Annotated in this window: 49 protein-coding genes, 1 tRNA gene and 1 pseudogene (1 of these 51 cut by a window edge); 26 read left to right on the top strand and 25 right to left on the bottom strand. The window is 58.0% G+C overall.

Annotation, left to right across the window (positions count from 1 at the left end; translation table 11 throughout):
* Positions 1–627: the 5' portion of an ATP-binding protein gene (locus QRN85_RS07875; protein ID WP_284757340.1), read on the bottom strand. Its footprint begins 3,018 nt before the window's first position; the window shows 627 of its 3,645 coding nt (coding positions 1–627); it begins with the start codon at positions 625–627; the stop codon falls past the left edge of the window.
* Between the two features lie 397 nt (positions 628–1,024).
* Here QRN85_RS07875 and QRN85_RS07880 point away from each other — a divergent pair.
* Positions 1,025–1,101, top strand: a tRNA-His gene (locus tag QRN85_RS07880).
* A gap of 795 nt (positions 1,102–1,896) precedes the next feature.
* Positions 1,897–2,823: a SphA family protein gene (locus tag QRN85_RS07885; RefSeq protein WP_162726654.1), complete on the top strand. Its 927-nt coding sequence runs from the start codon at positions 1,897–1,899 to the stop codon at positions 2,821–2,823.
* Between the two features lie 58 nt (positions 2,824–2,881).
* On the opposite strand, the gene QRN85_RS07890 is transcribed toward QRN85_RS07885, so the two are convergent.
* The 4 genes from QRN85_RS07890 to QRN85_RS07905 form a co-directional block, all read right to left on the bottom strand.
* The gene (locus QRN85_RS07890; RefSeq protein WP_284757341.1) at positions 2,882–4,990 is read right to left on the bottom strand and encodes a methyl-accepting chemotaxis protein; all 2,109 of its coding nucleotides are present in this window, start codon (positions 4,988–4,990) and stop codon (positions 2,882–2,884) included.
* A 606-nt stretch (positions 4,991–5,596) separates the two neighbouring features.
* On the bottom strand, positions 5,597–5,830 hold the full coding sequence (locus tag QRN85_RS07895) for a Y4lK-related protein (protein WP_284757342.1): 234 nt from the start codon (positions 5,828–5,830) through the stop codon (positions 5,597–5,599).
* Positions 5,802–6,302, bottom strand: a complete 501-nt coding sequence (locus QRN85_RS07900) for a chemotaxis protein CheW (RefSeq protein ID WP_113093980.1) — start codon at positions 6,300–6,302, stop codon at positions 5,802–5,804. Before QRN85_RS07900 ends, QRN85_RS07895 begins: the two co-directional genes overlap by 29 nt.
* Complete coding sequence (locus tag QRN85_RS07905; RefSeq protein WP_113099977.1) at positions 6,302–8,074, bottom strand: methyl-accepting chemotaxis protein; 1,773 nt, start codon at positions 8,072–8,074, stop codon at positions 6,302–6,304. The genes QRN85_RS07900 and QRN85_RS07905 overlap by 1 nt, the downstream gene beginning before the upstream one ends.
* A gap of 994 nt (positions 8,075–9,068) precedes the next feature.
* Here QRN85_RS07905 and QRN85_RS07910 point away from each other — a divergent pair.
* The 6 genes from QRN85_RS07910 (at position 9,069) to QRN85_RS07935 (ending at position 16,360) form a co-directional block, all read left to right on the top strand.
* Complete coding sequence (locus tag QRN85_RS07910; protein ID WP_062586575.1) at positions 9,069–9,803, top strand: helix-turn-helix transcriptional regulator; 735 nt, start codon at positions 9,069–9,071, stop codon at positions 9,801–9,803.
* A gap of 278 nt (positions 9,804–10,081) precedes the next feature.
* Positions 10,082–10,582, top strand: a complete 501-nt coding sequence (locus QRN85_RS07915; protein WP_062586576.1) for a putative pterin-binding protein — start codon at positions 10,082–10,084, stop codon at positions 10,580–10,582.
* Positions 10,582–12,777: an ATP-binding protein gene (locus QRN85_RS07920; RefSeq protein WP_284757343.1), complete on the top strand. Its 2,196-nt coding sequence runs from the start codon at positions 10,582–10,584 to the stop codon at positions 12,775–12,777. The genes QRN85_RS07915 and QRN85_RS07920 overlap by 1 nt, the downstream gene beginning before the upstream one ends.
* Positions 12,778–12,786: 9 nt before the next feature.
* Positions 12,787–13,854, top strand: a complete 1,068-nt coding sequence (locus tag QRN85_RS07925; protein ID WP_062586578.1) for an HD domain-containing phosphohydrolase — start codon at positions 12,787–12,789, stop codon at positions 13,852–13,854.
* Positions 13,855–14,010: 156 nt separating this feature from the next.
* Positions 14,011–15,564, top strand: coding sequence for a Ppx/GppA phosphatase family protein (locus QRN85_RS07930; RefSeq protein WP_112964149.1), 1,554 nt, complete (start codon positions 14,011–14,013; stop codon positions 15,562–15,564).
* Position 15,565: 1 nt separating this feature from the next.
* Positions 15,566–16,360: an RlmE family RNA methyltransferase gene (locus QRN85_RS07935; protein WP_284757344.1), complete on the top strand. Its 795-nt coding sequence runs from the start codon at positions 15,566–15,568 to the stop codon at positions 16,358–16,360.
* A gap of 15 nt (positions 16,361–16,375) precedes the next feature.
* On the opposite strand, the gene QRN85_RS07940 is transcribed toward QRN85_RS07935, so the two are convergent.
* On the bottom strand, positions 16,376–17,773 hold the full coding sequence (locus tag QRN85_RS07940) for an MDR family MFS transporter (protein ID WP_284757346.1): 1,398 nt from the start codon (positions 17,771–17,773) through the stop codon (positions 16,376–16,378).
* Between the two features lie 213 nt (positions 17,774–17,986).
* Between QRN85_RS07940 and QRN85_RS07945 the strand changes: the two genes are divergently transcribed.
* The 4 genes from QRN85_RS07945 to QRN85_RS07960 all read left to right on the top strand — a co-directional run bounded on the left by QRN85_RS07945 (position 17,987) and on the right by QRN85_RS07960 (position 22,168).
* Positions 17,987–18,970, top strand: a complete 984-nt coding sequence (locus QRN85_RS07945; protein ID WP_502870774.1) for an MBL fold metallo-hydrolase — start codon at positions 17,987–17,989, stop codon at positions 18,968–18,970.
* Positions 18,971–19,147: 177 nt separating this feature from the next.
* On the top strand, positions 19,148–20,653 hold the full coding sequence (guaB, locus tag QRN85_RS07950; RefSeq protein ID WP_062586582.1) for an IMP dehydrogenase: 1,506 nt from the start codon (positions 19,148–19,150) through the stop codon (positions 20,651–20,653).
* 87 nt (positions 20,654–20,740) lie between these two features.
* Complete coding sequence (locus QRN85_RS07955) at positions 20,741–21,160, top strand: MAPEG family protein (RefSeq protein ID WP_112964051.1); 420 nt, start codon at positions 20,741–20,743, stop codon at positions 21,158–21,160.
* Between the two features lie 129 nt (positions 21,161–21,289).
* Positions 21,290–22,168 carry a dienelactone hydrolase family protein gene (locus QRN85_RS07960; RefSeq protein WP_284757350.1) on the top strand — a complete coding sequence of 293 codons (879 nt, stop codon included), beginning with the start codon at positions 21,290–21,292 and terminating at the stop codon, positions 22,166–22,168.
* A 54-nt stretch (positions 22,169–22,222) separates the two neighbouring features.
* Here the strand turns inward: QRN85_RS07960 and QRN85_RS07965 are convergent, their stop codons facing one another.
* Together QRN85_RS07965 and QRN85_RS07970 are read right to left on the bottom strand one after the other, a co-directional pair.
* Entirely contained in the window at positions 22,223–24,865 is a 2,643-nt protein-coding gene (locus QRN85_RS07965) for an autotransporter outer membrane beta-barrel domain-containing protein (RefSeq protein ID WP_284757351.1), read from the bottom strand.
* Positions 24,866–25,392: 527 nt separating this feature from the next.
* Complete coding sequence (locus QRN85_RS07970; RefSeq protein WP_112964147.1) at positions 25,393–26,343, bottom strand: LysR substrate-binding domain-containing protein; 951 nt, start codon at positions 26,341–26,343, stop codon at positions 25,393–25,395.
* Between the two features lie 194 nt (positions 26,344–26,537).
* Between QRN85_RS07970 and QRN85_RS07975 the strand changes: the two genes are divergently transcribed.
* Positions 26,538–26,819 carry a DUF1127 domain-containing protein gene (locus QRN85_RS07975; RefSeq protein ID WP_113093974.1) on the top strand — a complete coding sequence of 94 codons (282 nt, stop codon included), beginning with the start codon at positions 26,538–26,540 and terminating at the stop codon, positions 26,817–26,819.
* A gap of 102 nt (positions 26,820–26,921) precedes the next feature.
* Here QRN85_RS07975 and QRN85_RS07980 read toward each other — a convergent pair whose 3' ends face one another.
* From QRN85_RS07980 to QRN85_RS08010, 7 genes are all read right to left on the bottom strand, one after another.
* Positions 26,922–28,295 (bottom strand): glutamate--cysteine ligase, encoded by a 1,374-nt coding sequence (locus tag QRN85_RS07980; protein WP_284757352.1) that lies wholly within the window; start codon positions 28,293–28,295, stop codon positions 26,922–26,924.
* Between the two features lie 133 nt (positions 28,296–28,428).
* The gene (locus QRN85_RS07985; protein WP_284757354.1) at positions 28,429–29,166 is read right to left on the bottom strand and encodes a 16S rRNA (uracil(1498)-N(3))-methyltransferase; all 738 of its coding nucleotides are present in this window, start codon (positions 29,164–29,166) and stop codon (positions 28,429–28,431) included.
* Between the two features lie 137 nt (positions 29,167–29,303).
* Positions 29,304–30,827, bottom strand: coding sequence for an inorganic phosphate transporter (locus QRN85_RS07990; RefSeq protein ID WP_284757355.1), 1,524 nt, complete (start codon positions 30,825–30,827; stop codon positions 29,304–29,306).
* A 64-nt stretch (positions 30,828–30,891) separates the two neighbouring features.
* Positions 30,892–31,401 (bottom strand): NUDIX hydrolase, encoded by a 510-nt coding sequence (locus QRN85_RS07995; RefSeq protein WP_284757356.1) that lies wholly within the window; start codon positions 31,399–31,401, stop codon positions 30,892–30,894.
* Positions 31,402–31,601: 200 nt separating this feature from the next.
* On the bottom strand, positions 31,602–32,342 hold the full coding sequence (locus tag QRN85_RS08000) for an HAD-IIB family hydrolase (protein ID WP_284757357.1): 741 nt from the start codon (positions 32,340–32,342) through the stop codon (positions 31,602–31,604).
* On the bottom strand, positions 32,339–33,676 hold the full coding sequence (locus tag QRN85_RS08005) for a glycosyltransferase family 4 protein (RefSeq protein WP_284757358.1): 1,338 nt from the start codon (positions 33,674–33,676) through the stop codon (positions 32,339–32,341). Before QRN85_RS08005 ends, QRN85_RS08000 begins: the two co-directional genes overlap by 4 nt.
* A 78-nt stretch (positions 33,677–33,754) precedes the next feature.
* Positions 33,755–34,663 (bottom strand): LysR family transcriptional regulator, encoded by a 909-nt coding sequence (locus tag QRN85_RS08010; protein ID WP_284757359.1) that lies wholly within the window; start codon positions 34,661–34,663, stop codon positions 33,755–33,757.
* Positions 34,664–34,783: 120 nt separating this feature from the next.
* On the opposite strand from QRN85_RS08010, the gene QRN85_RS08015 reads away from it, so the two are divergent.
* The 3 genes from QRN85_RS08015 to glcF are packed head-to-tail and all read left to right on the top strand — an operon-like array spanning position 34,784 to position 38,787.
* Entirely contained in the window at positions 34,784–36,220 is a 1,437-nt protein-coding gene (locus QRN85_RS08015; RefSeq protein ID WP_284757360.1) for an FAD-linked oxidase C-terminal domain-containing protein, read from the top strand.
* A complete protein-coding gene (locus QRN85_RS08020; RefSeq protein ID WP_284757361.1) occupies positions 36,217–37,428 on the top strand; it encodes an FAD-binding protein in 1,212 nt (403 codons plus the stop codon). The genes QRN85_RS08015 and QRN85_RS08020 overlap by 4 nt, the downstream gene beginning before the upstream one ends.
* A gap of 36 nt (positions 37,429–37,464) precedes the next feature.
* Positions 37,465–38,787: a glycolate oxidase subunit GlcF gene (gene glcF / locus QRN85_RS08025; protein ID WP_284757362.1), complete on the top strand. Its 1,323-nt coding sequence runs from the start codon at positions 37,465–37,467 to the stop codon at positions 38,785–38,787.
* Positions 38,788–38,950: 163 nt separating this feature from the next.
* Here glcF and QRN85_RS08030 read toward each other — a convergent pair whose 3' ends face one another.
* Entirely contained in the window at positions 38,951–39,673 is a 723-nt protein-coding gene (locus QRN85_RS08030; protein WP_112964042.1) for a L,D-transpeptidase, read from the bottom strand.
* A 188-nt stretch (positions 39,674–39,861) separates the two neighbouring features.
* On the opposite strand from QRN85_RS08030, the gene QRN85_RS08035 reads away from it, so the two are divergent.
* A complete protein-coding gene (locus QRN85_RS08035) occupies positions 39,862–40,491 on the top strand; it encodes a DNA-3-methyladenine glycosylase I (RefSeq protein ID WP_284757363.1) in 630 nt (209 codons plus the stop codon).
* A 14-nt stretch (positions 40,492–40,505) separates the two neighbouring features.
* A complete protein-coding gene (locus tag QRN85_RS08040) occupies positions 40,506–40,931 on the top strand; it encodes a hypothetical protein (protein WP_350225072.1) in 426 nt (141 codons plus the stop codon).
* A 21-nt stretch (positions 40,932–40,952) separates the two neighbouring features.
* Here the strand turns inward: QRN85_RS08040 and QRN85_RS08045 are convergent.
* The 5 genes and pseudogenes from QRN85_RS08045 to relB all read right to left on the bottom strand — a co-directional run bounded on the left by QRN85_RS08045 (position 40,953) and on the right by relB (position 43,045).
* Positions 40,953–41,349, bottom strand: a pseudogene (locus QRN85_RS08045) (DUF305 domain-containing protein).
* A gap of 52 nt (positions 41,350–41,401) precedes the next feature.
* A complete protein-coding gene (locus tag QRN85_RS08050; RefSeq protein ID WP_284757366.1) occupies positions 41,402–41,794 on the bottom strand; it encodes a hypothetical protein in 393 nt (130 codons plus the stop codon).
* An 8-nt stretch (positions 41,795–41,802) separates the two neighbouring features.
* Positions 41,803–42,567, bottom strand: coding sequence for a hypothetical protein (locus tag QRN85_RS08055; RefSeq protein ID WP_284757368.1), 765 nt, complete (start codon positions 42,565–42,567; stop codon positions 41,803–41,805).
* A gap of 3 nt (positions 42,568–42,570) precedes the next feature.
* The gene (locus QRN85_RS08060; RefSeq protein WP_284757370.1) at positions 42,571–42,834 is read right to left on the bottom strand and encodes a type II toxin-antitoxin system RelE family toxin; all 264 of its coding nucleotides are present in this window, start codon (positions 42,832–42,834) and stop codon (positions 42,571–42,573) included.
* Positions 42,818–43,045: a type II toxin-antitoxin system RelB family antitoxin gene (relB, locus tag QRN85_RS08065; protein WP_113099959.1), complete on the bottom strand. Its 228-nt coding sequence runs from the start codon at positions 43,043–43,045 to the stop codon at positions 42,818–42,820. Before relB ends, QRN85_RS08060 begins: the two co-directional genes overlap by 17 nt.
* Before the next feature lie 155 nt (positions 43,046–43,200).
* Here relB and hisS point away from each other — a divergent pair, with 155 nt between their 5' ends.
* The 4 genes from hisS to QRN85_RS08085 are packed head-to-tail and all read left to right on the top strand — an operon-like array spanning position 43,201 to position 47,060.
* Entirely contained in the window at positions 43,201–44,778 is a 1,578-nt protein-coding gene (gene hisS / locus QRN85_RS08070; RefSeq protein ID WP_284757372.1) for a histidine--tRNA ligase, read from the top strand.
* A gap of 9 nt (positions 44,779–44,787) precedes the next feature.
* A complete protein-coding gene (locus QRN85_RS08075) occupies positions 44,788–45,909 on the top strand; it encodes an ATP phosphoribosyltransferase regulatory subunit (RefSeq protein WP_284757373.1) in 1,122 nt (373 codons plus the stop codon).
* The gene (gene hisG / locus QRN85_RS08080; RefSeq protein ID WP_113093957.1) at positions 45,906–46,604 is read left to right on the top strand and encodes an ATP phosphoribosyltransferase; all 699 of its coding nucleotides are present in this window, start codon (positions 45,906–45,908) and stop codon (positions 46,602–46,604) included. Before QRN85_RS08075 ends, hisG begins: the two co-directional genes overlap by 4 nt.
* Positions 46,605–46,649: 45 nt before the next feature.
* On the top strand, positions 46,650–47,060 hold the full coding sequence (locus QRN85_RS08085) for a GFA family protein (protein ID WP_113093956.1): 411 nt from the start codon (positions 46,650–46,652) through the stop codon (positions 47,058–47,060).
* Between the two features lie 51 nt (positions 47,061–47,111).
* Here QRN85_RS08085 and QRN85_RS08090 read toward each other — a convergent pair whose 3' ends face one another.
* From QRN85_RS08090 to groES, 3 genes are all read right to left on the bottom strand, one after another.
* Positions 47,112–47,558 (bottom strand): DoxX family protein, encoded by a 447-nt coding sequence (locus QRN85_RS08090; RefSeq protein WP_112964034.1) that lies wholly within the window; start codon positions 47,556–47,558, stop codon positions 47,112–47,114.
* Between the two features lie 245 nt (positions 47,559–47,803).
* Positions 47,804–49,438 (bottom strand): chaperonin GroEL, encoded by a 1,635-nt coding sequence (groL, locus tag QRN85_RS08095; RefSeq protein WP_062586607.1) that lies wholly within the window; start codon positions 49,436–49,438, stop codon positions 47,804–47,806.
* Between the two features lie 66 nt (positions 49,439–49,504).
* Positions 49,505–49,801, bottom strand: coding sequence for a co-chaperone GroES (groES, locus tag QRN85_RS08100; protein ID WP_045229730.1), 297 nt, complete (start codon positions 49,799–49,801; stop codon positions 49,505–49,507).
* Between the two features lie 141 nt (positions 49,802–49,942).
* Between groES and chrA the strand changes: the two genes are divergently transcribed.
* Entirely contained in the window at positions 49,943–51,289 is a 1,347-nt protein-coding gene (chrA, locus tag QRN85_RS08105) for a chromate efflux transporter (RefSeq protein WP_284757376.1), read from the top strand.
* A 39-nt stretch (positions 51,290–51,328) separates the two neighbouring features.
* Here chrA and QRN85_RS08110 read toward each other — a convergent pair whose 3' ends face one another.
* Complete coding sequence (locus tag QRN85_RS08110) at positions 51,329–52,450, bottom strand: acyltransferase family protein (protein ID WP_284757378.1); 1,122 nt, start codon at positions 52,448–52,450, stop codon at positions 51,329–51,331.
* A gap of 193 nt (positions 52,451–52,643) precedes the next feature.
* On the opposite strand from QRN85_RS08110, the gene QRN85_RS08115 reads away from it, so the two are divergent.
* The 3 genes from QRN85_RS08115 to ileS all read left to right on the top strand — a co-directional run bounded on the left by QRN85_RS08115 (position 52,644) and on the right by ileS (position 57,647).
* Positions 52,644–53,492 (top strand): TIGR01459 family HAD-type hydrolase, encoded by an 849-nt coding sequence (locus QRN85_RS08115; protein WP_284757380.1) that lies wholly within the window; start codon positions 52,644–52,646, stop codon positions 53,490–53,492.
* A gap of 26 nt (positions 53,493–53,518) precedes the next feature.
* Complete coding sequence (locus tag QRN85_RS08120) at positions 53,519–54,499, top strand: bifunctional riboflavin kinase/FAD synthetase (protein WP_284757382.1); 981 nt, start codon at positions 53,519–53,521, stop codon at positions 54,497–54,499.
* Between the two features lie 244 nt (positions 54,500–54,743).
* A complete protein-coding gene (ileS, locus tag QRN85_RS08125; protein WP_284757384.1) occupies positions 54,744–57,647 on the top strand; it encodes an isoleucine--tRNA ligase in 2,904 nt (967 codons plus the stop codon).
* Positions 57,648–57,671: the final 24 nt, after the last annotated feature.

Here is a 57,671-nt window from a genome sequence, read left to right on the forward strand (position 1 = left end):
GTCGGAAGAGAGCTGGCCCGCCGCCGCAGGCAGGTAGCCCTTGCCCGCAGGAACCGGACGCTTGACGACTTTGCCGGCCTGTCTGGCCGCCATGGAAAGGAGGGTCCGCATGGTGATCGGCGTTATTCCAAGCGTCGCAAAACCGTGGGATGCAGCCACAATCTTCGAATCGCCGTCCAGCACTGCCATGTGAATATCAGGGTCATCGAACCCTTCCAGCATTCGACGCGCACGTTCATCGATGCCGGGCACGGACTGGTCAACGGGTGCGCTGAAGAGAACGGCCGGCTGCCCCGGCTCCGCTTCGATGATCTCAGCCGTTGCAACAATGGAGATGCTTTTGAAGCCGGAATGGATGCGGATGGAAAATTGCCGGCATTCACCTGTCGTCGTCAGCCGCGATGCGGTTGCAGCGAATTGCCTGAATGTAACGTCCTGCTGCCGTGGGCCATGTTCAAGGAAATCGTAAATCATAGGCGTGCCGAACAGGGCAGCACCTCTGCCGTTTGCCCAGAGCGGGTTCTTCAGATCCATCGAAAAAAGCGCCATGGCTTCGCCGCGCCCGAAACGGTCGCGTACACGCTCATGAACGGCAATGTCGATAAATGGATATTGAACGGCGGGCATGTTGGAACCTATTCTGGCACGAACCGACCTGCGCAACGGCACGACCTCCTCATGAGGCAGCATACAGCCTGCATCGGCTCGATGTTAACAGAATCTTAAATAACTTCACAGCGCGTTTCGGTCCATCTTCTCCTTAAGGAATTGGCAATTACAGTTAATTCCCTGGGCGCAGAATGAGCCTTGTGTCTCAAAGCGAATGTGCTGGCAGGGAAGATGTTTTGCAATTGGCAAAGCCCCATGGATCTCATCAATCCAACGCTTTTTGCACGGTTAGGATCCATGCCTGTGAAACATGCTTGCTTTCCCAAGCTTTTTTCGCAAAAATTGTCTAAGGACTTGCAAAACGGAAAAAGTCCCCGTATGTGAGCCCCCGTGACGACGCTGCGGCGTTTCATATGCGGTTGTAGCTCAGTTGGTTAGAGCGCAGGTTTGTGGCACCTGAGGTCGGAGGTTCGAGACCCCCCAACCGTACCATCTCCCCACATCGGTTTTAGATTTGTCGTGATGACCGGTCGTTGTCCGCGCCCTGCGTGTGGATTCGTCATCTCGCGCCATGGATGTCCTGAGGTCGGCGACAGGCGTCTAATTCGCCTATTGAGCGGCTTTGTGCTGACATGCTTGATCTGCATTGGTCGGGGCGCCCGGGACCGGTCCTACGAGGCCCGCGCGTAGAGTCTTCGCGGAATTTCCAGCCACCGGGAAGGTGAGAATATTTATTCGCGCTAAAAGTGATAAATAATATCAAAAATCCGTCTGCGTTGCGTAAGTCGAAATCGGGCGTGCATGCCTGCCCGGTGCGCGAGATTGATATTCTCCATAAGTATCTGTTTAGCTATAAGTAATATTTAGAATAATATAATATTAATGTAATCTCCGAGTGAATTAGAATAAAAGTTATTAGATAGCTTCAAGCAAGCTTGCCTTCCTAGGGATAAGTTGGAAAATACAACCATTGGTGCATGATTCGCCCAATGGGAACCGATGGGGGAAAAGCTAGAATGATGGGAATATAGTCTAGACGGCATCACCGATACCTGGAATTGCTCGTCTTTCCTTTGTTGCGTTACGCAATTTCACGAACATTAGAACAGCGATACCCCAGCGTCTTCTCAGGCGCCGGATGCGTCGTCATGCGTGCATATAAGATCATCAAATATACGGGGGTGTATTATGATACTTGAACCAATGATTGCATTAGGAAGGCAAAGTCGTGGCCGAAAGTCTTCAAGACCAGACGCTGAACGAGGTCAGCGCGGAAATTTCCGCCGAGTGCTTCCTCAGGTTTTGATGTGTGCCTGCACCTGTTTGACTGGTGTGGCCGGCACGGTTTCCACCGGTATGGCGGCAGAGCCGGGGGCCATGAACTGGGGCCCTGGCGCACCGGCGACCTTTTTCGGCGCCTTGCCACCTGTCCCGGGCGTCTTCATGGTCAACCAGACCGGATATTTTTCGGCAAGCCGGTACAATGGCTCGGATGGAAACCGCAACCCGCTTTTCGATCTGGATCAGAAAGGTGCCGCCAGTATTACCCGAATCCTGGGCATCTGGCCTGGGGATCTCGATGGCTGGCGGTTTGCTTCGCAGGTCGTGCTGCCATTCGCCTATAACAATGTGGATTTCGAGAATATCCCGGTTTCCGGCGAGGTGGACGGGTTTGGTAACCTGGGTCTGGTCCAGACCGCAAACTACATCGTGGACAACTATCACAACATCGGCGTTTCGCTGGGATATGCTGCGCATACTTCAAGTTATAGTGCATCGCGCGGCGTGAACCTCCAGAACGGCTATTCCACGGTCGATGCAGCGGTTCACTACGACTACTTTGATCCAACCGGTTGGGATTTCGGCGTGCTCGTCGGCTATCACTACAACAACCGAAACGCTGCGACAGATTATCTTTCGGGCGATCTGTTCAGTACGGATTTCAAGGTCACCTATGCCGTCACGGATAAATTGAAGATCGGCGGATTTGGCGGTTTCCTCGTCCAGATCGAAGATGACGAAGCCGGCTCGACCAAGGTATCCGGCAAACGGTACAAGGGTTTCAATTTCGGCCCGTCCGTCAGCTATAATTTCGGTCCGGCCGAAGTTTCACTCAGCTACCAGTTCTCGATCATCGCGGAGAATTCGCCCAAGACCAATGCCGTCTGGTTGGCCGTTTCCATGCCTCTCTACGTGCCCAAGCCAAAGTCGTAAGTGGTTGAACTGCGATCTCCCCCACATGCTGCAAAGCCTGTGGGGGAGATTTTTTAGCCTATGCTGCCGCGTGCACGGCCGCTCTGTTGCTGCTCCGGCCTGAATATCCGCCAGTCGGCTCCGTCCTGAACTGGCTGAGAAGGTCAGCGAGCTTCGTGGCTTCCTGGGCAAGACCAGCACTGGCGGCATTCATTTCCTCGACCATGGCGGCACCTTGCTGCGTGGCCTGATCCATGTGATTGACCGCGGTGCTGACCTGCATCAGGCCCGACGATTGATCCTGGGCAGCCGCGGAAATGGCGTCCATGTGCTGATTGATGAATTCGACCACCTCGGCAATCGTGGTGAGGCCACGACCCGTGTCGCCCACGAGCTTCACGCCCTCATCGACAGCCGAATTGGAATTGCTGATCAGTGCCTTGATTTCTCTCGCCGCGTTCGCAGACCGCTGAGCAAGCTCTCGGACTTCCTGAGCGACGACGGCAAAGCCCTTGCCAGCCTCACCCGCGCGGGCGGCTTCGACACCTGCATTGAGCGCCAGAAGGTTGGTCTGGAAGGCGATCTCATCGATGACGCCAATGATCTGGCCGATCTGCCCGGACGCCTGCTCGATCCGCTCCATCGCCGATACCGCATTGCCCACGACTTCGCTGGAATGCGTGGCGTTGCCGCGCGCATCCCGCACGAGGTCTCGTGCTTCATTGGTGCGTGTCGATGTCGATTTGACGTTGGTGGTGATTTCTTCCAGCGCCGCAGCTGTTTCTTCAAGGGAAGCAGCCTGCTGTTCCGTTCTGCGCGCCAGATTGTCGGCGGCATGGGAAATCTCGCCGCTTCCTGCCTTGACGGCGCTGGCCGACTGGCCCACGGCCACCAGCACGCCGCGAAGCTGGCTGACAGAGGTGTTGAAGTCATGACGCAGGGCTTCGAATTGCGGTGCGAATTCCTCATGGATTTCGCAATTCATGTCGCCGCCTGCCAGTCGCTGTAGGCCGTGTGCAAGAGCTCCGGTGGCCTTGTTGAGACGCGCTTCCGCTTCCGCCTCGGCGCGACGCTGCAACTCTGCACGTTCCGCCTCGTTGCGTTTGCGCGCGTCTTCCGCTTCCGCCTCCAGCTGATGGTTTCGTATGGCGCTCTGGCGGAACACTTCGACACTGCGTGCGATGCTGCCGAACTGATCTCCACGTGTCGAGAAGGGAATCGGAGCCTCGGTCTTTCCTTCGGCCAGTTCCACCATGCGCATTTCAATCACCCGGATGATGCCAGAAACGTTGCGCATGACGACGACACACAGGATTACCACCAGAATGGTGACGACCAGTGCGATGACGCTACCTTTGATGAAGTCGTTGTAAAGCGCAGTCTGGCGGGCTTGCGCTGCGGCGTTCAGGGCAATACCCGTCTTGACGATGGCTTGGGCCTTGACGCCCACGCCGACATTCACGGCCTCTCCCAGCTGCGGCAAGGTCAGCGTCGCCGGTCCCTTGGGTGCGTTGGTGGCCATGGCGTTGGCTATGGCTTCCAAACTCTTGCCCTGTTCGCTTTTATCAAAATCATCCAGCGCCTTGATGATGTCGGCCGGCAAAAATGCGCGCATGGTCACGCCGTAGATTTGCTTGACCTCGCGCGCATGGGCGACGTAGCCCATGAAGGTCTTGGCGAAATCCTCGTCGGTCAGATATTTGGTGGCCAGATAGCCCTCAAGCAGGCTTGCATCGTTGATTTGCATGAGAGCATGGAAGCCCTCAATGAAGCGCGCAAGATCGAGATCGCCGATGGTAGCGCCGGATCGCGCAATCAGCGAGATGCCGTTTGCTACCACGGGGTAGAGCGTGGCCAGTTCTTCCGCCTCCGAAAGACCCTGCTTCCTGTCTCTTCTTGCCCTGGACTCATCCAGCCGCGACTTGCTTTCGAAGAGGAACTTTGCGGTGGCTTCAATCTGCTGATCCGAATTGCCCAGAGCCTTCCAGCTTTCATAGAGCTGCCGCAAGTTGACAAACGCGTTGTCGGTTTCCTTGCGTCTTGCCGCTACCTGGTCCGGAGGGGCCAGTCCTTCGCCGGGGACGAGCAGCGCAATATCGGCTCCGACATTGGCGAGCCTTTGCACCGCCAGCTGATTTTCAAGGGCGATATATCTGTTGTAGCTCGTCCAGACAGAGGAAATGCTCAAGAACAGAAAGGCGGCTAAGGGTGCAAATGCAATTAAATATAAAAGGCTACGAAGGCTGAGGTTTTTCACGTTTCTCTCCAGTGCGATGCCTGGGAGGCAAGCCTCCCCGTCAATTGCTGAAAGGATTTCGTTTCAACGCGCAATCAGGTTCAGGCGGGCCATTTCGATTGGCCGAGCCGTAGTTCCAATGCTGTGCAAAGCCAGTCGTGATTTCTCAAAACCGCCCTGTCGCCCCTGTTCCCTACTGCCCGGCTTCCCGCCCCAAAATCGACACTGAAAATCTCATGCCAAGCGAAAGATGGTAGACCAGCCTTCGCCACAACATGCGAGTAAATAAAATCCCCGTCAACTCAGAGTGTAATCTAATTCAAGTTAAAGAAAATATAATGTGTCCTAAAGTTGCTTTTTCTTTTTTATCAGAGAATGTCCTCGAATTAGCAAAACGCAAAATTTCCTCATGTCCGCAGTAGCATTGGCGTTTTCAAAGTATTTATGCCGACAAATTGTTGCTTATCTGTTATTTTTTTGGATCTGCGAGCGGATAGTATTAAAAAGAAAACCGCCAGGCGGTTGGCCTGGCGGTTGTATATTTATAAAAACTTAAATTCATTTCTCTTCGGGCTCCTGGATATCTCTGCCGATTGACCGGAGATAGCTTGCAATCTCTCCCAGAAGATGCCGCCTGGAGCCGAAGTCTCGCAGGATATTCCTGACGTTCTGTGCCGATGCCCTGTCGGCAGGTTCGCCAATGTAATATCCGTCACCGGCCGCCCGCATATCGCACCCGGCGGCCAGCAGCGCTTCCACAAGTTCAATGGCGCGTGTCGTCGGCTGCCGCATTCTCAAGATCTCCGGAAAGGTCGCTTCCGCAGAAGAGCGCTGACAGATCCAAAAAGCAGGTCATTCCGGTATTTTGGGCGATCATACCTCGGGTGAAGCGGGCGTCGAAACCTACCGCCAGAGGCGGAACGGGCTGCACCCGCTTTTCTTCTATCGTCAGGATATCGGAGACCCGATCCACGACGAGACCGATGATGACGTTATCGACATCTGCTACCACGATCGCGCATCTCTCGTTACCGCGGTTGGAGCCCATCCCCAGCTTACCGGCGAGGTCGATGATGGGGATGACGGTTCCGCGCAGGTTCATCACGCCGAGTACATTTTCGGGAGCGTGAGGAATGGGAGTGCAAGGCGCCCATCCTCTGATCTCACGCACCATGGTGGTCTTGACGCAGAATTCCTGCTCATGAAGATGGAAGGCAATGATGTCGACAGATGGAGCCGATCCGAAGTCTGTTGGAGAGTGCATCAGAATTCCTCCCATTCATTGGTGGCCAGATTGCCGGAAACGGCGCGAGCCAGGTTTTTGCGAATTTGTCTTGCAGGGGATTGTGAAGGCTCTACCGCGCGCAATTGCTTGCGGGCACTGGCACCACCATCGCTGCCGACGTTGAACTGCGAGATCAGCTTGAACAGCAGCTCAGCTTCATTTGCGAGACTATGCGAAGCAGCATTGGATTCCTCGACCATTGCGGCGTTCTGCTGGGTGCCCTGATCCATCGTATTGACGGCGGTGTTGATCTCGCGAAGACCGATGGCCTGCTCGCGCGCACCTTCCACGATGGCCAGAACATTCGTGTCGATTTCCTGTACCTGCGTGGAAATCCGCTGAAGCGCGCTGCCGGTCTCCGCCACCAGTTCGACGCCGGTTTTAACCTGATCCGTCGACTGGTTGATCAGTGCCTTGATTTCCTTTGCCGCTGTGGCGGAACGCTGGGCGAGCTCGCGGACTTCCTGTGCAACGACCGCAAAGCCCTTGCCGGCTTCTCCGGCGCGTGCCGCTTCCACGCCCGCATTCAGGGCCAGAAGATTGGTCTGGAAGGCAATGTCATCGATGACGCCAATGATATTGGCAATTTCCTTGGAGGATTTGTCGATTGCCCCCATGGCTTCGATGGCACGACCGACGACGACTGCGGATCTCTCGGCATTTGTACGCGCATCCGCAACCAGCTTGCCAGCTTCCTCTGCCCTGCGACTCGAGCCTGCAACGGTCTGGGTGATCTCATCCAGAGCGGCTGCTGTCTCTTCGACCGAGGCAGCCTGTTGCTCCGTACGTTTCGCAAGATCCCCGGCCGCTCCCCGGATTTCGGCGGAGCCTGCTGCGATCGCCTTGGCATTGAGACCGACGTCGCGCATGGCACCGCGCAATTTCTCAGCAGCAGAATTGAAGTCCTGTCTCAACTGGTCGAGCGATGGGATGAAGGGCTGGTCGATGACCGAACAGAGGTCTCCTTCCGCAAGGCTTTGGAGGCTGCTGCCCAGTTCGATGACGTTTTGGACCCGGCCTGTGACGTCTGTGGCGAACTTGACGACCTTGAACACCTTGCCATCAAGCCCGATGATCGGATTGTAGGAGGCCTGGATGTAGATCTTGTTGCCGTTTCGGCCAATGCGGGTAAACTCCTCCGCGATAAATTCGCCGCTTCGCAGACGTTCCCAGAAACGCACATAGTCCGGGCTTCTCGCATATTGCGGATCGCAGAACATGGCGTGATGCTTGCCCTGAATTTCGTTGAGCTGGTATCCCAGCGTCTTCAGGAAATTTTCGTTTGCGGTGATGATGTCGCCAGCGGGCGTGAATTCGATTACAGCCTGGGCACGGGACAGGGCGTCCAGCTTGCCAGCATCTTCCGCAGATTTCAGTTTCGTGGCTGTGATATCGGTGGCGAATTTGATGACCTTGTAGGTCTTGCCGCCGCGCATGACGGGGTTGTAGGAGGCTTCGATCCAGATTTCACGGCCGCCCTTGCCGATGCGCCGATATTGGCGGCGATCAAACTGTCCGGCTGCCAGCCTTTCCCAGAATGCGCGATAGTCCGGTGACGCAGCTTCCGCCGGGTCTACGAACATACGGTGATGCTGGCCGACGATTTCACTCAGGGAATAGCCGATCGCCGAGCAGAAGTTTGCGTTCGCTGTGAGGATCTTGCCCGTAGGATCGAACTCGATGATGGCTTGAGAATTGTGCATGGCCGAAAGGATACGGTCGGCGTCCGATACAAGTAGCGGTAGTTTCATTTCGTCTCCTTCGGCCCCAGACGTCTGCGAAGGCATGACTTCTCGTTCGTTGCCGTTGGTCGACAGACGTGGGGACCTTGCTGGTGCGTCATTAGACGACGGTGGATGATCGGTTGCAGTCTCCGGGCTTTTCCTGTGGCTCGCGTCCCGGTTGAAGGCGGTTGGCGAAGGCTATTGGCCCGATGATCCCATTTGTAGGGTTCACTTATTGACGAAAGATGAATTTATAAAATCAAACATGAGCAATTGTGCTGATTTGGGAGGTCATTGCCTGCCAAATTAGCATTATTTTTAAAATTGCAGGGGGAGAGGGCGATATTGGGCCCAGGCAAGCCGCTAGTACAGCGGCACGTTTGCGAGCGCACGGGGCCGGTTCTGGCCGGCAACGGCAACTATTTCCGGCGTTCCTGAGGGGGGCGCAAGTGATTTAAACTCGCTCCAGCCAAGATCAACGCATTCGAGGCATATGTTGCCTACGAATACGATTTGAGCGCAAAAGCCTGATATCATCAGCTCAACGAGCCAAAAAGGCCCGCCGAGCCGATTTTTCGATCATACCAAACGGAGCCTTTTAAGTCCGAGTGCATGAGTATATACATATAAAGCGCTATCCGCGCCGAGAGAGATGGTGCAGGGTTCTCACCAGCACGAGAACCCGATCCGATTTTTGGTTGCTGCACCGGGGCACTGACTTAAGATCTACCGCTAAATCTTTCTGTCAGTCTTCAACGCCTTGAAGGTTTCGCAACTTCTGTCTAACCGATAGCACTAGTTCTGAAGCCCAGATATTAATTTCAGGTTAATTCAGGTTGTAGAGGTTTATCGATTGCAAGTTTTTCACGCTTTGGTGCAGTCGAACGCGGTCAAAACGCCCTGCCAGAATGAAAAAAGTTCGAAATTGCCCCGCAATCCTTGCGTTTTATCAAGTTATTAAACTCAGGTTAACAAGCAAGGGGTGAGAAGGCGGGCTAATGTTGCAAAGTGAGACAAATCCATGCCGGTGAGCGCATTGTCGGTCCTCGATCCTGACGCGTTGAAGGACTATGTCGATCTTCGGTCTGTCCCCAGCCACCGGTTCTTTGGGCAAAGCAACCTGATGGACAGGCTTCGCAACGCAGTGCCTTTTGACTACATCATCGTCTCGGGCCTCGATGTCGATCATTATCGCTTTGGGGGAGGGCTATCGATTGACACGGATCTGCCCCCGGCCTTTGTCGAAGCCTACATGGCCGACAAGCTGCACCTTGTGGATCCCTTCGTTGTTGCCGCCAGGTCGTCCCAGACACCGGTGGTCGAGGCGGAAGTCTACAAGACCTCGGAGGTGCCGCAGCGGCTGCTGTATTTGCAGCGCACCTTCAACGTTCACAACAGAACGATTATCCCCATCTGCCGGGAAGACGCACCCTATGGCACGGTTGGTTTTACCAGGATCACGCCATTCAACGATGAGGAAATAGCTTTTCTTCAGATGATTGCCGAGGGCGTCTACAAGACATTTACAAAACCGTTGCTGGACCGTTTTGCCGCCGATCACATGAAGCTCTCCAAGGGCGAGCTGGCTTGCCTTGTCCAGGCGAGCCTGGGGCTGACGAGCGAGAATATTGCGAAAGCAACGGGCTATCAGGCCGAAACGGTCAACAGCTACATCAAATCCGCGACAAAGAAGCTTGGGGCGGCCAACAGGACGCAGGCAATCGCGCAAGCAATAAGACGCAGATTGATCGATTGACGACGTATTGAAGTCGTCCATGCGTCATTTCGAATGGACAGTAGAAAGCCACCGCGCGAAGTCTTCAGCCGGTAAACTGGCTTAGTTTAAACTTGGATGCCGTAAATTAACGATTGCGCAATTGCATCGGCTTATTTTTAGCGCACCGGGCCATTTGGCCGCGCCGGCATGATGTCGGCGACCTAGGCGTGCTCAACACGCTTAATGTCGGGAGAGCCGAAGAAGGCATTGCCCGTTCATGCGCAGCGGTTTTCGCTGACTAAATTCCAGTGGTTAAGATGCGAGTCTTTTTTCGTTCTCTTTTGGTCATTGCCATCGGCATCATCTCCTTTCCAGCTTTCGCGCTTGACGCCCCCAAGGGTCCGGTCATTTTGACCCTTTCCGGAGATATTACGCACCCGAATGTCGGAACCACTGCCCAGTTCGATCTTGAGATGCTTGAGGCGCTGGATTCGCGATCGGGCAAGATGGAAACGCCCTGGACGACAGGCGAGATCACATTTGCCGGACCACTGTTTCGCGCTGTTTTGAACGCAGCAGGGGCTCGCGGCAGCAAGCTCAAGGTCATCGCGCTGAATGACTATAGCGCGGAGATGCCTTTCGAGGATGCCACAAGGCTGGACACAATCCTTGCCACCCGCATGAACGGCGCAGTGATGTCGGTGCGCGACAAGGGTCCGATCTTCCTGATCTATCCCTTCGACAAGGACAGATCCCTCTACAATGAAAAGTACTTCTCCCGTTCTGTCTGGCAGATAAAGGCGATCGAGGTGAGGTAATGGGGGCTCGGGCTCGGTCCTATGGCGACGGAATAAGGAAGGCCAGCAAAAGCACTGCATTTTTGCAGGCTTTCGTTGCGATTCTGCTTGCCGGTCTGATCTACCTCATGTCGGGAATTTACCAGCGATACGAAGCCTTGCAGGACGGCGTGCGGGAAAACGCCATGTGGTCCGTCTACCAGCTGGACCGCGAAGCCCGGCGACTGCAGGAAGAAGCCAGGGTAATGGTCGCCAGCGGTGATTTTTCCGCAGAAGCGAAACGCTCATTCTTCACGCGCTACGATATTCTCTATTCGAGAATGACGATACTGAAGAAGGCCAATCTCGATCTGCAAATCCTTGACGATCCGAAGTTTACGGCAACCATCAACAACATTGAGCAGGCAGTCCTCAAATATGAGGGCTGGTTCACCGCGCTTTCGAGCGGTGAGCCTCTTGAGCGCCGTCAGCTTCAGGACTTCATGGAGGTGCTTGACCCACTCGTAGACGATACGGGCTCTCTGCTGGTGGGCGTCAACAGCAGCGTCAGTGCTGAACGGGCGGATGCGCGGGATGCCCTGCAACTGCTGCAGCTGAAAATCGGCACCTTGACCGCAGTCCTGTCGGTCTGTGTCGGCATTCTTGTCGTGATGCTTCAACGACAGCTTCGTTCGGTGAAGTCTGCCGCGCGCGCATTCGAGGACCTTGCAGTCGAGCTGAAGGCGGCTTATGCCAGTGCTGATGCCGGCAACCGCGCGAAGTCGCAGTTCATGGCCACGATGGGACACGAGGTTCGCACCCCCTTGAACGCGATCCTTGGCACAGCGGAGCTGCTGGAGCTCTCCGGCCTGCCGGACCGCATTGCCATCGGCGTCCAGACGATCCGCCGCTCTGGCGAGACCCTGCTGGAGATCATCAACGAAGTCCTCGACTATTCGAAGATGGAGAACGGCCATGTCGATATCGACAGGGCGCCTGCCGATATTATCGAGGTCGTGTCCGGCGTCGTCGCGATGATGGGCGACAGAGCCGCCGAGCGGGGCAACACGCTTGTATCCGATGTCAGCGATCTGCGCGGGCGCTCTGTTATTTCAACCGATGTCACCCGTGTGCGGCAGGTCGTTCTCAACCTTCTCAGCAATGCTCTCAAGTTCACGTCGAATGGCGTCGTCGCGTTGAAAATGACGTTTTCGGATACAGGGCCGGTCCCGCTGCTGAAAGTTGCCATCCGGGATAATGGCATCGGCATCGATGAGGCCGGTCTCGAAAAGCTGTTCAAGCCCTTCTCTCAGGTGGATGCGTCCATCAGCCGGCAATATGGCGGCACGGGGCTGGGTCTGACGATCTGCAAGGAGATTGTCGAAGCGCTGGGCGGCACAATCGGGGTTTCGAGCGAACCAGGTCTGGGAAGCACCTTCTGGTTCGAGATTCCGGCAGAGCCCGCCGTTCTCAATCACGACCGGACAATGGCTGCACCAGCGGCAATTTCAGGCCCTGCATTGCCCCCTCTGCGCGTCCTCCTGGTCGAGGACAATCTGGTGAACCAGGAAGTTGCAGCTGGCTATCTTGCGCATCTGGGACAGAAGGTCACCGTTGCGGGGAATGGCATCGAGGCTCTGGCCAAGGTCACATCGCATCGCTTCGATCTTGTGCTGATGGATATGCAGATGCCTGATATGGACGGGATTGAGGCCACGCGGCGCATCCGTGCGCTCGACGGCTGGACAAGAACCGTCCCCATCGTGGCCCTGACCGGAAATGCTTCCGAGAGCGACCGGAAAGCCTGCGAGGAGGCCGGTATGACGGACTTCCAGCTGAAACCGATCAATCTCGCCAAGCTGGATGCGATCATCCGAAAGAACATCCCTGGCGCCGGTGCGTCGCAAGCCGCAAGAGAAGATGCCAAACCCGGAATAAACGAGCGGCAGCAGAAGGAACTCATCGAGGTCCTGGGCAAGGATGGTTTCGATCACCTGATCGAGAGCTTCTTTACGGATGCCGCCAATATTCTGGCTGAGGTCTCGAATGCAATGCGCTCCGGCGACATCGTGACCTGCGATCGAATGCTACACAGCCTGAGAGGTGCGGCAAGCAATGTCGGCCTGCAGGAGATTGCTGATGAGGCCCAAAGGCTGCGTCATGCACAACTTACCCAATCCGAATTGCAAGGCATTCAGCGTGCAGTCCAAGAACACCGGCACGTTCATGCCGCATAGGAGTTGACAATGCGCATTCTCGTCGTGGACGACAACAATACCAATCTGACGCTGTTATCGGAGCTCGTCGCGACGCTTCCCGGCTGCGAGGCGCTGGGTTTCCTCGATCCTTCAGAAGCGCTCTCGAAAATGCCGGATCTCGATTTCGAAATCGCTGTCATCGACTATCAGATGCCTGGTTACAACGGGATCGAACTGCTTCGGGAAATTCAGATGTTTGATCGCTATCGGGGAAAGCCGGTGGTGATGGTTACGGCCGATACGGATATGACGGTCAGGATGGCGTGTCTTGATGCGGGCTCGATCGACTTCCTCAACAAGCCCGTCAACCCTCTCGAATTTCTCGCCCGTTTGAAAAACCTCATCGCATTGGTGGACGCGCGCAACAAGCTTGCCGACAAGGCGGAATGGCTTCGGGTCGAGGTCGACAAGGCGGTTGCCGAAATTCGCGCCCGCGAAGAGGAGATCATCGACCGCCTTTCGATTGCAACGAGCTTCAAGGATTCCGACACGGGCTTTCACACCAAGAGGGTGGGCGAATATTCCCACCTGATTGCGAAGGCCCTTGGGCTGAATGAAGAGTTCTGTTCCGACATCCGTCTGGCTGCGCCAATGCATGATGTGGGGAAGGTCGGCATACCGGACGCGGTGCTGTTGAAGAAGGGCAAGCTTACGGAACAGGAATTCGCCTCCATGCAAACCCACACTCTGCTGGGTTCCGACATTTTGCGTGAATCGAAATCGGGCCTGCTGCGGCTTGCGGCCAGCATCGCAGCTACCCACCATGAGAGGTGGGACGGGCAGGGCTACCCACGACGTCTCGCGGGTGACGCCATTCCCATCGCTGGCCGTATCGTTGCCGTTGCCGACAATTTCGACGCGCTGACCACGGAGCGCCCCTACAAGGAAGCATGGCCAGTCGAGAAGGCTGTCGCGCATATCAAGGGCCGTTCGGGTTCGCAGTTCGATCCCGCCTGCGTAGAGGCATTCGAGAAGGCGCTGGATGACATTCTGTCCGTGCGTGATCGACTTGCCGACAAGCAGGCTGCGTTTTTCGAGAATGCCGTCGCTTCGTGATCCGAAAGCGCGCGCAACTGATCATCGTTTCAGAAGAACGCTGCCCATGAGGCTGCGGCAAAAATCGGTTGGCTAAAATGTCCTGCGCTGGTATGCTTACCTCAACGTAACCTTTATGGACGCCAGCAGCATTGCTTGAAGCTTTCGCGCGGCGGAATGGATAAGACAGTGATTGACCCCGGAAACGGCCCAAAGCCGTCGGAACCAGGGGCATCGACAGTGGAAAAAGGGAGTGCCAAGCGCTCCCGTCGTGGCAAGAGCAGGCGTAACGGCAAACCCCGTGACGCTAATGTTTCGCCGCAGCTTCATGGTGTCGATTCCCGCCCGGATTCCCCATCCAAAGGCGATCCCGAGCGAGACTCGGCGCCGAAAAAGCGCAAGCGCCGCAGGCGTTCGCGCGGACAGGGCGCAACGCAACCTGCCCAGGATGCAGTCGTCGCTCGCCAAGGCGCGGCTGAACAACCAGCAAGCAGCCCTTTGCCGCAGGCAAAACGCAAGAGCCGAGGCGGCAAGCGCAGCCACCGTGGTCCGCAGGGCAGACCGCTTGTTCCCTCTCATGCGCCCAAGCCTGCTGCCCGCCAAAATGGCCCGGCTGCCGCGCAGCATTCGTCTGCAGCTCCTGAACAGGCGCGGCTGCTGGCCAGGACGCAAGGCCATTATCGTGATAGCGGCAGCGACGGAAGTGCGGACATGTATGCCGCGCTTGACCTTGGAACGAACAATTGCCGTCTGCTGATTGCTCAGCCCACGCGTCCCGGCCAGTTCCGCGTCGTTGATGCGTTTTCCCGGATTGTACGCCTTGGCGAGGGGCTGGTTTCGACCGGCCGCCTGTCCGACGATGCGATGGACCGTGCAGTCGAAGCCTTGCGCGTCTGTGCCGCCAAGCTTTCCGGACGCTCGATCCGTCGTATGCGGCTGATTGCGACCGAGGCTTGCCGCGCTGCGAGCAATGGTGAGGAATTCCTGGCCAGGGTAACGCGTGAAACCGGTCTAGATCTGGAGATCATCAGCCGCGAAACCGAAGCCCGGCTTGCCGTTTCCGGTTGCTCCTCCTTGGTGGGCAGGGAAGCGCGCTCCGTCGTTCTCTTCGATATTGGCGGTGGATCGTCAGAGATTGCCGTCATTCGCGTAGGCGAAAACCGCTCCAACCGGCTTGCAAACCACATTACCCATTGGACATCGCTTCCAGTCGGCGTCGTGACGCTTTCGGAGCGGCATGGCGGTCGCGATGTGACGCCTCAAGTCTTTGCGGCCATGGTGTCCGAGGTCGAGGGGCTGCTGGACGCATTTCATTGCCCGCCTTTGGCGCAGGAAGCTCCGCACGAGGATTTTCATCTGATCGGAACGTCGGGCACGGTGACGACGCTGGCGGGTGTGCATCTGGATCTGCCGCGATACGACCGACGCAAGGTGGACGGGCTATGGCTTTCAGATGCCGAGGTCACCGCCATGCAGGACAAGCTGCTGGCCTGGGACTTTGCGGGCAGAGCCGCCAATGCCTGCATTGGTCCTGACCGTGCCGACCTCGTGCTGGCCGGATGTGCCATTCTCGAAGCGATCCGCAGACGGTGGCCTTCGCAGCGAATGCGGGTCGCGGACAGGGGGCTTCGCGAAGGCCTTTTGACGGATATGATGGCAGACGATGGCGCATGGCGCCGCAACAGAATTCGCCGTGCACAGATGCAGGGCAAGACGGAACGGAAAGGTTGACATGAGCAAGGCGCCCACAAGTACCAACCGTACCGGACGCAAGATCGGCCAGAAGGTAAAGAAGGCGAAGCTGAAGCCGTCTTCACGCGCCTGGATCGAGCGTCACATCAACGATCCCTATGTTCAGCGCGCAAAGCTGGAAGGCTACCGCGCGCGCGCGGCGTTCAAGCTGCTGGAGATCAATGACAAACATCAGATTTTGAAAGGTGCGCGCCGCATCATCGATCTGGGTGCTGCTCCCGGAAGCTGGTCGCAGATTGCCGCCAAGGTGACGGATTCGACCGAAGACGATATTCGCGTCGCAGCGATCGACTTTCTCGAGCTCGATCCCATTCCCGGCGTCAAGATTCTGCATCTCGACTTTCTCGATCCGGCTGCACCGGACCTTCTGATCGAATCTGTCGGCGGAACGCCGGATCTCGTTCTCTCCGATATGGCTGCGCCCACCACCGGCCACCAGAAAACCGACCATATCCGTACCATGCATCTGTGCGAAGTGGCTGCCGATTTTGCCGTGCAGGTGCTGGCCGAAGGCGGGCATTTCCTTGCCAAGACGTTCCAGGGCGGAACGGAACGGCAGCTTCTGGATATGCTCAAGAAGAACTTCAAGCAGGTCATCCACGTCAAGCCCGCATCGTCGCGCTCGGAATCGGTGGAAATGTTCCTGCTGGCCAAGCACTTCAAGGGAAGAAAACCCGGCGACGCCACGACCCGAGAACAGGATGTCGATCCCGACACAATTCAACCGGGCCCCGATCCACGCGATGACGACTACGAAGACATGGATATGCGCTGAAACCAGCGCATATCTTCATTCTGCGGGCGTCGATGCCTTTTCTCTATGGCCTGAAACGGCAGCACCGGCGCGGCGGTCCATCGCAATCAGCGGAACGATGGCAATCAGCGAGACAGCCGCCACGACCATGAAGGCGGTGTGAAAATCCGCCAGCTGCAAATGCGCGCCCGACATGTAGCTGCTGACTTCCAGAATGGTTGCCGCAAAGGCAACACCCAGCGCAAGGCTGATCTGCTGCAGAACCGATGCCATTGAGGTGGCCTGACTTGCCTGCGCGTCTTCAATGTCCGAATAGCCGAGCGCATTGGTGCCGGTGAAGAAGAAGGACCGGGCAAATCCTGCCGTGACCAGAAAGATCATGATCAGAGGATAGGGCGTATCGGGCGTGAAGAAGGAGTTGGCAAGCGTGGTAAAGGCGCCCACGACGCCAGCGCTGATCAGCACGGACCTGAAACCGGTGGCGGCAAAGACCCGCCGCGCCATGAACTTCGTGGTTATCGCGCCGATCGCACCTGCAAAGGTAATCATGCCCGACTGAAACGGGTTCAACCCGAAACCGATCTGCAGCATCAGCGGCATGAGAAACGGTATCGCTCCGGTGGAAATACGGAAGATCGTACCGCTGACCGAGGCTGCTCTGAAGGTGGCGTTTTTGAAAATCTTGAAATCCAGAATAGGGGCAGGATGCGCTCTGGCGTGACGCATATACCAGAAGCCGCACAGGAAACCGATGAGGGTAGCGGCAATTCCGATGATGGGTGGTAGCGCGGGAAGGCTGACGACGGACAGGCCGAAAACGACGCCGGATGCCGCGACGCCTGAAAGGATGAAGCCTTTCGTATCCATGGGCGGCGGATTGGTCGTCTCTATTTCCGGCAGATAGATGGTCGCCAGCCAAATGCCAATGGCCCCGATGGGCACATTGATGAGGAATATCCAATGCCAGGAAAAATAGGTGGTGATGAAGCCACCGATCGGCGGGCCGGTCAGCGGACCGACGAGACCCGGAATGGTCAGCAACGCCATTGCGGATACGAGTTCGCTGCGCTTGGTCGTGCGCAGAAGCACAAGTCTTCCAACCGGCGTCATCATGGCCCCGCCCATGCCCTGCAGGAAGCGTGACAGGACGAATTCGACCACGGATGAGGAGGCGGCGCAACAGATGGAGCCGACGATGAAGATGGCGATGGCGAAGCGAAAAATCTTCTTTGCGCCGAACTTGTCCGCCATCCAGCCACTGATGGGAATGAAGATCGCCAGCGCCACCATGTAGGAGGTTAGTGCCAGCTTCAGCGTGATCGGCCCCACATTGAGATCGGCCGCAATGGCTGGCAGCGAGGTGGCGATGACGGTGGAGTCCATCTGCTCCATGAAGAGAGCGACGGCAAGAATGAGCGGGATGATGCGGTTCATGGATTGACTGCGGGAAGCCCGCATCCTGATGGGGTCGTTATGAGTTAACTACGCCCCTGCGCACCATTTGCCAACTAAACAATCTGCAAGGCTGCCGTTTCCATTCACGTCTGTGTGAGATTGATTTTTCTACACAATCTTGCGCGTTACTGGTGATAGTCCTGTCGACGGGATGAAATATTGAAGGAGGTTTTGATGAGCAGTTTTCTGAATATGAACAGGCGTGGCCTGTTCGCGGCCGCGGGCATTGGCGCTTTGGCTGCGCCCTTCGTGCTTCGCAGCACGGCCTTTGCCCAATCCAACCAACCGCAGACATCCATGAAGGTGAACCACGCGATGCCACCCGAAACAAATCGATTCAAGCTTGGAAAGTTCGAAGTTCTCGTCGTCAAGGACGGCGCCCGTGCTTCTGGCGCCCCTGGTGAGACATTCGGCACCAACCAGAGCAAGGATGCGGTGGGCGATCTGCTCCAGAAGAATTTTCTTCCCGCCGATCAGTTCGTCAACAGTTTCTCGCCTGCACTCATCAACACAGGCTCCGATCTCGTCCTGTTCGATACCGGCTTTGGCGAAAGCGGTCGCGAGGCTGGCAATGGACGCCTGATGGAAGGTCTTGCAGCCGCAGGCTATACGCCTGACGATGTGACCGTGGTCGTGTTGACGCATATGCATGGCGACCACATTGGCGGTCTCATGGAAAAGGGTGCGCCCGCTTTTCCGAAGGCACGTTATGTCATGGGCCAGGCCGAATATGATTTCTGGACAGACGCCAAGCGCGTCGGGACGCCGGCTGAAGGCGGACAGAAGGGCGTGCTGGCAAACGTCAAGCCGCTGGCCGAAAAAGCAACCTTTATCGGTGACGGTGCGACGGTCGTTCCGGGCATTACCAGCATGGCCGCCTTCGGCCACTCTCCGGGCCACATGATCTTCCGTGTCGAATCCGAAGGAAAGCAGCTGGTGCTGACGGCGGATACCGCCAACCACTTCGTGCTGTCTCTTCAGCGCCCCGAATGGGAAGTCAAGTTCGACATGGACAAGGCCGCCGCCGCTGCAAGTCGCAAGAAGGTTTTCGACATGATTGCGACAGACCGCCTGCCGTTCCTTGGTTATCACATGCCGTTTCCGGCTGTGGGCTACGCCGAGAAGCAGGATGTCGGTTACCGCTTCGTGCCCAAATCCTACCAGTTCGACATCTGACATCTGCTGCATTGCGGCAACAGGGGAAACCCGGACTTTGTTTCCGGGTTTTTTCTATTCCCTTCCTGTCATGAACGTGTTACCAGCCCTCGCCAACTTCCAAGCAATCCTTTGCATGGCGCCGGGGTGAACTTTTCGTTCCGGGTCGTCCTGCATTTTCAAAATAGGAATTTGGCCATGGCACGCATTATACAAACCCCCACAGGTCTTGACGCTCTGACATTCGACGATGTTCTGCTCCAGCCGGGGCACTCCGAAGTCATGCCGGGCCAGACAAATATCTCCACGCGTATTGCCCACGATATCGAACTGAACCTGCCGATCCTGTCGTCTGCAATGGACACGGTTACGGAAGGCCGCCTTGCCATCGCCATGGCGCAGGCCGGTGGCATCGGCGTCATCCACCGCAACCTGACACCCATCGAACAGGCCGAGGAGGTCCGTCAGGTCAAGAAGTTCGAAAGCGGCATGGTCGTCAACCCTGTGACGATCGGACCGGATGCCACGCTTGCAGAAGCGCAGGCGCTGATGAAGACCTACAGCATTTCCGGTATTCCAGTTGTTGAAAATGGCGGTTCTGGTGGCCACAAGAGCGGCCGCCTCGTGGGCATTCTTACCAACCGCGATGTGCGCTTTGCGTCCGATCCTGCGCAGAAGATCTACGAGCTGATGACCCGCGAAAACCTCGTGACGGTCAAGGAAAGCAGCGTCGATCAGCAGGAAGCCCGCCGTCTCCTGCACAAGCACCGCATCGAAAAGCTGGTTGTCGTCGATGGCAAGGGCAACTGCGTCGGCCTGATCACCGTCAAGGATATCGAAAAGTCGCAGCTCAACCCAAATGCCACCAAGGATGCACAGGGCCGCCTTCGCGCCGCAGCCGCCATCAGCGTTGGTGCCGATGCAATTGAGCGGGCAGAGCGTCTGATCGAGGCCGGTGTGGACCTTCTGGTGGTCGATACGGCCCATGGTCATTCGCAGCGCGTTCTCGACGCCGTCACGCAGGTCAAGAAGATGTCGAATTCGGTTCGCATCATCGCCGGCAATGTCGCGACAGCCGATGGCACCAAGGCGCTCATCGATGCCGGTGCGGATGCGGTCAAGGTCGGTATCGGTCCAGGTTCGATCTGCACCACACGCATCGTTGCCGGTGTCGGTGTGCCGCAGCTTGCGGCCATCATGTCGGCTGTGGAAGCGGCGCAGGCCGTGGATATTCCTGTCATTGCCGATGGCGGCATCAAGTTCTCTGGCGACCTTGCCAAGGCAATCGCCGCCGGTGCATCCGCCGTCATGATCGGCTCGCTTCTGGCCGGTACGGATGAAAGCCCGGGCGAAGTGTTCCTGTACCAGGGCCGCTCCTTCAAGGCTTACCGTGGCATGGGCTCCGTTGGCGCAATGGCACGTGGCTCGGCAGATCGCTACTTCCAGGCGGAAGTGCGCGATACGCTGAAGCTGGTACCTGAGGGTATCGAAGGCCAGGTTCCGTACAAGGGGCCGGTTTCCGGCGTGCTGCACCAGCTCGCAGGTGGCCTGAAGGCTGCTATGGGCTATGTCGGTGGCGGTACCATCAAGGACTTCCAGGAACGGGCGACCTTCGTTCGCATCTCCGGTGCGGGCCTGCGCGAAAGCCACGCCCATGATGTGACGATCACCCGCGAAAGCCCGAACTACCCCGGCGCAGTTTGATCTTTCGATCCATTATGTAAAATGCCAATAAAGAGACGCTCTCCGCGCACGCAGCTTCGGAGAGCGTTTTGCTGAAAGGAAAAGAGAATGTCACCAACGACCGCAATGTTCTGGCCCATGATTGCTCACGCATTTCTGGTCTTCGGTCTTTATGTGCTGCTCTTTCTACGCCGCAAGAAATATACGTTCAGCGACAGGCAAGCCTTTCAGAATTTTCGCGAGACGGGCAAGGAATCGGACCGAAGCCTTGTGGTCAACAAGAACCTTGCCAACCAGTTCGAAATTCCGGTGCTGTTCCATGCTGTCTGTATCCTCCTCTACATTACCGATGCGGATAACATCGGCACCGTTGCTCTCGGCTGGGTATTTGTGATTGCGCGTTACGTGCACACCTATGTCCACGTCACCAGCAACAACCTCCGCTATCGTGCGCCCGCTTTCGCCATCAGCATGGCGTCGGTTATCCTGATGTGGGGCTGGCTGGCCGTATGGCTGGCATTGGAGTAGGCGGTTACCCGTGATCTGACGCCACCGGTTCCAGATCGCGAAAAGTTGTTTCACGCAGCCTGCGTCGCTACACCGATCTCTTCTGATATGCGCTAATGTTACCTTGAGCCGCGCATAAGGGAGAAGATGATGACGGACAAGCCAGACATCACTCAGGCCATGATCGACGCCTATGATGAATATACGCATCTCAGCCTTGATCGCCGCAAATTCATGGAAAAACTGACGCTGCTTGCCGGGTCTGGCGCCGCAGCCGCAACCATTGCGCCTCTGCTCGCTGCCAGCAACGCGCAGGCTGCCATGGTTGAAGAAGCGGACGAACGTCTCGTCGCCGAGACCGTCAGCTACCCCGGGGCAAAGGGCGAGATGAAGGGATATCTCGTCAGGCCCAAAGACGCTTCGGCATCGCTGGGATCTGTCATTGTCATCCATGAAAATCGCGGTCTGAACGGACATATCCGCGATGTCGCCCGCCGTGTCGCGCTGGAAGGTTTTGTCGCACTCGCACCGGATTTCCTGTCGCCTCAGGGCGGAACACCTGATGATGAGGACAAGGCCCGGGAAATGTTCAGCGGTCTCGATATGGCTGCCACTGTCGCAAATGCAGAGGCCACGCGCGCGTGGCTGGCAAAGCGCGAGGGGGCAAACGGCAAGGTCGGTGCCGTCGGCTTCTGCTGGGGTGGCGGACTGGTCAATCGACTGGCCACGAAGTCTGAAGGCCTGAACGCAGGTGTCGCCTATTATGGCGCCCAGCCGCCGGTCGAGGACGTGCCGGCGATCCGCGCGCCGCTGATGCTGCATTATGGCGGACTGGATGAGCGCATCAATGCCGGAATAGACGCCTATCGAAAGGCGCTGGAAGCCAACGGCAAGCAGTTCGAAATCTTTGTGTATGATGGCGTCAACCACGCCTTCAACAATGATACGTCCAGCGCACGCTATGACAAGAAGGCTGCGGATCTGGCCTGGGGCCGAACGGTGGATTTCTTTCGGAAATATCTCGGCTGATCCACGCTGCGATGCTGGCGGTGCGCGCAGGATTGCCGCGCACCGCCCTTATCTTCAGAAGCGGCTGTTAAAGTTGATCTTGACGGCATGGGCATCGCCGTCGCCGCTCAGCAGCCCATTGTAGCTCACCCCGAGCGCCGCCTTCTCGCCAACGGCAACACCGAAGCTTGCATTGAGCGCCAGCGCATTCTCCGGCAAGGCAACGCCTGACACGGTGAAGGCATTGCCGGTGGAGAAAGCATTACGCGATTGCGGCGTGTCGGCATCGGCGTGCTGCCAGCCCAGCCCCAACTTCAAATCCGCCTTTCGCCCGTCCTCCAGCGTCAGGCCCTTTTCCACCGTCGTGCCGATCGTTGCGATCAGCGCGTGATCGGTATCGCCATCGACAGACAGGGCGGCAAGGCCGCCGCTTTCACGCAGGTCGCGGGTGTATGCTGTCAGGTAGATGGCCTCGCCGAAAGGCACGATGTCAAACTGCGGCGTGCTGATGCGCTGCGACAGGCGGGCAGACAACTGGCCCGAAAGCCCGCCATAATCTCCCGTCAGGTGATCGGAAATGTTGCCTATGGTCACGTTGCGGGTGGTGTCGATGCCGCTGTAGCCGAAGCTTGCCGCCAGATCGAAGGCCGTTGCACCCCAGTCGGCGCCGGCGTAGGCGCCAAGTCCGCCGGTGTTCAGCGTGCCGGTCATGTCCCGGTCTCCGGCAGAAATGTGCTGCGTGGCGCCGAAGATCAACACGCCAAGGCGCCAGTCGGTGATGCTGCGATCCATGCCGGCGATCATGTCAAAACTGTTGGCGGCCATTGCGCCGCCATTGCCGTCGCTGGACAGGGAAAGACGCCCGCCATGGGTGGTGGCCCAAAAACCCTCTTCGTCATCGGCAAGTCGCGCAAAGGCAGCCTGGCTGGAAACGCGGGCGTGATCCAGCATCTGCGACCGCAGGGAGGCATAGACATCGCCCGAAACCAGATCGAAAGCAGCCCGCGCCGCATCGAAATCGGCCGTCATACCGACGGCTGCCCGCAGGCTGTTGGTGATGGCAAGCGATTGCAGAACCGTGCTCGTGGCAATCTGGTTTGGTGTCATGGCGGCATCGGTGAACGCCGTCGTCTGGGTAACGGTCAGGTAGGCGTTGTTGGTGTCATAGGAATCGACCAGATCGTAGAAGGCCGAAACGGCGGGAGAGCCGGACCAGTCGAAGGTTCCGGTGAGACCGCCGGCTGCCGTCAGGATGTTGTATTGCGCGCCCGGCACGAAGCTTCCAGCCGCGCCGCGGGACCAGGAGATCAGCGCTCCGGGCTGCAGCGTGGCGGTGCCGCCCGCATTGATCAGATCAGAGGCCGTCGACGTGGGGTCGAGTTCGACTTCATAAAGTGCGCCTGCCTGCTGGACATAAGTCCCGGAGGTGTTCAGCGTTCCGATGGAATTGCCCGGCGCCACGGTGGAGCCGGTGGTGATCTCGATCGCGCCGATGGAGCCGGACCCCATCAGCGTGCCGCCGGTTCCGATTTCGATCGTCCCGCCGAGCGTGCTATTCAGCACGAACGTTCCGCCTTCCACATGCGTTGTGCCGGTAAAGCCCGATCCATCGCCTGTGTAGATGGTTGTACCCGCGATCTGCAGGATATCGCCGCCATTTCCGAACAGCTTCTGGTCGAATTCATAGGGGTCGCTGGTGTGGTTGAACACCAGTTTGGCCGTACCGTCGCCGAAATAGATGCCGTTGGTTACCGAGATCGTGCCGGCTGCGGCCGCCGCCGACCCCTCTGCCGCGCCGATGTTCAGCGCGCCGGTGCTGCCGGTATTGGTGGCGATATCCAGCTGGTTGCTGACCTTCAGTTCTGCGCCCTGCGTGACGGTGACGATGCCGTTGCCGTTGAAACCCACACGCATGTTGCCACTAAAATAAGCGTTTGACAGCGACTCGAAGCGTGTGCCTGCGCCGGTCAGCGTCATCTCGCCGAAAGAGCCGGTATCGGTGCCGACCGCGCCGGTATGAGCCGATACCACGGCGCCGTCGGAGACGGTGAGGCGCCCATAACCGACAACGCCGTTTCCGTTGCCGCCGACATAGACGTTGAGGCTGTTCGTCCAATGCGTGCCCTGGCCGGTCACGGTCATTTCGGCCCAGCTTGCGCCGAGACCACCGATATAGCCAGCATCGTCATGAAGGAGCGCGCCATGGGAGAGCGTTGCCGTTCCCTCGTTGAGATTAAGATAACCCGCCGCACTCGTCCAGTTTGCCGGATCCGTTGCCGTCAGGGTTCCAAGATCGACCGATGTGCCGGCCCCGGTGATGGTAAGGCTTGCATTCGGGCCCATGGAGAGACTGCCGTTGACGGTTTCCACCCGCGCCCCGTCGGAGACGGTCAGAGAACTGGTGCCGACATCGTTCATCAGGATGCCGCCTTGGTTGACCCAGGTGGAGCCCTGTCCGCTGATGGTGATGCTGCCGTTGCTGCCGGCGGCAAGGCCAAGGGCGGAATCGATCGAGTTCAGCGTCGCGCCATCCGTAATGCTGAGCGCCCCGGTGCTCGTTGCACCTACTTCGATCCGACCGGACGGCGACCAGGAACCGGTTGGGCCGGGTAGTGTCGGGCTAATATCACCGGTTGCCGTGATGGACTGCGCAGACGCGGTCCGCAAGCAGGCTGCCGTCAGCGCCAGAAGCGAAAGCGGCACGCAAACCGTCGTCATCAGGAGCGCATGGCGCAGGGCGAGCCTGCGACAAGAATTATATGATCCCGTATATAAAGGATTGTGTCCGCGACGCTGCGAATATAAAAATGAATACATAGCTTCCTAACTCGTTTTTGATAAAATTATTCGAATATAAATATATTTCGAAAATTTTCTGGATTTAATATTTGTTATTATTGCAAATTTGGAGAATCGTTGATGTTTTATTCTATATAATAAGCCAAATAGATCGCTGTAAATATCCTGGATGTGATTTGGCGGTACGGCGTTGCAGATTGTGCGGAAGGGGTGCAGTAATGGGGTGACGAGCTCGGCAGAGCGGCGGTCGCGTCAGGCGACGGTGCCTTCAGACACGACGTCATAGGCACTGCTTGCGGGCCGTCCATCTCTTGGAGATCGGCCCGGAACATGCGGGGAGGGGTGCGGTTTTATGTCTGGTCGTGCGTCACCGGAAGGCGACAGAGTGCTTCAGGCGGAAACGCTTTTGCAAGGCTGGCTTTGCCCGGAAGGCATGTGGTCGGCGATTACCAGCCCGGCGCCAGCTGGCCGGTTCGCAACCGCGCCACCTTGGGAAACTGCTTGAGATCACCGTCCAGCTCATCGGGCGGTGAACTCAGCGAAATATTGTCGAGACACGCGGTGATGTGGTCCGTGATGGCGTTGATCAGCGAAGGGGAAAGACCCGGGCGCTTCATCAGGCCGATCTGCACGGGCGGCAGCGGCGGAAAACCGTCTGCAGCCGTCAGCACCCTCATGCCGGTTCTCAAGGTGGATTCCGGCAGTACGGAAACGGCCATGCCAGCCAACACGGCAGCGGCGATAACGGTGGATGACCAGCTGGTAAACAGGACCTGATAGTCGCGCCCGTCGGCATCAAGCGCCGAAGCGGCAAGCTGCCGCCAATGGCAATCGCGTCGCCCCACGGCGAGTGGCACGGGCACGTCGTCCCGCAGGGGATGGTTTGCGGAGGCCACCCAGCAGAGGGGTTCGGTCCGAACGATATCGGAGGTACGGGCGCGGGGATTGTGCGTCACCAGCGCGATGTCCAGCTCGCCCCGTGCCATTTTTTCCGCGAGACTCACCGAAGGTTCGCAGACAATGTAAAGCTCGACATTCGGATGCGTCTTGGCGAAGCGACCAATGATCTCCGGCATGTAGCGGTCGGCATAGTCATCCGGCGTGCCGATGCGCAGCGTGCCCTCCAGACGGTTATCATCGAAAGCGGCGACGGCCTCATTGTTCAGGCGGATGATGCGGCGGGCATAATGCATCAGCTTTTCGCCTTCAGCGGTGAGCCGGTTGCCGCGCCCGTCCTTTGCAAAAAGCTGCTTTCCCAGCCGCTCCTCCAACCGTCGCATCTGCATGGAAACGGCCGATTGGGTCTTGAACACCCGGTCCGCCGCCTTGGTGAAGCTGCCGGAATCGATGATTGCAATGAAGGTATGCAACTGGTCTATATCGAGGGGTGCGGACATGGCGTGCCATCCATCAGAATGATTGATGCCTGACATTAAAAACATTCGTTGGACTGATCAATAGTCTTGCGACATTTTGACGCTCGAAACATCAAACAATCAGTTGGGTCGTTCGCGAGGACGGCCGGACCGGCGGCCTCTGCGCATGGGCGCAGCGGCAGCGCCTCATCGTGCCTGGATGAAAGGATAGTGTCATGCGCACGGCAGAACGGAAAATGGAACTTGGTTTGATCGCACCGCAGGCGGCCATGGGCCGACAGGTCGCTCAATCTGTCGTCAAAGGTTTCGTCACGTTTCTGCGTCGTATTGTCAATCGCACCAAGGCCAATAGCCTGTTGGATCTGGACGATCATCAGCTGGCGGACATCGGTCTGACCCGCAGCGATGTCAGGAAGGCTCTAAACCTGGGTCTTCGTGAAGACCCGACCACGCGTCTCGCGCAGCTAGCCAGGATCGCTTCGGTCAAAGCTCTGTAGCTCGAACAGCAATCAGTTTCCCCGCAGGGTGATTTGCCAATTAGCCCTGCCTTTTGCCCGGTGTCCGGCCTTAGCCGCACCGGGCTTTTTTATGCAGAAATGTCAGTACTGATATTCTTCGAAGACGGGCAGAACGGAGTTGTTCCAGCGGCCGTGGTAAAGCGACAGCAGGTCCTCGGCCAGCGTTGACTTCTTTGCCAGCACCTCATCCAGCGGGTTCAGGAACACGCTTTCGTCCTGCCCCTCGCTGTTCAGGCGCTTGCGCGCCTGCAGGCCCTGACGCGAAATCGAAACAACGTCACGGGCTACATCCAGCAGGTCTCGGCCCGCAATCATGGCCTTGAGGCCTTGGGCTGGCACCGTATCGCGCATTGCAATCACATCTTCCACGCTCCAGTCGGCGGACAGCGCATCAGCTGCGTCCAGCGCGGTCTGATCGTAGAGAAGACCGACCCAGAAAGCCGGCAGCGCACAGATGCGGCGCCATGGACCACCGTCTGCGCCGCGCATTTCAAGGAAGCGCTTCAGGCGAACATCCGGGAACAGGGTGGACAGGTGGTTGGTCCAATCGCCGAGGTTCGGTTGCCATTCCGCGATCTCGCCTTTGAGCGCACCGGCCATAAATTCGCGAAACGTCATGTGCGTACAGTCGCGGTATTTGCCATCGCGGACGATGAAATACATCGGCACCTCCAGCGCCCACTCGACGTAATCGTTGAAACCGAAATCAGACTTGAATGCAAAAGGCAGGACGCCCGAACGGCGGTTATCCGTATCGCGCCAGATATCTCCGCGCCATGATAGCAGCCCGTTCGGCTTGCCTTCGGTGAAGGGCGACGAGGCAAAGAGAGCGGTTGCCAGGGATTGCAGTTTCATCGAAACCCGCATCTTCTGGCGCATATCCGCTTCCGAGGAAAAGTCGAGGTTCACCTGGATCGTGCAGGTGCGATACATCATGTCGAGCCCCTGCGTGCCGACCTTCGGCATGTAGCGCGTCATGATCGCATAGCGCGATTTCGGCATCTGCGGTGTCTGATCATAGGTCCATAGCGGGCTGCCGCCAATGCCCAGAAAGCGGATGCCCATCGGTTCGGCAATCTCGCGGAGCGTCGCCAGATGATGGTTGGACTCCTTGCAGGTCTCGTGCAGATTTTCCAGCGGCGCGCCGGAAAGCTCGAACTGACCACCGGGCTCGATGGAGATTGCGCCCATGCCGTTGGCTTCGGCAAGGCCGATGATGTTGCCCTCATCGATGATGGGTTCCCAACCCAGTTTCTCCTGCATACCCTTCAGCAGTGCGGAAATGCTGGCTTCGCCGAAATAGGGGACCGGAGAATGGTCATCCCTGAAGAACGCAAATTTCTCGTGCTCGGTGCCGATGCGGAAGCTTTCTGCAGGTCGACACCCGCCTGCCAGATAATCGGTCAATTCCTGGACGGAGGATATGGGTGTCTGATCTGTCGTGTCGCGGGCCATGGAATTACCTTGTCGATGTCGCCTGAGAGGCTTTGTTCTCGCTGATAGGGCGCGCCACCGCCACACGCAAATGAATTTCTTTTAAAGATGAATGCGCCACCCTAGGAGATGGGCCTCCCGCTCGCTACGCTTTTCATCTCCAGTCGCCGAGACTTGCCTGAATGACGGCAAGCGCTGCCACAGCAGCGGTGTCCGCCCGCAGGATACGCGGCCCTAGCGGAATGGGCGTCACGCTGGGATGGTTCCGCAGCAAATGTCGCTCCTCGTCCGAAAATCCGCCCTCCGGGCCGACCAGCAGCGCGATACGCGTCTCCTTGATCCGGCTGAGCGTCGGGATGGGATTTTGCCCCTCGTCGCCCTCATCGCAATAGATGATCCGGCGGTCGTCCGGCCAGCTCTCCAGCAAGTCTTTCAACTTGATCGGTTCCTCGACGCGCGGCACGGCAAGGATCCCGCACTGTTCTGCGGCCTCCGTCACATTGGCGCGCAACTTGTCGAGATTGGTAATCTTGCCCTGGACATGCTGCGTCATCACGGGTTGCAACACGCCGGCGCCCATTTCCACGGCCTTTTGCACCAGATAATCCATGCGCCCAACCTTCAGCGGCGCAAACAGATATTGCAAATCCGGCGCAGAAGGTTGCGGGCGGGTCTGCTCCTTGGGCGTCAGCAGGATTTTCTTGCGGGTAGGGTAGGAGAGTTGTGCTTTCCATTCACCATCACGGCCATTGAACAGCAGAATTTCAGCCCCATCCGCCAAGCGCAGCACATTTGCGAGATAATTGAACTGGTCGCTGTTTGCTTCGATGGCCTGTTCGCAATTGAGAGCCTCGGTGACGAAAAGCCGTTGCATTCTGAAATTGGCGCGCATGATTCTCTTTGGTGTTCTGGAGCCTGAACCATCCCGTTGCAGCAGTGGCAGCGAAAGGGTGGTGCCTTCAATGCGCTGTCTTTCGTTTCAGCGCAATGCAGATGTAAACCCGGCTCCCGCTTTCTCTTCGAATTGCCCTAGAGTCGAATGAAAAATACATACATCACACCATAACACGCAGCAGCCAGTGCGGCGCTGGTGGGAACGGTGATGATCCATGCAGCGACAATGGTCATGAAATGCGAGCGGCGAACGAGATAGCGCCTGCGGACTTCGGACGAATTTTCATTATCCTCGGCACTTCCGCCATCGCCCTTGCTGCGGTCGTTGTTTTCCGAACGCTCGGCATCCAGCCGTTTGCGGGCATTTTGCGTATACCATTCGCGAAAGAAGCCGACGCCGAAGACAGCGCCGATCGCGGTGTGCGTGGTCGAAACGGGCATACCGAAGCGGGAGGCGACGAGAACCGTGAGTGCGGTGGAAACCGAGACGCAGAAAGCCCGCATCGGATTGAGTTTCGTGATCTGCTCCCCGACCAGTCGGATCAGTCGTGGGCCGAACAGAAGGATGCCGCAAGACAGACCGAATGCACCAATGAGCAAAACCCATTGCGGAGCGGAGGCCGTGTCTCCCACAATGACGCCCTGCGTGGCACGCACGATGGCAACGACAGGGCCAATGGCATTGGACACATCGTTGGCGCCATGGGCAAAGGACATGAGTGCCGCAGCCAGAATGAGCGGCCATTGAAACATCTTGCGCAGGGATTGGTTGCGGTTCTCCAGCCCTTGCGACTGTTTGGCAATCAACGGAATGCACAGGCGCCAGGTCAACAGACCGATGACGAGCCCGGAGAGGATGGGTGTGCTGAAGGAAACGCTGACGACCTGATGAAGGCCGACCCAGATGAGATAGGCCGTGAAGACGCCGCTCATCACGCCTATCAGGACAGGAACCCAGGTGCGGGCCGCGGCGATCTTGTCGTCGCGGTAAATGATGAATTCCTTGATGAAGGCAAGCAGCAGCGTCGCAAAAAACGCGCTGATGAAGGGTGTGGCCACCCATGTCATGGCAATGCGGCCAAGCGAAAGCCAGTCCACAGCCGCAAAGCCATAAGCGGCCGTACCCGCACCGGCTACGCCGCCCACCACTGTGTGGGTGGTGGAAATGGGAGCCCTGAGATAATTGGAAAGATTGACCAGCAGGGCGGCGGTGATGAGGGCGGACAGCATTGCCCAGACGAATATGGAACTGTCAGGTATGGTCCTGATATTGATGATGCCGCTCGATATCGTTTCCACGACGTTTCCGCCGGTGGTCACAGCGCCCAGAATTTCACAGACCGCGCCGATGACGAGGGCGACGGCAAGGGGCATCGCCTTGGCACCTACGGCAGGTCCGACATTGTTTGCGACATCTTTCGCGCCAATGCTCATCGCCATGTAGGCGCCGATGACGACAGCGGTGAAGATGATCATCGCGCTGGGCTGGCCAACGACGTAGACGCTGGTGACAAGCGCTGAAATCATGAGGAACAGGAGGCCCAGACCCGGAGCGGTCAGGCCGCGTGTCAGGTGATAGCTCGCCTCTTCGACAAGAGTGAGCTTGTCCAGATCCTTGTCGAGTGTCGGCTTCATTCGGTTCTGGGGCTGTTGCGCCATCTATCGGCTTTCGGCTGCGGCGAAGACCGCATTTGCAGGCGCAGTCGCGGTATATCGTAGGGGATTACAAATTGACTGTATTTACGTCTTGCTGCTGTTGCGTTTGCGCCATTTGCTTGCCGAATGAAAGGAAAAGTTCCTTCAGTTCCGGTTCATTGACCCGACGCGATGCTTCTTCAGGGGAAACCCATTCAAGCGTGCGGCTTTCCTTTTCGGGAAAGTTCTTCACGAGATCAAGCACTTCGAGCAAATGCACCTGTACGCGGCACATCACCTTTACGCCGTTACGCAGTTTCTTTTCGTAATCAAAAAAACCAAATGCTTCTTTTTCGACATTGCCGCGAACGCCTGCTTCTTCGAATGCTTCCTGCAACGCGACAGCATGGGCCTTCTTGCCTTCCATCGGCCATCCCTTGGGAATGACCCAGCGGCCTGTATCGCGGCTGGTCAACAGCAGAACTTCCAACTCACCCGTCTTTTTCCTGTGACGATAGCACAGAGCTGCATATTGCTGCCGCATGGGCCGGCGCAGCATCAGGCAGACATCACTTGCTAGTCGGGTGAGAATGTTCAAGGCAGTCCTTTTCCCACGTGGTTAGGTTGCAATTATAGTATTCACAACATTATAGAGAAGCGGCCTGAAAGGCTGTCCCCAGCTTTTTCCTATGATTCGTCTGATTGTCAGGCGATGAATGGTGCACGTCAATAAGCAGCAGCTTATGAGCGAGCATTTTTGATGTTCGACACACATATCGAGTGATCGAGATTTCTGCCCTAGACGGACAGCCAGTGTCTAAGCCCCGATATAACGCCGTCAGCCTCAGCTTCAAGTGCAGAAAAGACGTTATCACGATCTTTTGCGAGCGATTTTAGCTCCGGCAAGGCATTTCCAACAGCAATGCCTCTCACGCCGGGAAGTTCGAACATGGCCCGGTCGTTTCCGGTATCCCCGGCGACGACGACTTCATCAAGACCGATGTCGAGATGATCGCAGAGCCAGCGGATGGCGGCACCCTTGTCGGCACTGCGGGGCAGGATATCCAGGTCTCGGTCGCTGGAATAGACGATGCGCGCCTCGATGTGGTTCTCGCTCAGCAATCGTTCGATTTCGGCGAGATCGGAGGCCGTTGCGTCATGAAGATACCAGCTGGATTTCAGACCGTGCTGGTAGCGCTCCGGCTGGATGGACGCGCCGGAAACCGACGAAAGCACAGAGTGAATTTTCTCGGTGTCGAAGGCCTCGCCCAGAAAGGATGTATAAGCCTCGTGCAGCGACGGATCGTCATGGCGCGACAGCATGGTGCCAACGCCGCCGATGACATAATCGGGCTGCGGCAGAGGTACGCCTTCGAGCAGCTCGAACTGGTCGTCCAGCAGCCGTCCGCTGTTGAAGACGAGCAGGGGGCGGACATCATCTGGCAGCGAATGCCAGAAGTCACGGAAGCGGGCCGTTGCGGCTGTGTTGCCGACAACGGTCCCGTCGAGATCAGTGGAGAATATGCGAACCGGTTTCAATCGCCGTCATTCCATGGTTCTGCCCAATCGGATTCCTCGAGCACAGGCATCATCGGGCGTCCTTCGACAACGGCAAGAAGCTGTTGCGCAATACCGGTCCAGGTAAACAGGCTGCGGGCCTTGTGCGCACCCATGCGCGACAGTCGACCGTAAAGCCGCTCGTGCTTGAAGGGCTTCATCATGGTGATGCCAAGGTCTTCCTTGTCGAACGGATCGGCAAACAGCGCGTGGCGACCATAGCTGACTGCTCGGAACAGGCCGCCGTGAATGGTAACAACCGTCGGCGTGCCGCTGGCCATGGCTTCGATGGCCGTCATGCCAAAGGGCTCGTAACGGCTGGACAGGACGAAAAGGTCTGCGGCGCGGTAGATATCCGGCAGGTCCTCATCTGCGACATAGCCCGAAAAGACGACCTTGTTTTCAAGGTTGAGTAATTTCACGCGGTCCTTCAACTGGTTGAGGATCGTCGTTTCCTGCTCGTCCATGTTCTCGCCACCGACAGCAAGATGGAGGCGGGCTTCGGGTTCACGCTCGGCCAGAACGGAAAAGCCGTCGATCAACAGGTCATAGCCCTTGTTGGTCGCCAGTCGACCCAGTGCCAGCACGGTCTTGCCCTCGAAGCCGAAACGCTGGCGCAGCATCTGGCGCGAGCCCTCGGACACCGGGAAGAAGCGGTTGTCGTCGTAGCCGGGCGGGATCATGTGGATATGCTTGCGCTTCAGGCCGTAATCCTCAATCAGCACGTCCAGCTGCACCGGCGTTGTCGCAATCACCATGTCGCAGCTGCGGTAGATGATGAGCTCGTGCTGGATGCGTTCCTTGAAGTTGAATTCAAGCTCGAACGTATCGGCCTTTTCCGGATAGTCGGTCTCCATCTGGCGCTTTTTCCATATGCCGATGGAATGTGGCGTATGAAGATGCGGAACCTTCAGAGCTTCGGAAAGCCGCTGACCGGCAACACCTGCGTCCCAGTAATGGCTGTTGATGAATGAGTAGTTGAGATTGTTTTTTTTGATGAAACGCAACGCGTTCTCACACCATTCCATCAGGTGACGGTGCAGATACTCCTTGGGAATGAAGTCCTTGCCGCCGCAGGGGATGCGCACGACGCGTACGCGGTCATCCACCTCGTCAAACTCTGGCTGGTCTTCAAACTGGCGGGTATAAAGGTCTACGGTGTAACCGAGCTGCCCAAGTTTACGGGCAAGTTCGAGGACATAAACAACCTGTCCTCCGGTATCGGCAGCGCCAAGCGGCGGGTGTGCGGCTACGTAGCCATGCGTCGATATGAGTGCTATCCTGGGATAGCGTTCAGTTTCGCTCGTGGTAGTCATAGCGTCCCATCGTGGTAAAAATTTCCAAATAACCCCATAAAAATGAGTTAGATCGGGAAAAGTTCCATCAGAAGACGATTAAATTTCCGATTGCTGATCCCAGAAGGGTATCGGACCATACAGATCCGCGAGATAATCGATGAACAGGCGGACCTTGGCCGGGAGAAAACTGCGGCTGGGATAGACAGCTGAAAGCGCGACGCTTTTCGAGCTTTCATAGGCGGGCAGGACCTGTACGAGGGTACCGGATTTCAGCTCTGCCCCGATATCCCAGGTCGAGCGCAAGGCAATGCCGAGGCCTGAAATGACAGCTTCGCGGATAACCTCGCTGGAGTTGGTAATCAACATTCCCTCGGGCCGCAGGCTGGTCGGTCCCTCCGGCCCTTCCAGCCGCCAGAGATCGTTATTGTGGGCGGGCAGGCAGCGGTGATGTCTCAACTCATCGATCGACTGCGGCAAACCGTATTGCGCGATGTAGCCCGGTGAGGCGCAGAGCACCCTGCGCACAGGTGCCAGCCGTTTGGCGACGAGACTTGAGTCGGAGAGATCAGCTATTCGTATCGCGAGGTCGTATCCACCCGCCACGATATCGATGAATTCATCGCTCAGCACGAGGTTGATGACAAGCGACGGATGCCTGTCCATGAAGCCCTTGAGGTGAGGGGCGACATGCATTCGCCCGAAAGACGTTGGCGCGGAGACCTTCAGCGTTCCATTCAGCGTATTGGACCGGCCAGAGACGAAATCTTCGGCTTCTTCCAGTCCTTCCAGAACCGCGAGAATACGCTGGTGAAACCCATGCCCCGCTTCGGTCAACGAAATCTGGCGGGTTGTTCTCTGAAAAAGTCGAGCGCCGAGTTTTTCTTCCAGACGCTTGATCCGTTTGGAAATGACCGCAGGCGAATAGCCCAGCGCCTTGGCGGCCTGCGACATGCTGCCGGATGCAGCGACGCTTGCAAAAACCTCCAGATCGCCAAGATTCGTCATTGGTGCCAGCCATTCTTTCCGATTTGGAAACAATCTCTAGCATTTGCATGGCTTGCGTCCAAGGCGCAAAGCTTCGTAAACTCGCCGCTCTGCATCGCAAGGAGGAGGCGCGTGGAGCACATGTCGCAAACGATAGAGTTTCTCAAGCCGCGATCCTCCGTGCTCGACAACAGGGCGAAGATTATTGCCGATCTTACGGACCTTCTGCCGCCCGAATGCCTGATCCACGAGACGCGCGAACTGGTACCCTTTGAGACAGATGCCTTCGTGTCCTACCGCAGATTGCCGCTTGCCGTGGCGCTGCCGCAAACGACGGCTCAGGTCTCCGCTCTTTTGAAATATTGTCACCGCTACGGCATTCCCGTGGTGCCGCGCGGTGCGGGAACGTCTTTGTCCGGCGGGGCCATTCCGCAGGAAGATGCGCTCGTCATCGGGCTTTCCAAGATGAACCGCATCATTGAAATGGACCTGTTCAACCGCACCGCCACGGTGCAGGCAGGTGTCACGAACCTGTCCATTTCTGAAGTCGCGAGCCCTGAAGGCTTCTTCTATGCGCCAGACCCAAGTTCGCAGCTTGCCTGCACCATCGGCGGCAATATCGGCATGAATTCGGGCGGCGCGCACTGTCTGAAATACGGTGTCACCACCAATAACCTCCTTGGCGTAAAAATGGTGCTGGTGGACGGCACGGTGCTGGAGCTGGGCGGCAAGCATCTGGATGCAAGCGGATATGATCTGCTCGGCCTCGTCTGTGGCTCCGAAGGCCAGCTTGGCATCGTCACGGAAGCAACCGTGCGCCTGCTTGCCAAGCCGGAAGGTGCCCGACCCGTCCTTTTCGGTTTTGAGACCTCTGATGAAGCCGGGGCCTGCGTGGCCGATATCATCGGCTCGGGCATCATTCCCGTTGCCATCGAATTCATGGACAAACCGGCCATCGAAATCTGCGAGGCTTTCGCCAAGGCCGGATATCCGCTCGATGTCGGAGCGCTCTTGATTGTCGAGGTGGAGGGGTCAGAAAACGAGATGGACGCCATGCTGGCCGATATCGTTGCCATTGCCCGCCAGCACGGCGTCAAGACGGTGCGCGAATGCCAGTCGGCGGTGGAGGCGGCTGCCATCTGGAAAGGCCGCAAATCTGCCTTTGGCGCAACCGGTCGTATTGCCGATTACATCTGCATGGACGGCACGGTGCCGCTTAGCCAGCTTTCCCATGTGCTGCAGCAGACGGGTGAAATCGTTGCCAGCCTCGGCCTGCGCGTCGCCAATGTTTTTCACGCCGGCGATGGCAACATGCATCCTCTCATTCTTTTCAACGCCAATGATCCGGACGAAGCCGCCAGAGCAGAGGAGGCGGGCAATCGCATATTACGGCTTTGCGTCGATGCGGGTGGTTGCCTGACTGGAGAGCATGGTGTCGGCATAGAAAAGCGCGACCTCATGCGCCACCAATATTCCGATGCCGACCTTGCGCAGCAGATGGCCGTGCGCTCTGCCTTCGACGAGGGCTGGATCCTCAATCCCTCCAAGGTCTTCCCGCTGGATGGTCGTCCGGCATGACGAGGTCCGCGCTTTCTCCCGAACATGAGGCTGGCGCTGCCGATATCATCCGCGACTACGCGGAGGCTGGCCGCTCGCTTGAAATCATCGGTGGCAATACGCGCTCCGGCTTCGGCAACCGTGTGGAGGCAGACGCCACCCTGTCCTCGCGCGGTATCAGTGGCATTGTCGCCTATAACCCAGCCGAAATGGTGATGACGGCGAAAGCTGGAACACCGGTGGCGGAGGTGGAAGCAGCACTTTCTGCTGCGCGGCAGATGATGGCATTCGAGCCGATGGACCACCGTGCATTGATGGGCACAAAGGGAGAGCCGACAATCGGCGGTGTTTTCGCCGCCAATGTTTCCGGGCCTCGCCGCTATGTGGCGGGTGCTGCGCGCGACAGCCTGCTCGGCATCCGTTTCGTCAATGGCAAGGGCGAGATCATCAAGGCGGGCGGCCGTGTGATGAAAAACGTAACCGGACTTGATCTGGTAAAGCTTCTGGCCGGCTCTTTCGGAACGCTTGGTTTTTTGACGGAGGTCACCTTCCGCGTGCTGCCAACACCGCCTGCGCAAACCACGCTGCTCATTTCCGGGCTGGAGGACGACGCGGCAACCAATGTGATGGCCGCTGCCATGGCAACCAGTACCGAGGTTTCCGGTGCCGCGCATCTTCCGGAAAGCGTCCGGTCCCGTTTCCTGAATGGTTCTCTGCCCGATGGTGCGGCAACCGTTCTAAGGCTGGAAGGGCTTCCGGCCTCCGTTGATGCGCGGGCGCAAAAGCTGCAGACCATTCTGTCGGCGCTTGGCCCCTCTCGCTTTCTTGACGCCGATGAAAGCAGGGTGCTGTGGCGCGATATTCGCGATGTAGCGCCCTATGCGGCAAATCAGGCAAAGCCCCTATGGCGCGTTTCGGTCGCACCCTCCCAAGGCCACAGACTGGTGGCTGCGCTGCGGCTGGAAGCGGGCATTGATGCCTTCTACGACTGGCAGGGCGGGCTGGTGTGGATGCAGATGGAGTTCGATCCCGAAGCCAATTTGCTTAGTCGCCACATCCGGGCGCTTGGTGGCGGCCATTCCACTTTGCTGCGGGCATTGCCCGCTTCCCGCCACGGCATATCGGCTTTCGAGCCACTCGTGATTGCCGAAGATGAGCTTTCCAGACGCATTAAAGCGAAGCTTGATCCGGCCGGAATCTTCAATCCCGGCAAGATGGGACCTCGCTGATATGCTTCATCTCCATTCCTCGAGAGGTCTTCGCTGATGCAAACCTCGTTTACGCCACAGCAGCTGAGCAATCCTGACGTTGCCGAATCCGAAAAGATCCTGCGCAAATGCGTGCATTGCGGTTTCTGTACAGCGACCTGTCCCACCTATGTGACGCTGGGCAATGAGCTGGATAGTCCGCGAGGACGCATCTATCTCATCAAGGACATGCTGGAAAACGACCGGGCGGCGGACCGGCAGGTGGTCACGCATATCGATCGCTGTCTGTCCTGCCTTGCCTGTACAACGACCTGTCCCTCAGGCGTGGACTACATGCATCTTGTCGATCATGCGCGTATCCACATTGAAAACACATATAAGCGGCCCTTGATGGACCGGCTGATCCGCCAGTTGCTGGCCTTCGTGCTGCCGTATCCGAAGCGGTTTCGCAAGGCGCTCTGGCTCGCCCGGCTCGGCCAGCCGCTGGCACCGTTTTTGCGCTGGACAAAGGCGCTGAAGCCGCTGGCCTCCATGCTGGATCTTTCGCCGAAAACCGTACCCTCCGCTTCGGCCTTTGCACACCAAGGCTCTCATTTGCCGCAGGGCGAGAAACGCGGACGCGTTGCCATTCTCACCGGTTGCGCCCAGCCGGTTCTCGATCCGGCCATCAACGATGCCACCATCCGGCTTCTGACGCGGCTCGGCGTCGAGGTCGTATTGCCGCAGGGCGAAGGCTGTTGTGGAGCTCTGGTTCACCACATGGGCAGGGAGGAGCAGGCGCTGGCTTTCGCGCGGCGCAATGTCGACGTCTGGATGGGCGAAATCGAAAATGGCGGTCTCGATGCCATCATCATCACTGCCTCGGGCTGCGGAACGACAATCAAGGATTATGGTCATATGCTGCGGCTGGATGCGGCCTATGCCGAAAAAGCCCAGAAGATATCGGCACTCGCAAAGGATATTACCGAATATCTTTCCGATCTCGACCTGCCTGCGCTGGAACGAAACGGCCTGACGGTGGCCTATCATTCAGCCTGTTCCATGCAGCATGGCCAGAAGATCGTGATGGCACCGAAGCTATTGTTGAAGGCAGCGGGCTTTGCCGTGCGCGACCCGGCGGAAGGGCATCTGTGCTGCGGCTCTGCCGGCACCTACAATATTCTCCAGCCGGAGATTTCGGCACAGCTGAAGGCTCGAAAGGTCAAGAATATCGAGGCGACCAGGGCCGATATCATCGCCACCGGCAACATAGGATGCATCACCCAGATTGCGAGCGCTGCGTCCATGCCCATCCTGCACACCGTGCAATTGCTGGATTGGGCCTATGGTGGCGCGGAGCCGGACGCCATTGGCAGACTCAATAAAAAACGGGCGGTTTGACCCGCCCGTTTCCTAAAATCCGGTATGCAGCTTTGACAGCGCTTCCGGCCTTGACGTCCCCCGCCAAGTTTATGCGTTACTTCTAACGCATTCCGTCGCGCCGACAAGTGCGTTTCGAGGGCATGGCAACGGATGGCAGGCAGGAATCACCCAACCGTTGCCATCAGATCACAATCACCTTGGTGCCGACATTGACCCTTTCATAGAGATCGGTCACGTCTTCATTGCGCATTCTGATGCAGCCGGAGGAATTGTTGCTGCCGATTGTCCAGGGCTGATTCGTGCCGTGGATGCGGTAAAGCGTCGAGCCGAGATACATGGCGCGTGCACCCATCGGGTTCTGCGGGCCGCCTTCCATGAAGGCTGGCAGGTAGTGTCCCTTGGCGGCCTCGCGGGTAATCATTTCCTGGGGCGGCGTCCAGCTTGGCCATTCATTCTTGCGGGTAATCTTGTGCGTACCGGCCCATTCGAAACCCGGCTTGCCGACGCCGACGCCATAACGCCGTGCCTTGCCATCCGCCATGACGAGATAGAGGAAACGGTTTGGCGTATCGATGACGATTGTGCCGGGCGCTTCCTTGCCTTGATACTGCACCATCTGCGGCAGGAACTGGGGAGCGATCCGCATATTCGGCGTATTCGGTCTGGCCGCTACGGCTTGCGCGCGCGGCTGAACCGTCTGCCGCTGGAAAAGGGAAGGGCGAACGGGGCGCTGGGGATAAACCACGGGACGAACCTGCCTGCCGCCAAGCTGCATGACCCATGGTGCCGTCAGATCCGGGCTGACGACGACCGGCGGGCGTTCACGATAGCGATCATTGGCGACGGCTGGCATGGAGAAGGCGCAGACAACGCTGAGCGCCAGAAAGACGGATTTCATCGACATCGGGTGGACTCTCTACATGGCACCGGAAAATAATCGTCACGTTCGCACCTCAAAAACAGCGAATGGTAAATGCGCGATCATGAAAAGCCGCTATTTTGCTTAAACCTTTTAATAGGGTTAGCAGGCGGTTTTGAAACAGGGTGAATCAATGGTAATCACCAGCCAACAGGGAAAAAGGCAATGGCTCCATGAGTGAAACCGGACTTTTTACGGGCGCAGATGGCATCACCCGCTGCTCTTGGCAGCAGGAACTGCCGGACTATGCCCACTACCACGACGAGGAGTGGGGGCGTCCCGTCAAGGACGATATCAGGCTTTTTGAAAAGATCTGTCTGGAAGGGTTTCAGTCCGGTCTGTCCTGGCTGACTGTCCTTCGAAAGCGCGAGGCGTTTCGAGCAGCCTTTTGCGGTTTCGATTTCGACAGGGTGGCATTGTTCGACGAAGCGGATATCGAGCGCTGCGTGGCGGACAAGGGTATCATCCGGCACCGGGGCAAGATTGTTTCCACCGTCAACAATGCCCGACGTGCCATTGAGATGCGCGACGAATTTGGTTCGCTCGCCTGCTATTTCTGGAGTTTCGAGCCCAAACCGGACGAGCGTCCGCCCGTTTTCGACCATGCAACCCTGCGCGCCAACCCGATAACACCTGCATCTACCCGCCTTTCAAAAGATCTGAAAAAGCGCGGCTGGAGTTTTGTCGGGCCCACCACCATCTATGCTTTCATGCAGGCCATGGGCATGGTCAATGATCACATCGAAGGATGCCATTGCCGCTCTCGCATCGAACTGCAAAGGCTGGAGTTTGTGCGCCCGTGACCCGATTTTCACACATGGCTCTGGCCCTGCTTCTTGGCATTTCCTGCGCCACACCGGTTCAGGCGGAAAGCCGCAATGTGGATGGCATCTGGCTGGACGATGGCGAGACATTGAAACCCGCAACACTGCCGCCTGGCGGGCCGCTGGTCTTGAACGGCTGGACGCGGCAAGGGCGCGGTGATGTCTACCGGCTCAAGGTCAAGGCCGGGGAAACGTTGAAGATAACGCTGGCCAGCCGCAGCGAATTCGTTGTCATGGCCATCTTCGATTTCGCCAAGCCGGATGACGACGCAATCTTCTTCAGCGATGCGGGAAACAACGAGGCAGTGCTGACGCCCAGCGCAGATACCGAATGGCTGATCCGCCCCATCCTCGTTCTCAGCGCATCGCGCCGGGGTCTTGGTGCCAATTACACGATAACGGTAGAGAGGCAGCCATAAGCTGCCCCTCCGTCTTCGGTCTCAATGACCGCGAGACTTCAGCCATTCCTTCATCATGGCGATTTCCGCTTCCTGCGCCTTGATGACCTCCTGCGCGAGCTTGCGGATTTCAGGGTCCTTGCCATATTGCAGCTGGACCTTGGCCATATTGCAGCTGGACCTTGGCCATATCGATTGCGCCCTGGTGATGCGGGATCATTCCGCGCACGAAATCGACATCGGCGTCACCCGTGTAATCCACCGACATATCCTCATGCATCTTCTTGGCGACCTCCGTGAATGCCTCGGTTGAAGCACTGCCGGATGTCGTCTTCTTTGACATGTCGTGGCCCGCATGGCCGCCGCCTTCCTGCGCGGAGACGGGTAGGGAGAAAGCAGCAACAAGCATTGCGGCGAGTGAGACGGTTTTCATGGACATGGATTATCCTTCCTGTGTCTGACGGAATTTTGCGTTTTTATTTGAATGTAGGTCAGGCGCGGGGAGGGGGTAACGGCGGCGCAGGGATGTTGCCGATGAAAGCCTGCTGCGGATTGCCCTGCGGATGAACCTGCGTCAACCTTGCCTTTGAGGCAAAGCGGAACTGCGGAATAACGACGACGCAGGCGGCACAAAAAGGCGCATGGCTCATGCTGCCCCGATGCGGGCAGGGATCGCCGATTCCAGCGTGGTGGGGCGCCGGTTTAGAAGCGGCGTGGTCTGTGTGCTGTGCGTGAGACATCTGGCTGTTGGCGTTGCTCGTTGGGATTGAAAGCCCAAACGCCGCCTGCGCGGGCATCGCCCCGTAGAGCAGGCAGGCCAGAAACATCAGCATATGAATGACAGGACGCATGGCACAGATGTAGCGACGGAAAAACGTCAGCACAATGGCTGTCAGGCCAGCTCGCTGGCGACCACCGAATGGATGATCTGATAATCCCGGCTTTCTTCGCCAAAGGGCACGACCGGCCACGTCCACTGCCGAGAAATCTTTGGTATCTGCACGCCGTGCGTCAGGTCGTGGATCTGTTGCACCGCTCCATCCTTGCCAGTCACTTCAAAGCCGGTGTCGGTGATGAGGCAAACTTTCGATGGCAAGCCGCAGAGCCCGTCCACATGCGCGCGGATAAGCCGTGGCAGCGTATCGTCAGGCATGACATTTCCAGGCTCTTTCTCCAGGCGGTGCTGCACACCGGTGCCGATCTGCGACAGGAGATTGGCTGAAATGACGAGATCGAGATAGGGCACCTGCCGCAGAAAACTCAAGGGTTCCGGCGTTTGCCCTGCCTTCACGGCGTCGTAACCGGACAGATCGCGGCTGCTGAGAACGACGTTGTTTCCGGGCTTTGCCCAAAGCTTTGCACGTAGACTTGCCAGATGCACCAGATCGACCAGCACAACCGTATCGAAAGCGGAGGCCAGTGCCCCTAACGGCACATCGCGCACGAGGCCGGAACCGAGCACGACAGCGGTGCGGCGCTGCCGCATTCTGGACGCGGTCGCGAGAATAAACTTTCTGCTGTTTTCCTCATGCTCAGCCCACATCTTTCGGCAGCGGTTGGCTCGCGCCCAGAGATTAACGGAATAGCGTATATGAGGCCGGAATTCCGGCGGCGTTTTGCCGTAGGTGGCGGCGTAATTGATGGCTTCGAGGATCATGGTTCAGCGATAGACTTCCCGGCGGTGGCCGATTTCAATGACGAGAACGACCAGCCTGTTGTCCTGGATGTCGCATAGGATGCGATAATCGCCGACGCGGTAGCGCCAATAGTTGCCGAGTTCGGAGCCTTGCAGTGCTTCGCCGATTTTGCGGGGATTATCGAGTTGCGCCAGTCTTTCGTGAAGGAAGGAGCGGATGCGGGTTTGCGGATCAAGTTTCTTGATCTGTTTTTGGACAAGGATATCGTACTCAATTGTCCAGTTCACGCCAGAACTCCTCGGCGCTTACAATTTTCGACTCACCGCGCTGAATGCGCCGCGTCGCCTCTTCCGCCAGATACAAATCCTCCATATCCTCGATATGCTTTTCAATGGCCTCGCGGATATAATAGGCCGACGTGCGGCCGGTGCGCTCGGATAGAGCCTTGAGGCGCTCATAGGTTTCGTCGGGCAGTCGGATGGCGGTTTGTTTGCTCATGGTCTCTTCTCCCGGCGTCAGAGTGGGATGCGTGTATCCCACCTAGCATCAATTCCGTCCGCACGCCAGTAAATCTGCATAGCTGCGGCCTTGCCGCATAGGGCTTCGTCCTCTATGACACCGGCTTGATTTCAAGAGATAATTGGACCGGCATCATGAGCGAAAAAGCAAAAAAGCCTCAGAAACTGAAAGCCCGCCTGCCGCGCGGCTTCGTGGATCGTTCCGCTGCCGATATCCATGCCACCAATGAGATGATCGAGAAAATCCGTGGTGTCTACGAACTCTATGGCTTCGATCCCATCGAGACACCGCTGTTTGAATATACCGATGCGCTCGGCAAGTTCCTGCCTGATAGCGACCGCCCCAATGAAGGCGTGTTTTCGCTGACCGATGATGACGACCAGTGGATGAGCCTGCGCTACGATCTCACAGCGCCGCTTGCCCGCCATGTCGCGGAGAATTTCAACGAAATACAGCTGCCATTCCGCACCTATCGTGCGGGATATGTCTTCCGCAACGAAAAGCCAGGCCCCGGTCGCTTCCGCCAGTTCATGCAGTTCGATGCCGATACGGTTGGCGCGCCGGGCGTGCAGGCCGATGCCGAAATGTGCATGATGATGGCTGATACGCTGGAAGCGCTCGGCATCAAGCGCGGCGATTACGTGATCCGCGTCAACAACCGCAAGGTTCTGGATGGCGTGATGGAAGCCATCGGCCTTGGCGGTGAGGAAAATGCTGGCCGTCGCCTCAACGTGCTGCGCGCGATCGACAAGCTCGACAAGTTTGGCCCCGAAGGCGTGAAGCTGCTGCTGGGCCCCGGTCGTAAGGATGAATCCGGCGATTTCACCAAGGGCGCGGGTTTGGGTGACGAGCAGATCGAGAACGTCTTGTTCTTCGTGGGGATCAAGGATTACGCGCAAAGCGCTGACGAACTCGCCAAGCTTATTGCTGGAACATCAAAGGGCACAGAGGGTGTCGAAGAGCTGAACATGATCGGCGCGCTGGTCTCCGGCGCTGGCTATGGTCCTGACCGCATCAAGATAGACCCCTCCGTCGTTCGTGGCCTCGAATACTACACCGGCCCGGTCTATGAAGCCGAACTCACCTTCGACGTCACCAACGAGAAGGGCGAGAAGGTCGTCTTCGGATCTGTCGGCGGCGGTGGTCGTTATGATGGTCTGGTATCGCGTTTCATGGGGCAGCCGGTTCCGGCAACGGGCTTCTCCATCGGCGTTTCGCGCCTGATGACGGCGCTGAAGAACCTTGGCAAGCTGGGGCAGGTAAAGCCGCTTGCGCCTGTGCTTATTACCGTCATGGACGGCGACGTGGAAAGCATGGGCCGCTATCAGCGCTTCACGCAGGCGCTGCGTGCTGAAGGCATTCGCGCCGAAATGTATCAGGGCAACTGGAAGAAATTCGGCAATCAGCTGAAATATGCCGACCGCATGGGTGCGCCCATCGCCATCATTCAGGGCGGTGACGAGCGCGCCGAGGGTGTCGTGCAGATCAAGGACCTGATCGAAGGCAAGCGCCTGTCGGGTGAGATCGAGGACAACGCCGCATGGCGCGAAGCCCGTGTGGCGCAGGAAACGGTGCCGGAGTCGGAGCTGGTTTCCAAGGTGAAAGAAATCCTGGCAGCACAGGCCGAGGATCGCCGCCGGGCAAAAGAAAGCGAAAATCGCACCGTAGCTTACGATCGCAATCAAGTCGGCGACCTCGCTGATGACGTTTAAAGGTCTTCCATGCCTCTGATCGATATGCCAGACTTTTCCGCAGAGCTTCTGGATGAATTTGCGGCCCGCAATACGGCACGGGTCAACACCCCGGTCATTCAACCGGCGGAACCGTTTCTGGATATGGCTGGCGAAGATTTGCGCCGCCGCATCTTCTTGACAGAAAGCGAGACGGGGGCGAGCCTTTGCCTTCGCCCGGAGTTCACCATTCCCGTCTGTCTGCGCCACATCGAAACCGCCACCGGCACGCCGAAACGCTATTCCTATCTGGGCGAGGTGTTCCGTCAGCGCCGTGAGGGAGCGAACGAGTTCTATCAGGCCGGCATCGAAGACCTCGGCGATACGGATATCGCCAGCGCCGATGCCCGGGCCGTGAGTGACGCGAGTGCCGTGCTGAAGCGTTTGCTTCCGGGCCGCAGGCTTTCCGTTACACTGGGCGATCAGCAGGTGTTCGAAGCGGTCGTTGCAGCACTTGGTCTGCCGCAAGGCTGGCAGAAGCGGCTGGTGCAGGCATTCGGCGATACGGTGCAGCTTGATGCCCTGCTGCAAAGCCTCGTTAGCCCCAAGCCAATGACGGGGCTTGATGCGCGGGTGGCCGGTCTGCTCGCCACGGGCGATGAGAAGGTTCTCGTCGATTACATCGACAGCGTCATGCAGGATACCGGCTATTCCACCAATGCCAGCCGTGCCCCGCAGGAGATTGCCAGACGCCTGCGCGAAAAGCTGGCGCTGGCCGCCACGCGTCTACCGGATGAGAGTTTCGAACTGCTGAAGCAGTTTTTGTCCCTGCAAGCGCCCTTGTCGCAGGCCTCGCAGACGCTTGTGCAGTTTGCCGACAAGGCAAGGCTGAAACTGGATGCCGCACTCTCTGCCTTTGATGCCCGTGTCGCTGCTCTTGCCAATGGCGGGATCGATCTGGACAGCGTGCAGTATCGTGCTGCCTTCGGGCGTCCGCTTGATTACTATACTGGCCTTGTGTTCGAGGTGGGTGTCGAAGGGGAGACGGCGGTTCTGGCCGGTGGCGGGCGCTTCGACCGGCTCATGACGCTGCTCGGCGCGAAAGACAAGATACCGGCGGTTGGCTTCTCGCTCTGGCTGGATCGCATCGAAGCCGTGAGTGCCAAACCATGACCATCACCATTGCTCTGCCCTCCAAGGGGCGCATGAAGGAAGATTCGTCTGCCATTCTGGAACGCGCGGGCCTCAAGGTTGTCGCCATCGGCAGTGACCGCTCCTATCGAGGCCGCGTTGAGGGGCGGGACGATATCGAGATCGCCTATCTCTCGGCCTCCGAAATCGCTCGCGAAATCGGCAATGGCACGGTTGATTTCGGCGTGACCGGCGAAGACCTTGTCCGCGAAGACCTCAGCGATGTCGAAAATCGCGTCGAATTCTGCGCCCGGCTTGGCTTTGGCCATGCCGATGTCGTCGTCGCCGTGCCGGAGATCTGGCTGGATGTGGACAGCATGGCCGATCTTGGCGATGTGGCCTCCGAGTTCCGCGCCCGCCATGGGCGCCGCCTTGCCATCGCCACGAAGTACTGGCGGCTGACGCAGCAGTTCTTCTCGCGCCAGCACGGCATCCAGCTTTATCGCATCGTGGAAAGCCTTGGCGCCACGGAAGGTGCTCCGGCAGCAGGGCAGGCGGATATCATCGTGGATATCACTTCCACCGGCTCGACGCTCAAGGCAAATCATCTGAAAATTCTGACAGATGGCGTCATTTTACGCTCCGAGGCCTGTTTCGTGCGGGCGCGAAAAGCCGAGCATGATGGCGACGCCGTGGTGGCGGATATTATCGCTCGGGTTCAGGCAGCGCTTGGCTAAGGGTGTAATTGCTCTATGCTCTCCTTCTAATGGATGGAGGAAGCGATGCGCATTACGGGCCAGTGCCACTGTGGCAATGTTGGATTTGAAGCAGAGGCGGACCCGGAAAAGGTGGGTATCTGCCACTGCACCGATTGTCAGCGCCTAAGCGGTTCACCGTTTCGCGTCACGATCCGCGCCAAACGCTCTGATATCACGCTGACTGCCGCTAAGCCGAAGGTTTACCGCAAGGCAGGCGACAACGGCAACATGCGCTTGCAGCACTTTTGCGGGGAGTGCGGATCGCCCTTGTTCACCAGCGCAGAGCAGGAAGATGGCATCTGGGGCATCCGATGGGGTGCCATCAACGAGCGCTCTGACCTAAAGCCGCGTGCGCAGATTTGGACGCGCTCCAAGGCGGAATGGCTTGATGGTATCGAAGAGCTACCAGCCTATTCCAAGGACTTCACCCAATAGAAAAGCCGCCGGGGTTATCCGGCGGCTTCTGCATGTCTGAGACGTCAAGGCTTATGCGTGCGCGACTGCAACACCGCGCTTGGCATCGATGGAATAGGCGCCAGCGCCGAATGTGCCGAGAAGAATGTAGGCGCCTGCCAGCGTGATGTTCTTCATCAGCATGATGCCGTTCAGTGTGTTGATCCAGCCCAGAGCTGCATCAGGCCAGCCGGGAACGGCAACCGTGCCGCTGTGGAAGACGAGACCGGTGAACACGCAGAACGCGGCAAGAGCAAAGGCCGCTACCTTGGTCTGGAAGCCGACGAGAACGGCAAGGCCGGTGATCAGCTCGAAAGCGCCTGCAAGATAGGCAAGAGCGGTTGCGGCAGGAAGGCCAGCGCCGCTGATCATGCCCGCCGTACCGGCAGGGTCGGTCAGCTTGCCGAAGCCAGAAAAGATGAAGATGAAGGAGAGAAGAATACGCGCAACAAGCACGAGTGCATTCTGACTGCTGGACATGGAAATCTCCGAAGATGTTGCCCGATTGGCGTTAATTGATAAATGACATATGCGCCAATTCGCTGTCTCAATACAGATGAACAACTGGAGACAATTTGTTCACTATTTGAAGACAGTGGTGCGAACGACCAGCCTTCATCCGCTCTGTTTCATGGCGACCGCTTGGTGGCAAATATGAACATGACCACAACGAAAAAAGGCGGCCCGTGGGGACCGCCTTTCGTATTTCAGAGGGTCTAGACTTCTTAGAAGTCCATACCACCCATGCCGCCGCCTGGCATTGGAGGCATTGGAGCATCCTTCTTCGGCAGCTCTGCAATCATGGCTTCTGTTGTGATCAGCAGGGAAGCAACCGAAGCTGCGTTCTGCAGGGCTGTGCGAACAACCTTGACCGGGTCAACGATACCCATGGCAATCATGTCGCCATATTCAGAAGTCTGAGCGTTGTAGCCGAAGTTTTCTTCGTTCTTGTCGAGGATCTTGCCGACAACGATGGAAGCTTCGTCACCAGCGTTTTCAGCGATCTGGCGAACCAGCGACTGAAGAGCGCGGCGAACGATGTTGATGCCAGCTTCCTGGTCGTCGTTTGCACCCTTGACGGTGATCTTCGTGGAAGAGCGCAGGAGTGCAGTACCGCCGCCTGGGACGATGCCTTCCTGAACAGCAGCGCGCGTCGCGTTCAGAGCGTCGTCGATGCGGTCCTTGCGTTCCTTGACTTCGATTTCCGTGGAGCCGCCAACGCGGATCACGGCAACGCCGCCAGCGAGCTTGGCAAGACGTTCCTGCAGCTTTTCGCGGTCGTAGTCGGAAGAGGTTTCTTCGATCTGAGCCTTGATCTGGGCAACGCGGCCTTCGATGTCGGTCTTCTGGCCAGCACCATCAACGATGGTGGTGTTTTCCTTGGAGATCGAAACCTTCTTCGCCTTGCCGAGCATGTCGAGCGTGACGTTTTCGAGCTTGATGCCGATGTCTTCGGAGATAACGGTACCGCCGGTCAGGATCGCGATGTCTTCGAGCATGGCCTTGCGGCGATCGCCGAAGCCAGGAGCCTTGACAGCAGCAATCTTCAGGCCGCCACGCAGCTTGTTGACGACCAGCGTCGCAAGAGCTTCGCCTTCAACGTCTTCAGCGATGATGACGAGTGGCTTGCCGGTCTGAACGACTGCTTCGAGAACAGGCAGCATGGCCTGCAGGTTCGAAAGCTTCTTCTCGTGGAGAAGAACATATGCGTCTTCGAGGTCAGCAACCATCTTTTCAGGGTTGGTGACGAAGTAAGGCGACAGGTAGCCGCGGTCGAACTGCATGCCTTCAACGACTTCGAGTTCGGTTTCAGCGGTCTTGGCTTCTTCGACGGTGATAACGCCTTCGTTGCCAACCTTCTGCATGGCTTCAGCAATGTCGAGACCGACCTGCTTGTCGCCGTTTGCAGAGATCGTGCCGACCTGTGCAACTTCTTCAGATGTGGAGATCTTCTTGGCCTTGGCCTGAAGGTCCTTCACAACTTCGGAAACAGCGAGGTCGATACCGCGCTTGAGGTCCATTGGGTTCATGCCGGCTGCAACAGCCTTGTTGCCTTCGCGAACGATGGCCTGTGCAAGAACGGTCGCAGTGGTGGTGCCGTCACCGGCGATGTCGTTGGTCTTCGAAGCAACTTCGCGGACCATCTGTGCGCCCATGTTTTCGAACTTGTCTTCGAGTTCGATTTCCTTGGCGACAGAAACGCCGTCCTTGGTGATGCGCGGTGCGCCGAAGGACTTGTCGATGATGACGTTACGGCCCTTAGGACCGAGCGTGACCTTCACTGCGTCTGCGAGAACGTCGACGCCACGAAGCATCTTTTCGCGCGCTGTGCGGCCGAATTTGATTTCTTTAGCTGCCATTGTAGAAAACTCCCGGGCTCACGGCCCATTGGTTGTCATGTAAGGATTGAGAAGAACCGGCTAAAATCAGCCGATAACGCCCATGATGTCGGATTCCTTCATGATCAGAAGGTCTTCGCCGTCGAGCTTGACTTCGGTGCCGGACCACTTGCCAAACAGAACGCGGTCGCCAGCCTTGACGTCCAGAGGAACGAGCTTGCCGCTATCATCGCGAGCGCCGGTGCCGACAGCGACGATTTCGCCTTCCTGTGGCTTTTCCTTGGCGGTATCAGGAATGATGATGCCGCCCTTGGTCTTGGCTTCAGACTCAACGCGACGAACAACGACGCGGTCATGGAGCGGGCGGAAAGTAGTGCTTGTCATTGTCTAATCCCTCGATCAAATGACTTAACGGACCATCAGGTCCGCGTGATAATTGTTAGCACTCCTCATTGGAGAGTGCTAGCGAGGCAGAGATAGGGGTGCAGCATTGGCGAGTCAAGAACGCCCTGTCGGAAAAATTTCATGGAAAATGGTTATCAGGGTTTCATGACAGATATTGCAGACCCTTCCCCGACCGTCCGGCCCTCGCTCACAGAGCTCACCGCCGTCTTTGCCCGCATTGGTTGCTTAAGCTTCGGCGGGCCGGCAGGGCAGATCGGCATGATGCATCGTATTGTCGTGGATGAGAAGCGCTGGGTATCGGAAGCCCGCTTCATGCACGCACTCAACTATTGCATGTTGCTGCCGGGGCCGGAGGCGCAGCAGCTTGCCACTTACATCGGCTGGCTGATGCATGGCGTCCGTGGCGGCATCATCGCCGGAACGCTCTTCATTCTGCCGGGCTTCCTGACCATCGTCGCTCTTGCCGCGGCCTATTGCCTCTATCAGGATACGCACTGGCTGCCGGGCCTGCTGTTTGGTTTGAAAGCCTGCGTGCTGGCCATTGTCATCGAGGCATTGATCAGGGTGGCGAAGCGCGCACTGGTCAGCCGCTTTCTGGCAGGCATCGCCGCTGCTGCCTTCATCGCGCTCTTCGTCTTCGGCCTGCCTTTTCCGCTGGTGATTTTTGCAGCGGGTCTGATCGGCTTTCTGCGGGCGCGTCATGCCGCTGTGGAAATAGGTGAAACGGATGCGGAAACGACATCCGTCACGCTCCTGTCGCGCGTAAGGGGTCTCGTGCTGGGGCTGGTCATCTGGCAAATCCCGCTGGCGCTGATCTTCCTTTCCTCCGCGCCGGAGACATTGGCGAATTTGCAAGGCTTCTTCTCGCGCATGGCGGTCGTCACCTTTGGCGGGGCTTATGCCGTGCTGGCCTATGTCGCGCAGGTAGCGGTGGAAACCCATGGATGGCTGACCGCCGGCGAAATGCTGGACGGCCTGGCGCTGGCTGAAGCCACACCTGGGCCCCTCGTGCTGGTGCTGCCCTATATCGGTTTCCTGGCAGGTTTCCGCCATGCGGAATGGCTCGACCCTATGGTCGCGGGTGTGCTGGGTGCGACGATAACGGCCTGGGCGACCTTCGTGCCGAGCTTTATCTTCATCTTTCTCGGCGCGCCCTATGTCGAAAAGCTGCGCAACAACCGTGCCCTCTCGTCAGCGCTTTCAGCCATCACGGCTGCGGTCGTCGGCGTCATTCTCAATCTCTCCCTCTGGTTTGGACTGCATGTGCTGTTTGGCGAGGTCAAACGCATCGCCGTTGTGCCGAGCTTCGGCCCGGGCATGTCCTGGCCGGTCTGGACGACGCTCGATCCCTTCGCGACCGGATTGCTGGTGCTGTCCCTGCTGATGCTGATGCGCTGGAAGGTCGGAATGGTGCCGGTGCTGGCGCTCGGCATTGCAGGCGGCGTCCTTCGGCTTTGGCTGATGTGATGTGCCGCTGGTGAGCCCGACGGCACGTCATTCGCTGCGCTATTTCGTTTCAACAACCGGTCCCGCGGTGGCATTCGCTGTTGCCAATGAAGGGGCGCGGTGGCTCTTCGACTTGTAGAACGGCCGCTCGACATATTTATGCGCGAGGTAGGCAAAGGGAATGGCCGTGGCGAAAGTCAGCGCCGCCAGCATGGCGAAGTAGGTGCCCTGGCTGAGGCCCTGATCGTTCAGCACATACATCCAGCCATAGAGCGGGATCATGTGCAGCAGATAGAGCGAATAGGAGACCGTGCCGAGGAACATCATGACGGGATGCTCCAGAAACAGTGCCACGAAACCCTTCTTGCGGCCCTTGTCCCGCACCATGATGGCGCTGGTGAAAACGAAGATCCAGGCACCAATGGCGAGATCGAAATACCCGACCACGGCGGCCAGCGGCAACACGAGGGGCGGCGACATGAACGGCTGGTCGTCCCAGCGCATCTTCCAGAGGTAGTAGCTGGCGATGCCTGTCGCGAAATAAATGGCGTAATTGGCAAGGATTGCCCCATTCGGCCAGTGACGGAAATACCAGACGCCCAAGACGGCGGCCGCCAGAAAACCCACGCGCATCAGATTGCTGGAATGGTGGAGGCACCAGAAGGCGAGCGGGGCAATCAGATAAAACTGGAACTCCGTGGAAATATTCCACGCCTGACCCAGAAAGGCATAGGCGCCCAGCGGCAGCCAGCTATCGGGAATGATCCCGTGCAACATTGTCATATGGGCAAGCGTATTCATTTCCCAGTTTTCGAAGCTGCGGTCCAGAATGGCGATGCGACCGGCATTGCGCACACTTCCGAAGTCTGCCGTGTGCAGCGCCTGATAGGCTATCCATGCAAAGCCAATGGAAAGGAAGAAGGCAAATATATAGACCGGATAGATGCGTTTGATGCGCCGGGCTATGTAGGTCGAGTAATCTTCAGACAGCGATGACATCATCACGAAGATGACAAAACCGCTCATGATGCAGAATATCTGGACGCGGATTTTTTCGTTGATCAGGGGTTTCAGCGCACCCATGCTGTCCGGGTCGATACCGGCTGCCGGTAGCAGGTGAACCAGAACAACCCATGCGGCCAGAAGACCGCGAAGACCCTCGAGCTGATCTATCCTCTTCATCGATGGCTCCTCGATTGAGTAAGCCAGCCCCACCCCTATAAAAACACGCCAGAGGTGCGTTCGCAACATGCTGCGATGCAAAAACGCGAATTCGCCGGAGGCGGGCCGCCTTTGCGGGCCAGCTTTTTTGCTTGTAATCGGCGTGCCGGTTTGCAATGTCACGCCATGAATTCTTGAAGCTTGGAAGCATCTCATGGCGCAACGCATCTCCACCCTTGGCGAAATCACGGACTGGTTCGACGTCGTTCTCTCGGATGTCTGGGGTGTGCTGCACAACGGCGTCAGCGCTTTTCCGGATGCTGCAATTGCGCTGGAAGCGGCACGCAAGGCGGGCTTGACGGTGGTGCTCATCACCAATTCCCCGCGTCCTGCTCCGGGCGTCATTCCGCAGTTGCGGGCGCTGGGCGTTCCGGACACCGCCTATGACCGCATCATCACCTCCGGCGATGTGACGCGCGAACTGATTTCGCAAGGACCGAAAAAGGTGTTTCTGCTCGGTCCCGAGCGCGACATGCCGCTGCTGGACGGTCTCGACGTCGAAGTCGTGTCGCAGGAAGAGGCGACAGCTGTCGTCTGTACCGGTTTCTTTGATGATGAGACCGAAACGCCGGAAGACTATACCGACATGCTCAAGAGTTTCGTCGCCCGTTCCGTGCCGATGATCTGCGCCAACCCCGACCTGGTGGTGGAGCGCGGCGAGCGCATCATTCCCTGTGCCGGTGCCATGGCCGCATATTATGAGCAACTGGGCGGGGAGGTTCGTATCGCAGGCAAGCCGCATTCGCCGATCTATGAGGCCTGCCTGTCGGCAGCCAGAGAGGTGCATGGCGAATTTTCCAAGGACCGCGTTCTGGCCATCGGCGATGGGATGCCGACGGACGTGAAGGGCGCCATCAATGCCGGGCTTGAGCTTCTTTACATCGCCGGTGGCATCCATGCCGCGGACTATGCGTTGAACGGTGAGATCGACGAAACGCTTCTGAAGGACTATCTGCAGAAAGAGGGCGCTGCCCCCGGTTGGTGGATGCCACGTCTGGCGTGATCGGGCTGTTCAGGGATCCTGCGGAAATGACTGTCTTTCATCGCAACGAGAAAAAAGAGCCGCTGCCACCGCAACTGCGCGGTGGCGTGGTCGCAATTGGCAACTTCGATGGTGTGCATCGCGGCCATCGCGCCGTGCTGGATCATGCGCTGGAACTGGCAGCTGCCCGCGATGTGCCCGCATTGGTGCTGACGTTCGAGCCGCATCCGCGCACCGTATTCCGCCCGGAAATGCCGGTCTTCAGAATTACGCCCGCGTCCATCAAGGCGCGTGTGCTGGAAGCCGAGGGTTTCAATTCCGTCATCGAATATCCGTTCGACAGGGATTTCTCGCAGCGATCGGCGGAAGATTTCGTCAAATCCGTTCTGGTGGACTGGCTTGGCGCCAGCGCCGTGGTCACGGGTGTCGATTTCCACTTCGGCAAGGGCCGCGAGGGTGGCCCGGCCTATCTGATGGCGGCGGGTAAGAAACACGGTTTTGATGTCGTCCTGATCGATTCCTTCCGCGATGAGGGTACCGAGATCATATCGTCCAGCCGTATTCGTGATCTCCTGAGCCAGGGCGATGTCGCGGGCGCGGCGGGTCTTCTGGGCTATCGATATACGGTCGAGGCAGAGGTGATCGGTGGGCAAAGGCTTGGCCGCACACTGGGTTATCCCACCGCCAACATGGCATTGCCGCCGGAGACGGATTTGAAGCCGGGCATCTATGCCGTGCGCTTTCGCCGACCGGATGGTTCGCTGCATGATGGCGTGGCAAGCTTTGGCTACCGCCCGACTGTCACGGAGGATGGGGCAGCCCTTCTGGAGACCTATCTGTTCGATTTCTCCGGTGACCTCTATGGCGAAACCTGCTCGGTCTCGTTCTTCGGCCATCTGCGCGACGAGCTGAAGTTTGACGGGCTGGACGCGCTGGTGGCACAGATCAAGCGCGATGAGGAAGAGGCCAGGGCGCTTCTGTCAGGCGTCACACCGCTCGGCGCGCTGGACAGCAAAATCGCTTTCTGAGACGGCGGGAACGCAGCGCGTCATCTATTCGCTTTTCAAACGGCGCGAAACACCTTAAAGAACGGCATTATGCACCAGTATCGGTCGATGAAGATATCCCGAATTATTGGCCCGGCCTTCCCCGCGCTGTGACAGCCGGAAGGTCCGGGATTTTGGCGCTTGTCGAAGCGCTTTCCGTTATCGCACTTCTTGAATCAAAGACACGGGCGCGACCTTTCAGGGCCCCGCAACGAACGGCACGGTTATGAACGACACCGCACAGACAATTGACTATTCCACCACGCTCTACCTGCCGCAGACGGATTTTCCCATGCGCGCCGGCCTGCCGCAGAAAGAGCCGGAAACGGTGAAGCGCTGGCAGCAGATGGGGCTCTACAAGAAGCTGCGCGCTTCTGCCGCTGGCCGCGAAAAATTCGTGCTGCATGATGGCCCTCCTTACGCCAACGGCAACATCCATATCGGCCACGCGCTGAACAAGATCCTCAAAGACGTCATCACCCGCTCGTTCCAGATGCGCGGCTTTGACGCCAACTACGTTCCCGGCTGGGATTGCCATGGCCTTCCCATCGAGTGGAAGATCGAGGAAGCCTACCGCGCCAAGGGCAAGAACAAGGACGAGGTGGAAATCAACGAATTCCGCAAGGAATGCCGCGAGTTCGCCGCCGGTTGGATCAAGGTCCAGTCGGAAGAGTTCAAGCGTCTCGGCATCGAAGGCGATTTCGACAATCCCTACACGACCATGAACTTCCATGCGGAAGCCCGCATCGCTGGCGAACTTCTGAAGATCGCCAAGAGCGGCCAGCTCTATCGCGGCTCCAAGCCCGTCATGTGGTCGGTTGTCGAGCGCACGGCTCTGGCTGAGGCCGAGGTCGAATATGCGGATGTCGAGAGCGACATGATCTGGGTGAAGTTCCCGGTGGTTGAAGGTGCCGCTGATCTTCAAGGTCAGTCGGTCGTCATCTGGACGACAACGCCCTGGACCATCCCCGGCAACCGCGCCATCTCCTTCTCCTCGCGCTTCCCTTACGGTCTGTTCGAAGTGGAGGCGGCAGAGAACGACTTTGGCCCGCAGCCGGGCGAAAAGCTGATCTTCGCAACGAAGCTGGCCGATGAAGCCGCGAAGAAGGCAAAACTGACCTTCAAGCTGGTCCGTCCTGTTACGGCAGAGGAACTGGGCGCGATCACCTGTGCCCATCCGCTGGCGTCACTCGGCTATGACTTCAAGGTTCCGTTGCTCGATGGCGATCACGTTACCGATGATGCCGGTACCGGCTTCGTGCACACCGCCCCAAGCCACGGTCGCGAAGACTTTGATGCATGGACCTCCAATCTGCGCGCGCTGGAAGATCGTGGCATCTCGACCAAGATCCCGTTCCCGGTTGGCGATGACGGTTTCTACACGGAAGATGCCCCCGGTTTCGGCCCATCCGCCGAAGGAGGTGCTGCCCGCGTGATGGACGACAATGGCAAGAAGGGTGATGCCAATGAGCGTGTCATCAAGGCGCTGATTGCGGCCAACAACCTCTTTGCCCGTGGCCGTCTGAAGCACAGCTATCCGCACAGCTGGCGCTCCAAGAAGCCCATCATCTTCCGTAACACGCCGCAATGGTTCGTCTATATGGACAAGGAACTGGGTGACGGCACGACGCTGCGCTCGCGGTCTCTGTCGGCCATCGACGACACGCGTTTCGTGCCTGCCGCTGGCCAGAACCGTCTGCGCGCCATGATCGAGAACCGCCCGGACTGGGTGCTGTCGCGTCAGCGCGCCTGGGGCGTGCCGATTGCCGTCTTTGCCGATGAGAAGGGCGAAGTGCTGGTCGATGATGCCGTCAACGCCCGCATTCTGGAGGCCTTCGAGGTCGAGGGTGCCGATGCGTGGTTTGCGCCAGGTGCCAAGGAGCGTTTTCTGGGTGCGGACCATGACCACGCCAAGTGGCATCAGGTCCGTGATATCCTCGATGTCTGGTTCGACTCTGGCTCAACGCACACCTTCACGCTGGAAGATCGCCCTGACCTGAAATGGCCAGCCGATGTCTATCTGGAAGGCTCTGACCAGCATCGCGGCTGGTTCCACTCGTCGCTTCTGGAAAGCTGCGCGACGCGTGGCCGTGCGCCTTACAAGGCCGTCGTCACCCATGGCTTCACCATGGACGAGCAGGGCCGCAAGCAGTCCAAGTCGCTCGGCAACGTCGTGGCACCGCAGGACGTGATGAAGGAATCCGGCGCTGATATTCTGCGCCTGTGGGTCATGACAACGGATTACTGGGAAGACCAGCGTCTGGGCAAGGCCATCATCCAGACCAATATCGATGCCTATCGCAAGCTGCGCAACACCATCCGCTGGATGCTGGGCACGCTGGCGCATGACAAGGGCGAAGAGATCTCCTATGCCGATCTGCCGGAGCTGGAAAAGCTGGTGCTGCACCGCCTGTCCGAACTGGATAAGGTCGTGCGCGACGGTTACGACGCGTTCGACTTCAAGAAGATCACCCGCGCGCTGATCGATTTCGCCAATGTCGAGCTGTCGGCCTTCTACTTCGATATCCGAAAGGACGCGCTCTATTGCGACGCTCCCTCGTCGCTCAAGCGCCGGGCATCGCTTTGCGTCATCTCGAAGCTCTTCGATTGCCTCGTCACCTGGCTCGCCCCCATGCTGCCCTTCACCACGGAAGAAGCATGGTTGTCCCGTTATGCGGATGCGGAATCGGTCCATCTCGTGCAGTTCCCCGCCATTCCTTCCGAGTGGCAGAATGAAGCAGTGGCCGCACGTTGGGAGAAGATCCGCAAGGTGCGCACCGTTGTGACCGGCGCTCTGGAAGTTGAGCGGCGCGAAAAGCGTATCGGTTCTTCGCTGGAAGCAGCCCCGGTCGTGCATGTTGCCGACCCGGAACTGCTGGCTGCACTTGAGGGTGAGGACTTCGCGGAAATCTGCATAACCTCGGCCATCTCTGTCGTTGCTGGCGAAGGTCCTGCAGATGCCTTCCGCCTCGGTGACGTCCAGAAGGTGTCGGTCGAGCAGAAGCTGGCCGAGGGACAGAAATGTGCCCGTTCCTGGCGCATCACCACGGATGTGGGCTCCGATCCTGCGTTCCCCGACGTATCGGCGCGAGATGCCGCCGCGTTGCGCGAACTTGGCGTCGGCGCTTAAGAAAATGGCCGGATGAATTGCACT

This window comes from Agrobacterium sp. fls2-241-TYG-188a (assembly GCF_030209845.1).

Excerpts from the sequence above, each read along its gene's own strand:
- QRN85_RS07895 (WP_284757342.1), bottom strand. The coding sequence starts at position 5,830 with ATGCGGCAGCCGACGACACGCGCCATTGAACTTGTGGAAGCGCTGCTG.
- QRN85_RS07900 (WP_113093980.1), bottom strand. The coding sequence starts at position 6,302 with ATGCACTCTCCAACAGACTTCGGATCGGCTCCATCTGTCGACATCATT.
- QRN85_RS07905 (WP_113099977.1), bottom strand. The coding sequence starts at position 8,074 with ATGAAACTACCGCTACTTGTATCGGACGCCGACCGTATCCTTTCGGCC.
- QRN85_RS07910 (WP_062586575.1), top strand. The coding sequence starts at position 9,069 with ATGCCGGTGAGCGCATTGTCGGTCCTCGATCCTGACGCGTTGAAGGAC.
- QRN85_RS07915 (WP_062586576.1), top strand. The coding sequence starts at position 10,082 with ATGCGAGTCTTTTTTCGTTCTCTTTTGGTCATTGCCATCGGCATCATC.
- QRN85_RS07920 (WP_284757343.1), top strand. The coding sequence starts at position 10,582 with ATGGGGGCTCGGGCTCGGTCCTATGGCGACGGAATAAGGAAGGCCAGC.
- QRN85_RS07925 (WP_062586578.1), top strand. The coding sequence starts at position 12,787 with ATGCGCATTCTCGTCGTGGACGACAACAATACCAATCTGACGCTGTTA.
- QRN85_RS07930 (WP_112964149.1), top strand. The coding sequence starts at position 14,011 with ATGGATAAGACAGTGATTGACCCCGGAAACGGCCCAAAGCCGTCGGAA.
- QRN85_RS07935 (WP_284757344.1), top strand. The coding sequence starts at position 15,566 with ATGAGCAAGGCGCCCACAAGTACCAACCGTACCGGACGCAAGATCGGC.
- QRN85_RS07940 (WP_284757346.1), bottom strand. The coding sequence starts at position 17,773 with ATGAACCGCATCATCCCGCTCATTCTTGCCGTCGCTCTCTTCATGGAG.
- QRN85_RS07945 (WP_502870774.1), top strand. The coding sequence starts at position 17,987 with ATGAACAGGCGTGGCCTGTTCGCGGCCGCGGGCATTGGCGCTTTGGCT.
- guaB (WP_062586582.1), top strand. The coding sequence starts at position 19,148 with ATGGCACGCATTATACAAACCCCCACAGGTCTTGACGCTCTGACATTC.
- QRN85_RS07955 (WP_112964051.1), top strand. The coding sequence starts at position 20,741 with ATGTCACCAACGACCGCAATGTTCTGGCCCATGATTGCTCACGCATTT.
- QRN85_RS07960 (WP_284757350.1), top strand. The coding sequence starts at position 21,290 with ATGACGGACAAGCCAGACATCACTCAGGCCATGATCGACGCCTATGAT.
- QRN85_RS07965 (WP_284757351.1), bottom strand. The coding sequence starts at position 24,865 with ATGACGACGGTTTGCGTGCCGCTTTCGCTTCTGGCGCTGACGGCAGCC.
- QRN85_RS07970 (WP_112964147.1), bottom strand. The coding sequence starts at position 26,343 with ATGTCCGCACCCCTCGATATAGACCAGTTGCATACCTTCATTGCAATC.
- QRN85_RS07975 (WP_113093974.1), top strand. The coding sequence starts at position 26,538 with ATGCGCACGGCAGAACGGAAAATGGAACTTGGTTTGATCGCACCGCAG.
- QRN85_RS07980 (WP_284757352.1), bottom strand. The coding sequence starts at position 28,295 with ATGGCCCGCGACACGACAGATCAGACACCCATATCCTCCGTCCAGGAA.
- QRN85_RS07985 (WP_284757354.1), bottom strand. The coding sequence starts at position 29,166 with ATGCGCGCCAATTTCAGAATGCAACGGCTTTTCGTCACCGAGGCTCTC.
- QRN85_RS07990 (WP_284757355.1), bottom strand. The coding sequence starts at position 30,827 with ATGGCGCAACAGCCCCAGAACCGAATGAAGCCGACACTCGACAAGGAT.
- QRN85_RS08005 (WP_284757358.1), bottom strand. The coding sequence starts at position 33,676 with ATGACTACCACGAGCGAAACTGAACGCTATCCCAGGATAGCACTCATA.
- QRN85_RS08010 (WP_284757359.1), bottom strand. The coding sequence starts at position 34,663 with ATGACGAATCTTGGCGATCTGGAGGTTTTTGCAAGCGTCGCTGCATCC.
- QRN85_RS08015 (WP_284757360.1), top strand. The coding sequence starts at position 34,784 with ATGTCGCAAACGATAGAGTTTCTCAAGCCGCGATCCTCCGTGCTCGAC.
- QRN85_RS08020 (WP_284757361.1), top strand. The coding sequence starts at position 36,217 with ATGACGAGGTCCGCGCTTTCTCCCGAACATGAGGCTGGCGCTGCCGAT.
- glcF (WP_284757362.1), top strand. The coding sequence starts at position 37,465 with ATGCAAACCTCGTTTACGCCACAGCAGCTGAGCAATCCTGACGTTGCC.
- QRN85_RS08030 (WP_112964042.1), bottom strand. The coding sequence starts at position 39,673 with ATGTCGATGAAATCCGTCTTTCTGGCGCTCAGCGTTGTCTGCGCCTTC.
- QRN85_RS08035 (WP_284757363.1), top strand. The coding sequence starts at position 39,862 with ATGAGTGAAACCGGACTTTTTACGGGCGCAGATGGCATCACCCGCTGC.
- QRN85_RS08040 (WP_350225072.1), top strand. The coding sequence starts at position 40,506 with ATGGCTCTGGCCCTGCTTCTTGGCATTTCCTGCGCCACACCGGTTCAG.
- QRN85_RS08055 (WP_284757368.1), bottom strand. The coding sequence starts at position 42,567 with ATGATCCTCGAAGCCATCAATTACGCCGCCACCTACGGCAAAACGCCG.
- relB (WP_113099959.1), bottom strand. The coding sequence starts at position 43,045 with ATGAGCAAACAAACCGCCATCCGACTGCCCGACGAAACCTATGAGCGC.
- hisS (WP_284757372.1), top strand. The coding sequence starts at position 43,201 with ATGAGCGAAAAAGCAAAAAAGCCTCAGAAACTGAAAGCCCGCCTGCCG.
- QRN85_RS08075 (WP_284757373.1), top strand. The coding sequence starts at position 44,788 with ATGCCTCTGATCGATATGCCAGACTTTTCCGCAGAGCTTCTGGATGAA.
- hisG (WP_113093957.1), top strand. The coding sequence starts at position 45,906 with ATGACCATCACCATTGCTCTGCCCTCCAAGGGGCGCATGAAGGAAGAT.
- QRN85_RS08085 (WP_113093956.1), top strand. The coding sequence starts at position 46,650 with ATGCGCATTACGGGCCAGTGCCACTGTGGCAATGTTGGATTTGAAGCA.
- QRN85_RS08090 (WP_112964034.1), bottom strand. The coding sequence starts at position 47,558 with ATGTCCAGCAGTCAGAATGCACTCGTGCTTGTTGCGCGTATTCTTCTC.
- groL (WP_062586607.1), bottom strand. The coding sequence starts at position 49,438 with ATGGCAGCTAAAGAAATCAAATTCGGCCGCACAGCGCGCGAAAAGATG.
- groES (WP_045229730.1), bottom strand. The coding sequence starts at position 49,801 with ATGACAAGCACTACTTTCCGCCCGCTCCATGACCGCGTCGTTGTTCGT.
- chrA (WP_284757376.1), top strand. The coding sequence starts at position 49,943 with ATGGAAAATGGTTATCAGGGTTTCATGACAGATATTGCAGACCCTTCC.
- QRN85_RS08110 (WP_284757378.1), bottom strand. The coding sequence starts at position 52,450 with ATGAAGAGGATAGATCAGCTCGAGGGTCTTCGCGGTCTTCTGGCCGCA.
- QRN85_RS08115 (WP_284757380.1), top strand. The coding sequence starts at position 52,644 with ATGGCGCAACGCATCTCCACCCTTGGCGAAATCACGGACTGGTTCGAC.
- QRN85_RS08120 (WP_284757382.1), top strand. The coding sequence starts at position 53,519 with ATGACTGTCTTTCATCGCAACGAGAAAAAAGAGCCGCTGCCACCGCAA.
- ileS (WP_284757384.1), top strand. The coding sequence starts at position 54,744 with ATGAACGACACCGCACAGACAATTGACTATTCCACCACGCTCTACCTG.